Annotated in this window: 54 protein-coding genes (2 of these 54 cut by a window edge); 14 read left to right on the top strand and 40 right to left on the bottom strand. The window is 46.7% G+C overall.

The genetic code is table 11. From position 1 onward, the window contains the following. Positions 1 to 1,143 carry the 5' portion of a YheC/YheD family protein gene (locus QMA39_RS13650; protein ID WP_281659050.1) on the bottom strand. 174 nt of this gene lie to the left of the window's left edge, so 1,143 of the gene's 1,317 nt are visible here — the first part of the coding sequence; its start codon is at positions 1,141 to 1,143; the stop codon falls past the left edge of the window. Positions 1,144 to 1,250: 107 nt separating this feature from the next. Between QMA39_RS13650 and QMA39_RS13645 the strand changes: the two genes are divergently transcribed. Further along, positions 1,251 to 2,342: a YheC/YheD family protein gene (locus tag QMA39_RS13645; RefSeq protein ID WP_281659049.1), complete on the top strand. Its 1,092-nt coding sequence runs from the start codon at positions 1,251 to 1,253 to the stop codon at positions 2,340 to 2,342. A gap of 5 nt (positions 2,343 to 2,347) precedes the next feature. Here the strand turns inward: QMA39_RS13645 and QMA39_RS13640 are convergent, their stop codons facing one another. The 3 genes from QMA39_RS13640 to QMA39_RS13630 form a co-directional block, all read right to left on the bottom strand. After that, positions 2,348 to 2,725 carry a GNAT family N-acetyltransferase gene (locus tag QMA39_RS13640; RefSeq protein WP_242520384.1) on the bottom strand — a complete coding sequence of 126 codons (378 nt, stop codon included), beginning with the start codon at positions 2,723 to 2,725 and terminating at the stop codon, positions 2,348 to 2,350. 237 nt (positions 2,726 to 2,962) lie between these two features. Beyond that, complete coding sequence (locus tag QMA39_RS13635; RefSeq protein ID WP_281659048.1) at positions 2,963 to 3,478, bottom strand: CBO0543 family protein; 516 nt, start codon at positions 3,476 to 3,478, stop codon at positions 2,963 to 2,965. A gap of 83 nt (positions 3,479 to 3,561) precedes the next feature. Next, positions 3,562 to 4,236: a transferase gene (locus tag QMA39_RS13630; RefSeq protein ID WP_281659047.1), complete on the bottom strand. Its 675-nt coding sequence runs from the start codon at positions 4,234 to 4,236 to the stop codon at positions 3,562 to 3,564. 129 nt (positions 4,237 to 4,365) lie between these two features. On the opposite strand from QMA39_RS13630, the gene QMA39_RS13625 reads away from it, so the two are divergent. Next, positions 4,366 to 5,574 carry a cytochrome P450 gene (locus QMA39_RS13625; RefSeq protein WP_281659046.1) on the top strand — a complete coding sequence of 403 codons (1,209 nt, stop codon included), beginning with the start codon at positions 4,366 to 4,368 and terminating at the stop codon, positions 5,572 to 5,574. Between the two features lie 158 nt (positions 5,575 to 5,732). Here QMA39_RS13625 and QMA39_RS13620 read toward each other — a convergent pair whose 3' ends face one another. Next, entirely contained in the window at positions 5,733 to 6,464 is a 732-nt protein-coding gene (locus QMA39_RS13620) for a tryptophan-rich sensory protein (protein WP_281659045.1), read from the bottom strand. Positions 6,465 to 6,686: 222 nt separating this feature from the next. Between QMA39_RS13620 and QMA39_RS13615 the strand changes: the two genes are divergently transcribed. Continuing rightward, complete coding sequence (locus tag QMA39_RS13615) at positions 6,687 to 7,547, top strand: SDR family oxidoreductase (RefSeq protein ID WP_281659044.1); 861 nt, start codon at positions 6,687 to 6,689, stop codon at positions 7,545 to 7,547. 349 nt (positions 7,548 to 7,896) lie between these two features. Here QMA39_RS13615 and QMA39_RS13610 read toward each other — a convergent pair whose 3' ends face one another. The 7 genes from QMA39_RS13610 to QMA39_RS13580 all read right to left on the bottom strand — a co-directional run bounded on the left by QMA39_RS13610 (position 7,897) and on the right by QMA39_RS13580 (position 14,664). After that, positions 7,897 to 8,733 carry a glycosyl hydrolase family 28-related protein gene (locus QMA39_RS13610; protein WP_206933791.1) on the bottom strand — a complete coding sequence of 279 codons (837 nt, stop codon included), beginning with the start codon at positions 8,731 to 8,733 and terminating at the stop codon, positions 7,897 to 7,899. Positions 8,734 to 8,863: 130 nt separating this feature from the next. Then, on the bottom strand, positions 8,864 to 10,084 hold the full coding sequence (locus QMA39_RS13605) for a multidrug effflux MFS transporter (protein ID WP_281659043.1): 1,221 nt from the start codon (positions 10,082 to 10,084) through the stop codon (positions 8,864 to 8,866). 101 nt (positions 10,085 to 10,185) lie between these two features. After that, positions 10,186 to 11,007: a MerR family transcriptional regulator gene (locus QMA39_RS13600; protein ID WP_281659042.1), complete on the bottom strand. Its 822-nt coding sequence runs from the start codon at positions 11,005 to 11,007 to the stop codon at positions 10,186 to 10,188. A gap of 26 nt (positions 11,008 to 11,033) precedes the next feature. Then, positions 11,034 to 11,996: a siderophore ABC transporter substrate-binding protein gene (locus QMA39_RS13595; protein ID WP_281659041.1), complete on the bottom strand. Its 963-nt coding sequence runs from the start codon at positions 11,994 to 11,996 to the stop codon at positions 11,034 to 11,036. Between the two features lie 22 nt (positions 11,997 to 12,018). Then, positions 12,019 to 12,777, bottom strand: a complete 759-nt coding sequence (locus tag QMA39_RS13590) for an ATP-binding cassette domain-containing protein (protein ID WP_281659040.1) — start codon at positions 12,775 to 12,777, stop codon at positions 12,019 to 12,021. After that, a complete protein-coding gene (locus QMA39_RS13585) occupies positions 12,771 to 13,721 on the bottom strand; it encodes an iron chelate uptake ABC transporter family permease subunit (RefSeq protein WP_027955642.1) in 951 nt (316 codons plus the stop codon). The genes QMA39_RS13590 and QMA39_RS13585 overlap by 7 nt, the downstream gene beginning before the upstream one ends. Then, positions 13,711 to 14,664, bottom strand: a complete 954-nt coding sequence (locus QMA39_RS13580) for an ABC transporter permease (RefSeq protein WP_027955641.1) — start codon at positions 14,662 to 14,664, stop codon at positions 13,711 to 13,713. The genes QMA39_RS13585 and QMA39_RS13580 overlap by 11 nt, the downstream gene beginning before the upstream one ends. 399 nt (positions 14,665 to 15,063) lie before the next feature. Between QMA39_RS13580 and QMA39_RS13575 the strand changes: the two genes are divergently transcribed. Further along, complete coding sequence (locus QMA39_RS13575; protein ID WP_027955640.1) at positions 15,064 to 15,951, top strand: fructose bisphosphate aldolase; 888 nt, start codon at positions 15,064 to 15,066, stop codon at positions 15,949 to 15,951. Between the two features lie 517 nt (positions 15,952 to 16,468). On the opposite strand, the gene QMA39_RS13570 is transcribed toward QMA39_RS13575, so the two are convergent. From QMA39_RS13570 to QMA39_RS13560, 3 genes are all read right to left on the bottom strand, one after another. Continuing rightward, positions 16,469 to 17,401, bottom strand: coding sequence for a ribose-phosphate pyrophosphokinase (locus QMA39_RS13570; protein WP_035532229.1), 933 nt, complete (start codon positions 17,399 to 17,401; stop codon positions 16,469 to 16,471). Positions 17,402 to 17,603: 202 nt separating this feature from the next. Then, positions 17,604 to 19,400 (bottom strand): YhgE/Pip domain-containing protein, encoded by a 1,797-nt coding sequence (locus tag QMA39_RS13565; protein WP_281659039.1) that lies wholly within the window; start codon positions 19,398 to 19,400, stop codon positions 17,604 to 17,606. Between the two features lie 2 nt (positions 19,401 to 19,402). Next, positions 19,403 to 21,343 carry an MMPL family transporter gene (locus QMA39_RS13560; RefSeq protein WP_281659243.1) on the bottom strand — a complete coding sequence of 647 codons (1,941 nt, stop codon included), beginning with the start codon at positions 21,341 to 21,343 and terminating at the stop codon, positions 19,403 to 19,405. Between the two features lie 272 nt (positions 21,344 to 21,615). Between QMA39_RS13560 and QMA39_RS13555 the strand changes: the two genes are divergently transcribed. Beyond that, on the top strand, positions 21,616 to 22,182 hold the full coding sequence (locus tag QMA39_RS13555; protein WP_027955635.1) for a TetR-like C-terminal domain-containing protein: 567 nt from the start codon (positions 21,616 to 21,618) through the stop codon (positions 22,180 to 22,182). 40 nt (positions 22,183 to 22,222) lie between these two features. Here QMA39_RS13555 and QMA39_RS13550 read toward each other — a convergent pair whose 3' ends face one another. The 5 genes from QMA39_RS13550 to QMA39_RS13530 all read right to left on the bottom strand — a co-directional run bounded on the left by QMA39_RS13550 (position 22,223) and on the right by QMA39_RS13530 (position 29,645). Beyond that, positions 22,223 to 22,576 carry a hypothetical protein gene (locus QMA39_RS13550; protein ID WP_281659038.1) on the bottom strand — a complete coding sequence of 118 codons (354 nt, stop codon included), beginning with the start codon at positions 22,574 to 22,576 and terminating at the stop codon, positions 22,223 to 22,225. A gap of 18 nt (positions 22,577 to 22,594) precedes the next feature. Beyond that, positions 22,595 to 24,829, bottom strand: coding sequence for a YhgE/Pip domain-containing protein (locus QMA39_RS13545; protein ID WP_281659037.1), 2,235 nt, complete (start codon positions 24,827 to 24,829; stop codon positions 22,595 to 22,597). Positions 24,830 to 25,065: 236 nt separating this feature from the next. Next, positions 25,066 to 26,685 (bottom strand): FAD-dependent monooxygenase, encoded by a 1,620-nt coding sequence (locus QMA39_RS13540; protein WP_281659036.1) that lies wholly within the window; start codon positions 26,683 to 26,685, stop codon positions 25,066 to 25,068. Between the two features lie 167 nt (positions 26,686 to 26,852). Beyond that, complete coding sequence (locus QMA39_RS13535; RefSeq protein ID WP_206933780.1) at positions 26,853 to 28,757, bottom strand: LTA synthase family protein; 1,905 nt, start codon at positions 28,755 to 28,757, stop codon at positions 26,853 to 26,855. A gap of 237 nt (positions 28,758 to 28,994) precedes the next feature. After that, a complete protein-coding gene (locus tag QMA39_RS13530; protein ID WP_206934321.1) occupies positions 28,995 to 29,645 on the bottom strand; it encodes an SDR family oxidoreductase in 651 nt (216 codons plus the stop codon). 174 nt (positions 29,646 to 29,819) lie between these two features. Between QMA39_RS13530 and QMA39_RS13525 the strand changes: the two genes are divergently transcribed. Both QMA39_RS13525 and QMA39_RS13520 read left to right on the top strand, forming a co-directional pair. Beyond that, positions 29,820 to 30,065, top strand: a complete 246-nt coding sequence (locus QMA39_RS13525; RefSeq protein ID WP_281659035.1) for a hypothetical protein — start codon at positions 29,820 to 29,822, stop codon at positions 30,063 to 30,065. Between the two features lie 246 nt (positions 30,066 to 30,311). Beyond that, positions 30,312 to 30,509, top strand: a complete 198-nt coding sequence (locus QMA39_RS13520; protein ID WP_027955629.1) for a hypothetical protein — start codon at positions 30,312 to 30,314, stop codon at positions 30,507 to 30,509. A gap of 38 nt (positions 30,510 to 30,547) precedes the next feature. Here the strand turns inward: QMA39_RS13520 and QMA39_RS13515 are convergent, their stop codons facing one another. The 3 genes from QMA39_RS13515 to QMA39_RS13505 all read right to left on the bottom strand — a co-directional run bounded on the left by QMA39_RS13515 (position 30,548) and on the right by QMA39_RS13505 (position 32,672). Then, positions 30,548 to 31,054, bottom strand: a complete 507-nt coding sequence (locus QMA39_RS13515) for a DUF1456 family protein (RefSeq protein WP_281659034.1) — start codon at positions 31,052 to 31,054, stop codon at positions 30,548 to 30,550. A 106-nt stretch (positions 31,055 to 31,160) separates the two neighbouring features. Next, positions 31,161 to 31,547, bottom strand: a complete 387-nt coding sequence (locus QMA39_RS13510; protein ID WP_281659033.1) for a YbaN family protein — start codon at positions 31,545 to 31,547, stop codon at positions 31,161 to 31,163. A 165-nt stretch (positions 31,548 to 31,712) separates the two neighbouring features. Further along, on the bottom strand, positions 31,713 to 32,672 hold the full coding sequence (locus QMA39_RS13505; RefSeq protein ID WP_281659242.1) for an ATP-dependent 6-phosphofructokinase: 960 nt from the start codon (positions 32,670 to 32,672) through the stop codon (positions 31,713 to 31,715). Between the two features lie 305 nt (positions 32,673 to 32,977). On the opposite strand from QMA39_RS13505, the gene QMA39_RS13500 reads away from it, so the two are divergent. After that, a complete protein-coding gene (locus QMA39_RS13500) occupies positions 32,978 to 34,255 on the top strand; it encodes a DUF5068 domain-containing protein (protein ID WP_206933777.1) in 1,278 nt (425 codons plus the stop codon). A gap of 31 nt (positions 34,256 to 34,286) precedes the next feature. Here the strand turns inward: QMA39_RS13500 and QMA39_RS13495 are convergent, their stop codons facing one another. From QMA39_RS13495 to QMA39_RS13450, 10 genes are all read right to left on the bottom strand, one after another. Further along, positions 34,287 to 36,443: a type IA DNA topoisomerase gene (locus tag QMA39_RS13495; RefSeq protein WP_281659032.1), complete on the bottom strand. Its 2,157-nt coding sequence runs from the start codon at positions 36,441 to 36,443 to the stop codon at positions 34,287 to 34,289. A 232-nt stretch (positions 36,444 to 36,675) separates the two neighbouring features. Next, positions 36,676 to 37,518, bottom strand: a complete 843-nt coding sequence (locus QMA39_RS13490) for a ketose-bisphosphate aldolase (protein WP_281659031.1) — start codon at positions 37,516 to 37,518, stop codon at positions 36,676 to 36,678. Further along, positions 37,511 to 38,536 (bottom strand): inositol 2-dehydrogenase, encoded by a 1,026-nt coding sequence (gene iolG / locus QMA39_RS13485; RefSeq protein WP_206933774.1) that lies wholly within the window; start codon positions 38,534 to 38,536, stop codon positions 37,511 to 37,513. Before iolG ends, QMA39_RS13490 begins: the two co-directional genes overlap by 8 nt. Positions 38,537 to 38,556: 20 nt before the next feature. After that, entirely contained in the window at positions 38,557 to 40,149 is a 1,593-nt protein-coding gene (locus QMA39_RS13480; protein WP_206933773.1) for a solute:sodium symporter family transporter, read from the bottom strand. After that, positions 40,146 to 41,048, bottom strand: coding sequence for a myo-inosose-2 dehydratase (gene iolE / locus QMA39_RS13475; RefSeq protein WP_206933772.1), 903 nt, complete (start codon positions 41,046 to 41,048; stop codon positions 40,146 to 40,148). The genes QMA39_RS13480 and iolE overlap by 4 nt, the downstream gene beginning before the upstream one ends. A gap of 12 nt (positions 41,049 to 41,060) precedes the next feature. Next, a complete protein-coding gene (locus tag QMA39_RS13470; protein WP_281659030.1) occupies positions 41,061 to 42,080 on the bottom strand; it encodes a Gfo/Idh/MocA family oxidoreductase in 1,020 nt (339 codons plus the stop codon). Between the two features lie 20 nt (positions 42,081 to 42,100). Continuing rightward, positions 42,101 to 44,020: a 3D-(3,5/4)-trihydroxycyclohexane-1,2-dione acylhydrolase (decyclizing) gene (gene iolD / locus QMA39_RS13465; protein ID WP_281659029.1), complete on the bottom strand. Its 1,920-nt coding sequence runs from the start codon at positions 44,018 to 44,020 to the stop codon at positions 42,101 to 42,103. 7 nt (positions 44,021 to 44,027) lie between these two features. Further along, a complete protein-coding gene (gene iolC / locus QMA39_RS13460; protein ID WP_206933769.1) occupies positions 44,028 to 44,987 on the bottom strand; it encodes a 5-dehydro-2-deoxygluconokinase in 960 nt (319 codons plus the stop codon). A gap of 2 nt (positions 44,988 to 44,989) precedes the next feature. Then, entirely contained in the window at positions 44,990 to 45,808 is an 819-nt protein-coding gene (gene iolB / locus QMA39_RS13455; RefSeq protein ID WP_206933768.1) for a 5-deoxy-glucuronate isomerase, read from the bottom strand. A 3-nt stretch (positions 45,809 to 45,811) separates the two neighbouring features. Continuing rightward, positions 45,812 to 47,293, bottom strand: coding sequence for a CoA-acylating methylmalonate-semialdehyde dehydrogenase (locus QMA39_RS13450; protein ID WP_281659028.1), 1,482 nt, complete (start codon positions 47,291 to 47,293; stop codon positions 45,812 to 45,814). A 208-nt stretch (positions 47,294 to 47,501) separates the two neighbouring features. Between QMA39_RS13450 and QMA39_RS13445 the strand changes: the two genes are divergently transcribed. Then, the gene (locus QMA39_RS13445; RefSeq protein ID WP_206933766.1) at positions 47,502 to 48,260 is read left to right on the top strand and encodes a DeoR/GlpR family DNA-binding transcription regulator; all 759 of its coding nucleotides are present in this window, start codon (positions 47,502 to 47,504) and stop codon (positions 48,258 to 48,260) included. Positions 48,261 to 48,274: 14 nt separating this feature from the next. Further along, positions 48,275 to 48,664 carry a tautomerase family protein gene (locus tag QMA39_RS13440; protein ID WP_281659027.1) on the top strand — a complete coding sequence of 130 codons (390 nt, stop codon included), beginning with the start codon at positions 48,275 to 48,277 and terminating at the stop codon, positions 48,662 to 48,664. A 23-nt stretch (positions 48,665 to 48,687) separates the two neighbouring features. Here QMA39_RS13440 and QMA39_RS13435 read toward each other — a convergent pair whose 3' ends face one another. The 4 genes from QMA39_RS13435 to QMA39_RS13420 all read right to left on the bottom strand — a co-directional run bounded on the left by QMA39_RS13435 (position 48,688) and on the right by QMA39_RS13420 (position 51,364). Continuing rightward, entirely contained in the window at positions 48,688 to 49,002 is a 315-nt protein-coding gene (locus QMA39_RS13435) for a PTS lactose/cellobiose transporter subunit IIA (protein WP_281659026.1), read from the bottom strand. A gap of 2 nt (positions 49,003 to 49,004) precedes the next feature. Beyond that, the gene (locus QMA39_RS13430) at positions 49,005 to 49,304 is read right to left on the bottom strand and encodes a hypothetical protein (RefSeq protein ID WP_206933762.1); all 300 of its coding nucleotides are present in this window, start codon (positions 49,302 to 49,304) and stop codon (positions 49,005 to 49,007) included. A 58-nt stretch (positions 49,305 to 49,362) separates the two neighbouring features. After that, positions 49,363 to 50,262, bottom strand: a complete 900-nt coding sequence (locus QMA39_RS13425; RefSeq protein ID WP_281659025.1) for an ROK family protein — start codon at positions 50,260 to 50,262, stop codon at positions 49,363 to 49,365. A gap of 154 nt (positions 50,263 to 50,416) precedes the next feature. Beyond that, complete coding sequence (locus tag QMA39_RS13420; protein WP_281659024.1) at positions 50,417 to 51,364, bottom strand: nucleoside hydrolase; 948 nt, start codon at positions 51,362 to 51,364, stop codon at positions 50,417 to 50,419. Positions 51,365 to 51,518: 154 nt separating this feature from the next. Here QMA39_RS13420 and QMA39_RS13415 point away from each other — a divergent pair, with 154 nt between their 5' ends. From QMA39_RS13415 to QMA39_RS13400, 4 genes are all read left to right on the top strand, one after another. Continuing rightward, positions 51,519 to 52,934, top strand: coding sequence for a hypothetical protein (locus QMA39_RS13415; protein WP_281659023.1), 1,416 nt, complete (start codon positions 51,519 to 51,521; stop codon positions 52,932 to 52,934). Between the two features lie 107 nt (positions 52,935 to 53,041). Beyond that, entirely contained in the window at positions 53,042 to 53,857 is an 816-nt protein-coding gene (locus QMA39_RS13410) for an alpha/beta hydrolase (RefSeq protein ID WP_281659022.1), read from the top strand. A 151-nt stretch (positions 53,858 to 54,008) separates the two neighbouring features. Beyond that, on the top strand, positions 54,009 to 54,167 hold the full coding sequence (locus tag QMA39_RS13405) for a DUF1540 domain-containing protein (protein ID WP_084163156.1): 159 nt from the start codon (positions 54,009 to 54,011) through the stop codon (positions 54,165 to 54,167). A gap of 193 nt (positions 54,168 to 54,360) precedes the next feature. Next, a complete protein-coding gene (locus QMA39_RS13400; RefSeq protein WP_281659021.1) occupies positions 54,361 to 55,548 on the top strand; it encodes a macrolide family glycosyltransferase in 1,188 nt (395 codons plus the stop codon). A gap of 41 nt (positions 55,549 to 55,589) precedes the next feature. On the opposite strand, the gene arsC is transcribed toward QMA39_RS13400, so the two are convergent. The 3 genes in view from arsC to QMA39_RS13385 are tightly spaced (at most 27 nt apart) and all read right to left on the bottom strand, a layout consistent with a single transcriptional unit that may run on beyond the window. Continuing rightward, complete coding sequence (gene arsC / locus QMA39_RS13395) at positions 55,590 to 56,012, bottom strand: arsenate reductase (thioredoxin) (RefSeq protein ID WP_027955619.1); 423 nt, start codon at positions 56,010 to 56,012, stop codon at positions 55,590 to 55,592. A gap of 27 nt (positions 56,013 to 56,039) precedes the next feature. Next, a complete protein-coding gene (locus QMA39_RS13390) occupies positions 56,040 to 57,335 on the bottom strand; it encodes an arsenic transporter (protein ID WP_281659020.1) in 1,296 nt (431 codons plus the stop codon). A 12-nt stretch (positions 57,336 to 57,347) separates the two neighbouring features. Beyond that, positions 57,348 to 57,671: the 3' portion of a metalloregulator ArsR/SmtB family transcription factor gene (locus QMA39_RS13385; protein WP_027955617.1), read on the bottom strand. 21 nt of this gene lie beyond the right edge of the window; the window shows 324 of its 345 coding nt (coding positions 22–345); the start codon falls outside the window, past its right edge — the gene reads right to left on this strand; the stop codon is at positions 57,348 to 57,350.

The raw sequence follows: 57,671 nt of genomic DNA, 5'->3' as shown, positions 1-57,671 counted from the left end.
ATAGTGGAAACCGCAGTTCTCAATGACTTCCGATGCTCGGAGAGCCAGCTCCTCAATCTCCCCGATTAGAGAAGACACTTTTTCCTTTTCCTTAAACATCCGTTCCAGCATGACGACCGCAGGTTCAATCTTCCCCCCTTGATGACGGTTACTGACAATCTGCCCTTCCTGGCTGGTTCTTCCCATCAAAGCAAAGCTCTCCCAGCTTCCTTCCCCGTTTTTCACCATAACCGCCCGGAAATCATTGACCCTCCCCTCATATTGAAGGTCGAGGCCCTGCTGAACGATCACCTCACTGCCGGCAAAGACTTCCTTCAAAAAAGTCAGGCCGTCTTCAGATCGAGGGAATAAAAACTCTTTTTTATCTTCTGAATGAATATAGATCACCCTCATCCCCTTCTCTGTACGCAGCACCTTCGCCACACGTTTTCCCTGCATCCCTTTTACAGGCTTTACATAAACACAATGATGAGTCTCCAACATCTCAAGAAAAGCTGCTGAACCCTGGAAAATCTTCGTTTCGGGAAGGTACGGCTTCAAAAACGAGGAAGACTGAAACCACGTATACATTTCCCACTTGGTAAACGTTCCGGAATGAAAAATGCGGTCTCCGATCAATTGGTGAAATTGTTTCTGCCACTTCTTTTTTAGTGGAACACGCTTGATAATGACCTGTGGAAACGGATAAATCCCTGCGGTCCATTCCCTTTTCACAGGATCAAAGAGATACCCAGCCACCAGCCGTTTATCCACGTCCACAGCTTCATTGGAAAACGCAATGACGGCTCCACCAAAGGATTCGTAGTTCTTCACATAACGACGCAGCTTGTGCAGCATGTCCTGCAAACCTTCCAGGCGGCTGGATGCGACGATTCCTATAATAGGTCCAATATGAACGGTATCTCTCTCACATTTCACTTCATAATGGGGCTCCATGGGAAGCATCAGGATCCCGAGGACTTCCCCTGACATAACCATCTGATCTTCATCTATCTGGTCGGATGTCCGAAGTACGCCCTGACAGGACTGCAGTCCGAACTCCCAGGTATATACCCGGCCGTTCTCCATCCCCTCTTTCAAGGCGGATGATGGGTGAAGCGTGATGGCTGTTCCCGTCCCCTCTCCTTTATTCACTTGATACATACGTGTCCCCCCTGTTCATTTTCCGGCTTCTTTTATATGTATGAACAACCGGAAAGAACATATCTTTTCTTCCTTCTGTATACATAGGATAAATGGAAACCCGGGAGGTGAGACATATCGAGAAAAAAGAGACCATCGGCATCATCCTGCCTGACAGCATCTGCGACCGGCTGGCAGTGGAAGGAAGTCAAATTAATGTCCGCGCATATCAGGAAGCGGCAGACCAGTTCATGTTGACAGCCGCCTTTTTCAAAGTGAAAGATATCCAACCCGGCAGGCCGACAGTAAAAGCATGGATCAGCAGTGAAAATGGATATGGACAGCGGACGATTCCTCTTCCACAGATTTTGTATTCCCGTGGATTTTTGTCCAGAAAGCAGCAGAGGTTCCTAACTGAATCAGGGATCATCTTCTACAATCACAAAGGCTTTAAACACGATAAATACCGGATGCATACGATGATCATGAAAGACCCTGAGCTCCGCCACTCTCTGCCCCGGACAGCAAAAGCAGATCCAGCCGTTTTAAAAACCATGATGGCCTCTTATGATTCTGTCCTGTTAAAGCCTGTCAACGGCAGCCTGGGTGCTGGAATCATGCATATAGAGAAAATTTCGAAGAACAGCTGGCGGTTGGAATACCAGGTGAAACGAAAACAGTGGGAAGTTGAAACGTTCCAGGAGGAAATTCCTGAAGTAATCTTGAAAGCCTTCGATGCCAGGCCTTATCTCATTCAGGAGAAGATCCTGCTTGCCACCTGCAAAGGACGGCCATTCGACCTGCGCGTCGTTGTCCAGCGCAATCACACCGGAAACTGGGTGGTCGCCGGTATTTTATGCAAGGTTTCACCGAGTAAGGATCAATTCATCACGAACCTTAGTCAGGGAGGGCAGTCGCTCAGCTTTGAAGATGTCTTTACCCACCACCCTGACTTCCCACTGATTCCAACAAGAGATTGTATTGAACAAAGGGCTGTCCAGCTGGCCCGCCACATCGACAGGTACGCCGAACACATCGCAGATATCGCTTTCGATCTGGCTCTGGATACTTCCGGGCGGGTGTATTTCATCGAATGCAACTTCCGCGGCCGTTACGGAAACGTCCGCTATAAAGGAAAACGCCTGGAGGAATGGAAGGCCAAACATACCAATCCGATTGGTTACGCACGTTTTTTATACAATCAAATGAAACACCCCTGATTTGATCAGGGGTGTTTCCGTTCCATATAGGTGTACCTTTTGAGTCTTCCTTTCCGCTTGAATCCATACGTCTCATACATGGGCCGGCTGTTTGTATTGCAGTACGCATACAGTTTCTCCGCGTCCATGGAGCGGACACGCTTCAACCGCTCTTCAAAAAGACGGCGGTACACGCCACGCCCGCGGAACTCTTTCAGAACGAGATCGCTTTTACATTTGATCCCGTATTTGGTCCTCCGAAACGCACATACGCCTGCGAGCTTTCCTTCACAGTAGGCTCCAAGCCAGATCGTCGCTCTTGTCTTCCTTAATTTCAGAGACTCCTTTTCAAATGCTTCTTTCAAGGGCAGAACTTCCCTGAAACTGATTTCCTTCAACTTCATGTCCAACACGTGAAACTCCTCTGCCTTTTTCTTACTATATTCCGCAGTAATGTTACATGCGTGGACACAAAAAAAAGCTGCTGAGATTGACCTAAACAGCCTTCCTATGTCTATTTCCTTTTGTTGATTGTATTTCTGCCGATGTACATCCACATCGATCCATAGGTAAGGAAAAGAAGAATCAGAAACAGCGGCACGGACAAAAGATCCCGGATGACCATAAAAACCATCCCCTTTTTATTTTAAACTGTCCAGAGGAAACGGGAAGCATACGTAAAACAGGACAGCAATCGGAACAGCCAGAATCATAGCGAGAGACGGGCGTTTGTAATGAACCGCAAGGATGAGGAATAACAGAGTATTCAGCGGGATATTAAGCCAGTTGTTCCACCCATGATCATAAACATACATACCTTTCATGGAAAACAGCCACTCCAGCGCCGTGTAGAAACCGATCCAGACGGCAACGTAATAGACGCGGGCGGCCTTCGAATCCGGCATCCGCTGCAGAAAAATGACAAGACCGGCCGGACAAATGATGAACGTGAATGCAGCGTTGATGATCGAATGGTTCAGCCACTCCAGCGTAACCCCCCGGAAAGCCCACAGCGTATGATTGTAATAAAAATAGTTATAGAGAAAGTTAGAAAGCATAAAGAATAACACCGTCGGGTACTGCCGGCGCCACTGGGTCCAGTCAATGAACCTCCACGCAAACAAAACCCAGACGATAATAACAAGCAGTAAGTACATCGTTCATCCACTCCAATGAGTCAATTACCATCATTGTCGTCGATGACCGCCTGTTTTATACTTGTCCCTCTACGTAAAAAAAACTATGAAAATGTCGCATGGAAGTACTCATCGAAATAACTTTCGGGTTTTGTTTTAATAACCAGCTGCGGAGACCTCCCGAACACAAGACTATTAGCCGGAATATCTTCATCCTTAATAAAGGACCCGGCACTAACAATCGTGTTCCTTCCGATCCGGCAGTTTCCAATGACGACCGCTCCCGCAAGCAGAGACACCCGCTCCTCGAATACCGGGAAAATATCATGGTTATTTCCAACCGTAATGTGCTGGGAAAACACGAAATCGTCGGCATACACCGCCCTTCCAAGAACAGTGCCCATGGGATGATCAAGGAAAAAGAAATCCGGCAGCTCAACCTCATAATAAAGATCGACGGCATTCAAAACCTTATTCAAATAATAGATTCGTTCTGCCAGTGAAAACGCCTCATACTCACGTAATACTCTCGATAAATAATAAAGAAAGACCGTATACTGCCCTGAATGAAAAGGATCGAAGTATACCTCGCCACCTTTTCTGTAATACTTGTTCCGAATGCGTGAAAAGTTCACGGCCGTTTTTCCAAGCGCTTTCCCTACAGCAGATGCGAGAAGGTTTCTTTCCTTTTTGCCATCATATAAGAACAAATGGTCCAGCTGTTTTTCAACCAAACAAATGAGATCTTTTACCGGAACAGCTGTCTTCAGTGCCCCCACTCCTCTTCTCACAGCATTTGATTACAATGTACGCCGCTGATTTCCTGATATGCGTAAAACGGTTCGTTTGTGAGCCTTCTTCTCATCCTTTATACTCCATATATAAGGATAATAAGGAGGAATTTGGAAATGGAAGAAATGGAAACATTGTATTCCTCACAGTTTAAAACAGGGGCTTATCCGTTTTATGAGGATAAACGAACATCACAGCCCGTCTTTCCGATGTCTGCGGACAATGGGTATACTTCCTGGCTTGTGACGAAATACGATGACGTCAAAGAACTCTTGAAATCCTCCAGCTTCATGAAAGATCAAAGTCGTCTATACGCCACGAGAGACAAACCCTCCCCGGAGGAAGGGCTGAATATTTTCGAAAATATGATGCTTGATGCCGACCCACCCGATCATACAAGGCTGCGAAAGCTCGTACAGCCCTATTTCAACCCGAAAACGATCAAACTTCTGGAACCACGTATTCATGAGATTACGGATGAACTGCTTGCTGAAATGAAAAGTAAGACAGCACCGGTCGATTTGATTGATGATTTCGCTTTTCCACTTCCGATTATTGTGATCAGTGAAATGCTTGGTGTGCCTGTGGAAGATCGTGAAAAGTTCCGCAAATGGTCCAACACCATCGTGGCCGCCTCTGATAACATGGCAGGGGATTTCGTAGAGGATGTCGAAGCTTTCACCCTTTACTTAACCGATCTTTTTGAGAAGCGCCGGGCTCATCCCAGGGAAGATTTGATTTCCTATCTGCTTCAAACGGAAGATGAGGGCGATCAGCTGAGTAAGAATGAGTTGTATTCCATGGTCGTCCTGCTCATCATTGCCGGGCATGAAACCACCGTCAATTTGATCGGCAATACGATGTATGCGCTCTTTGAACATCCCGATCAGCTCGAGCAGTTAAAAGAGGACCTATCCCTCGTGCCCCAAACGCTGGAGGAAGGACTGCGTTTCTATAGTCCCGTTGATTTCTCCACAGCACGCTGGGCCGCGGAGGACATGGATTTTCATGGAGAGACGATAAGAAAAGGAGACTTCATCATGGCCTCAATCAGCTCAGCGAACCGGGATGAAGCGAAATTCACCAACGCCGATTGTTTTGATATCACGCGGCAGAAAAATGCCCACGTCGCTTTTGGTTTCGGCATTCACTTCTGTCTTGGTGCTCCACTTGCCCGTATGGAAGGAAAAGCCGCTGTCGAAAAACTGCTGCATACCTTTCCAGATATCCACCTGGACCCCGAACGTGAGCATCCGGAATGGCGTCCTGTCTTCCTGCTCCGAGGCCTTCAGTCTCTCCCTGTCCAGCTTTCCTGCAAGGAATAAAAAAGAAACCAGATCCGCATCAGCGGACCTGATTTTATATTGTTCTTTGTTACGCTCTTCCTGTACTCCGGCATGTAAGGGGGATCTTCTGAACAGAAGATCCCCCTTTTTTTAACCTCTTATTCGGAAAGGTCAGGAAGAGTTCGGAGACGAGATGTTTATAAACGTCGCTGCCGTAAAGCGTAAAAAGCAGTCAGAATCAATAGTAGTCCGGCGAGTGTATACGCTGTATACACCACACCAGGAACGCCTGCCCCTTCGTTTTTCACGGCGATTCCGACAAACGCCCAGACAAACACAAGTGGATACACCCAGTCCTTCTGGCTGGTCATAAAGACTAAAGCAAGCAGGAAGCCTACGATCAGGAGAAGGATCGTCCAGGCAGAGGCAGAAATCCCAAAGCCGTCCCAGCCGATGTAAGTTAAGTAATAACTGATATTGGCAATCGTAGCGACACTGATCCAACCTAAGTAGACGGAAAAAGGAAGCCGCTCCCAAAACGAAGCTCCTGTTTCCTGAAGCTTAAGATAAAGGCGGATGAGCGTGAGCAGAAGCAAAAGCATAACAAGGACGGACAGCCCGAAGAACTCGTAATGCCACATAAAAATCCATAAACTGTTCAACAGCGAGCTCAACACAAACAGACCGCTCGTATTCTGGTAAACAGGAAGATTTCTGCGGCTTTCCGGGAACATGCTGAGCACCCAGATGCCGAGTAATAAATAGATAAGTCCCCAAATACTGAACACATAGCCGGCTGGCGTGAACAGCACATCCAGCCTGTTCGATATTTCCCCTGTTGTCTGACCATTCAACGGCAAGGCATTCGCCAGCCCGTTCACTACTACGACGAGAAGGAACGCAGCCAGATTCATCAGGAATTTCCCCATAATAAACACCCCTTTTATAAAACATTCATGTTTCATTATTATTCCTTTTGACCCTGGAATAAAACATTTCAATCCACACCTGCAAATAAATCCAAAACATTTTATATCTTCCACTTGCGTTAGAGTTGACTCTAACCGTTATAGTGACATTGAGCAATCCGGATTGATGAAGAAACACGGCCAAATGGATAAAAATAATGAAAACAAAAAGGATGGGATGGGATGACGATGAATAAAAACATTGCTGTTATTACAGGAACATCCACAGGACTCGGTCTTGGGGTAAGTAAAGTGCTGGCAGAAGCAGGCTGGAAGGTATATGCCACGATGCGGAACCTTAAGAAAGGGACGGCGGTCAAGGAACTCCAGCAGAAAGGACTGGATATCGAACTTCTTCAGCTGGACGTTCAGTCACAGGCATCTGTTGATCAGGCTGTCCAGACGGTTATAGACAGGGAAGGCCATATAGATTTATTCATCAACAACGCAGGCGTTGGTTATGTGCAGAACACTGAACAATCATCCGAGCATGAATACCAACGTATCTTTGATATCAACACGTACGGGCAGATCCGCTGTACAAAAGCCGTACTCCCTCACATGAGAGAGCAGAGGGCAGGACGCATTGTATCCATCTCCTCCGTCGGCGGGCTCGTCGGCCAGCCGATGAATGAAATCTACTGTGCATCAAAATTTGCCCTGGAAGGATATTATGAGAGTCTGGCAACCTATGTAACTCCGTACTTCGGTGTAGAATTTATGATCGTCGAGCCAGGCGGCATTTCCTCTGAATTTGCCAAATCTGTTCTTTCAGACATCGAAAACAAAGGCGGCTTTCCGAAGGATGCTTATGAGCCGGTGCTTAATGACTATATGTCCCAGCGAGATCATCACGATTCAGGGGTGTTCCAGACGCCTGAAGAAATCGCGGAAATCATGCTGATGGAACTGGAAAAAGACACTCTCCCTCTCCGCATGAGAACTTCTGAATGGTCTGAGGAATTCACGAAGCTGAAAACCTCTGCCGATCCAACCGGTTTGAAGCAGACCGCCATGGTCACTTCCAGCCTGCTCGGAAAATAAGAAAAAGACCATCCTGCACTCAGGATGGTCTTTTTCTTTCTTACCGCCAGGAGCGAGCTCCCTTCCCTTTCCGCGGACGAGCGCCCGAGCTACCTCGCAAAACCCACGCTCGGCGATCTCGGATCACTCGTTCTTCCGCAGGAGTGGAAGGGGCACCGCTCCTTGGGGGTTCTCTAAAAATCGAGAAAGACTCCCCTTCACCCAGCTCACCTTTGCTGGATGGAGGACAATCTTTTTCATATTCCAGAAGGCAAGCATCCGCCGATAAGCGGAACGTGCCCTCTCAACACGACATGCGGACAACTCTAACTGGTTAACTCAGGATGATCTTTCTTCATAATCCGCGGCCTTAGTAGGTATTGTCCGTCCCTTGGTCAAGGACGCTGTGATTCCCACGGAGCCTGCACTCCGTATGACTGCTGTTTGAGGTCAGATGGACTAGATCTCCCATCTGGGAAGCGAGATCAGCGTCCCAGATCATTCCATGTAGATAATTATAATCTCCTGTCACACGGACCGCCCTTTGACTTACACTGGAAAGTTGAATCTGTAGATTTGTAAAATGGTTGCCGCTCGCTTCATTAGGAATGGTTTTCGAAGAATTCATCCATATCCCCCTGACACAATCATCAATCGTCACATTCGTGAAGTTGTTGGCATTCACCCAGCTGTACCCAGAGGAAGGTTTCGTTACCCTTATTTCTAAAGCTGTGTGAAGCCCCACAGCTTTAATATCATCAAATTGCAAAAAGGAAATTTCATCAGAAGGCTGACTGGAAGACAGGTGGATTCCTGTGCCCTTATGAGACCCCGACCAGTTCACCATATGAATCTGTTGAAACCTGGAGCGGTTCCAGGAGTTGTAATACTTGTACTTCCCATCAAAAACAAAAATCCTACGATTAAAACGGCTGTCGTCTATCGCTATATAGGCCCCTGTTATTGATGCATCCTTCTCAATATGCAGCACATCCTGATTGCCGTATACAACAAAGCGGGCGTCATAAGCAAAGATCAGACTTACCCCTTCACGAAGAATCAACGTTTCAGTAATGACATAATCTCCATCCGGTACATACACCACACTTGGATTTCCATTGATTGCTGCATGATCTATGGCCTGCTGCACTTTCTGCGAGTCACTTCCGGTGAAATCTGTAACAAAAACAGCATGATCCTGATTCAATTCTTTCCTACCCCCATGCGGTTTGTCTGAAAGTAGAGCACCGCTGATATCCGGCACTTCATGCCTTCTATCATTCTATGCAGGACCATCCATGCCCGTCCCTGATTCTCAGTGACCACCACGCAGGTAGTCAGGAAACGGCTTTTTTCTCAGGACGGTTCAAAAGGATGTAAAAGACCACTGCCATTGTGGAACAGACAGCCATCACGAGAGCCATCGGAAGGGCACCGCCGCCAAGACCGACAAGCGGTGAAACGATGGCCCCGAGTAAGAAAGGCAGCAGTCCCAGCAGCGCTGAGGCGCTCCCTGCCTGCTCGGCCTGATCCTCCATAGCCAGAGAGAAAACGGTCGTGTTGACGATTCCTACACTCGTAACAGCAAGGAAGAGCGTGAAACATAACAGCACCACAGGGGCTTCTGCCAGAGCCGCACCAACAAGCAGTATCCCCCCGGTAAACGCCTGAATCAATCCATAACGGAACAAAGCTGTCCCACTGATCTTCCGGCTGAGCCAGCCGGTCACCTGGGTGGCTGCCACAAGTCCGAGACCATTCACCGCAAATACCAGACTGAACTGCTGGGCGGATAAGGCATAGACTTCCTGAAGGACAAAGGCCGAACCAGAAATATAGGCGAACATTCCACTCATTATGAATCCTTTACTTAACACATACCCCATAAAGGTTCTGTTTTTGATTAATGAACCGAACGTCGCTACGGTTTCCTTCAGTCCGCCTGTTTTACGGTTCTTCTTAGGAAGTGTTTCTTCTAAAAACAAGGCTACTGCAAGAAGCATGAGAAGGCCGAGACCCGTAAGTACTCCAAAAATGCCACGCCACGGCATCACCTGCAGCAGCTGTCCGCCTGCTACAGGGGCAAGAATGGGCGCAAGTCCATTCACAAGCATGAGCAGCGCAAAAAACTTTGTGAGCTCAGGTCCTGAAAACAAATCTCTGGCCGTTGCCCTTGAAATCACCAGTCCAGCTGCACCGGACAACCCCTGCAGGAGCCGCAATGCCACAAAGCTCCAGATGGAACCTGTAAACAAGCACAAAAATGATGCCAGCATATAAACTCCGAGAGCAATGACCAACGGCTTTTTACGACCTCTGACATCACTTAATGGCCCCATCACCAGCTGACCGACAGCAAGACCGATCAAGCAGGCCGTCAAACTGAGCTGGGTCATCGATGTTGTTGTGCCAAGCTCATCCGCTATCGTGGGAAGCGCTGGAAGATACATATCTATGGTTAACGGACCGAAAGCACTCAATGATCCTAAAATAAATATAAATACAGCAACCGTACTCCGCTTATCTACTCTTTCCTGATAAACCTCTGTGTGATTCATCTGTTCGTTCCTCCTTTACACATACTTCATCAGTTTACAGGGTCCACCCACTGGAGGGTCAATCACGAAAAAAGACGGCCGGGAAATTACCCGGCCGTCTTTTACTGTTTCACTTTCATTTGAATTTCCCGTATGTGCTCTTCTTCTTTATGAGAAATGAACGATTCTACGATGGTACGGACGAGAAACGAACCATCTGTCTGCCAACCCGCGTTCGTTATGTTCTCCAGAATGTTCTGGTAAACAGCAGGGTTACGGCTTTCCTGCGCTTTCACATACGTTGTCGCATAGAAGCCCTCTTCGAGAATTTTCCGCTTATCATGCGATTCTTCCTGTTTTTCATCCACGGTGATGAAAACAGCACTGTAATCAACGGCATCCGTTTTGAAAACATCCGCCTGTTCTACAACCATCCCGACCGTCCCGACCATGATCGGAGATTTCGCACTCACCTGCTTTTTCAATTCACGGAGCACTTCTTCCACATCATCCAGCTTGCCAAAGTGTCCCCGTACTTCAATGATCGAACGTTCCGGAAAGAACTCTGTGTTCGTCTGATTTCTGATCCGATGATCCTTGGAGGATTCGAGTTCCGATATTTTTTGATGCAGCAGGCGGTTCATACGGGTAAGATCTTCAATCAGATCTTCGTTTTTCTGTTTGTACTCCTCCAGCACTTCCATGAATTCATCGACTGTACTGTGCTCGACTTTCCTCTTGATTTCCCGGAGCGGCACACCCATATTTTTCAAAAAAGTGATCATGTCCAACTTCTTGAACTGTTCAATTGAATAATACCGGTACCCTGTCTGCGGGTCTACTTCATAGGGGACGAACAGGCCGATATCATCATAATAACGAAGGGTTTTGACCGAAATGTTATTCAGTTTGGACATTTGGCCGATCGTAAACGTTCTCTTCATCTTTCCCCCTCGCTTCTACCTGATGTTTATTCCTCCAGAGCACGCTTCACTTCCTCAGCCATAAGATCGATCGGAGGAAGTCCACTGGATAGATACCACAGTTCAGGATCCAGGTAAACCATCTGGTCATTTTGAGCTGCCGTCGTACCATTTACCAAATCGTTATTCAACGTTTCAGCTGCGGCGGACTCTCCATTTACCACTTGGTCGCGGTCGACAACGAACAGGTAGGACGGATCTTTTTCAGCAATATACTCAAAAGAAATATCCATCCCGTGCGTAGATGCTTCGATATCATCGGCCGTTGGCTGGACACCAAACACATCATGAAGCATGCCGAAACGTGATCCCGGTCCATAGGCACTCACTTTCCCACCGTTGGAAAGGACAACCAGGCCATCCTGTCCATTGTTTTCTGCTGTTTCTTTCATAGCAGCGACCGTTTCATCAAGCTCATCAAGCTTGGTCTGCACTTCATCTTCCTTATTAAAAATCTGCCCCAGTGTTTCCATGCCCTCTTTATAGGATGCCATAAAATCTGCTGGATCAGCCGATAGATATAACGTTGGAGCAATGTCCTTCAGTTCCTCGTAGGCTTCTCCCTGTCGTCCGGCAATAATGATCAAATCCGGCTGCATTTCATATATCGTTTCAAAATCCGGCTCTTTCAAACTTCCAAGATTCGTATAGTCTTCTCCTTCATACTTGGAAAGATACGAAGGGATGTTACTTGATTTTGCCACACCTGACGCTTCAATTCCAAGCTGATCCAGCGCAGACAGTGTACCATAATTGAAAACAGCTACTTTTTCAGGGTTTTCCGGCACTTCTGTTGTACCTAGTTCATGTTCAATAGTAAGAGTTTCTTTCGTTTCTCCAGTTTCATTATTTGTTTCAGCTTCCGCACTGTTCCCTTCTCCCTGAGAGGAACAGGCTGCCAAAAACATAACAGCAGCAATAAATAAACCGAACAACCATACTTTTTTCATCATCGACTCATCCTTTTTTCTATTATTTAAAATGTAGACAAATTCGTTCACCATTAATTAGCTGCACAGGAATATCCATGTCGTAGACTTCCTTCAGCATCTCACTGTTAATCATTTCCTCCGTCAGGCCTTCCCGGACAATTTCCCCATGCTTCAAGGCAACAATCCGGTCCGAGTAGCAGGAGGCAAAATTAATGTCGTGAATCACAATGACCACCGTTTTTCCCATTTCCTCGACCATTTTCCTCAACGATTTCATAATTTGTACGGAATGCTTCATATCCAGGTTGTTCAAAGGTTCATCGAGCATCACATAGTCTGTATCCTGCGCAATGATCATGGCAATGTAGGCCCGCTGCAGCTGACCACCACTCAACTCATCGATATATCGCTCCTGGATTTCCTCAAGCTCCATATAATGAATGGCTTTGTTGATTTCCACCCAGTCCTCTTTTGTTAAACGTCCCTGTGAGTATGGGAAGCGTCCAAAACTAATCAAATCACGGACCTGGATTCGCAGATCAATATGATTGGACTGTTTTAGAATGGAAAGCTCTTTAGCCAGATCGTTCGGTTTGATCGAATGAATGTCCCGGCCGTGCAGAAGCACCTTGCCCTCATCCTTGGAAATCAGCCGGCTGAGCATGGAAAGCAGGGTGCTTTTCCCTGCCCCGTTCGATCCTATGAAAGATGTAATTTTTCCGGGCTGAATGTCCACGGATAAATTTTCTATGACTTTTTTCGAACCATACGTTTTTGATACGTGTTTCACTTCTACCATGAACGATTCTCCTTCAACAATAAGTAAAGAAAGTAAACACCGCCGACGAAGTTTACGATGACACTGATTGGAATTGAGAATGTGAACAGATGCTCTACGATAAACTGTCCACCCGCAAGTGTGATGATGCTGATCAAAACGGCTCCAATAATCAAATAGCTGTGGCGGTAGGTTTGAAACAGCTGATGAGCGACATTGGCGACGAGCAGGCCGAGAAATGTGATCGGACCCACCAATGCTGTCGATACAGAAACAAGGACAGCAATAATGATCAGCCAGCGCCGGACAATTTTGTTATAAGGAATACCGAGGTTCACTGCCTGATCCTGTCCGAGGGCCATGACATTCAAATACTTCAACATCGGAAACGCGTAAACCCCGGTCAGGATCATAATGATGGCGGAAATACCAAGCAGGTCATCATTGACATTGTTAAAGCTGGCAAACATGGAATCCTGAACAATCGAAAATTCATTCGGGTCAATCAGCATCTGCATGAAGGAAGAGATGCTGCTGAAAAAGGTACCGCATATAATTCCAATCAACAGAAGGAAGTAAATATTGCGCTGCTCCATTCTAAATACAAGCCTGAACAGAAGCAGAGCGAACAGCACCATTAAACCTACAGACAACACAAAATGGAATCGATTCTCCATCATCGCCAGCTGCCGGCCTCCGAAAACAAATACGATGGCCGTCTGGATCAGCATGTACAGCGAATCCAGGCCGATTAAGCTCGGCGTCAAAATCCGGTTGTTCGTGATCGTCTGAAAAATGACCGTAGAGAAAGCGATACAGCTTCCTGTCAAAATAATAGCGGCGACTTTCACCAGCCTGCGCGGAAACACATAACCAAAGGCTGTGCCGATATCCCAGAACAAAAAGAGCACCGAAAAAGCGGTGGCCAGCAGACCGAGCAGGAGCATTTTTCTTTTAAGAAGCATAAGCATTCCTCCTTAACAGCAGAAACAGGAAGATGCCGCTCCCAAGAACGCCGACCGTTAAACCAATGGATATTTCATACGGGAAAATCAACACCCGGCCGAGTATGTCGCATACGAGCACAAACAGGGCGCCCAGAAGAGCTGTATGAAGCAGATTCTTCTGCAGATGGTCCCCCTGGTAGATCGATACGATATTCGGAATGATCAAGCCGAGGAACGGCAGAGAACCGACCGTCAACAGGACAATGGACGAAACGAACGCGACGATGACCAGACCGATGTTGACGATCTGTTTGTACTGAAGTCCCAGGTTGCTCGCAAAGTCCTTTCCCATCCCGGCGATTGTAAAGCGGTTGGCATAAAAGTAAGCCAGAATCAAAGCCGGAATACTCAAATACAACAGCTCGTACCTTCCTTTTACTATCATTGAGAAATCTCCCTGCAGCCAGGATCCGATGCTCTGGATCATATCAAAACGGTAGGCGATGAACGTCGTCAGAGATCCAACGATATTCCCGAACATCAGACCAACAAGCGGGATGAAAATCGTATCCTTGAATTTGATCCGGTCGAGAATCTTCATGAATAGAAACGTCCCGGCCAGGGCGAACACAAAAGCGATGGAAACCTTCATCAGCATGCTCGCTGTCGGAAAAAGAATGAGCGCCGCAAGAATCCCGAGTCTTGCAGAGTCCATCGTCCCGGCCGTTGTCGGCGACACGAATTTATTCCGGCTCAACTGCTGCATAATAAAGCCGATGACACTCATGCTCATCCCGGCAATCAGAATACTGAGCAGCCTCGGGATCCGGCTGACAAGCAGAATTTCCTGCTGCTGGGAGGTCAGCCCGCCAATGTCCATCAAGGACAGCTCCGATACGCCGATGAAAATAGATGCTATGGATAAAATGATTAAAGTTATGACTAAGTATAGAACTCTCATACACGTACTTCTTAATGGAATGCCTCAATCTCCAACACGACAAAGATAATCATTCTCAATTAAAAAGGCTGGACCTCCCCTCTATCCTTCCTTCTATATCCCATTATATTGATAATGATTATCATTATCAATATAATTTTTCGATTAATTTCTACACAGGCATTTTATTCTTCTTCCCATGCTAAACCCTCCAGTAACTGGAGGGTCAACAAAAACTGCGCTCTTATGGACCATACTCCTCGCTCATATGTGCAACTATATGAAAGACTATCCTCCTATCCCTGTTGAAAAATGGGGAAAACCAAAAATTATAGAAGGAGTTTGTTTGATGTTAAAGAATAGGTGAGAGAGGGAAAAGGATCCATGGAGTTTTTAAATTTCGTAAAAGGAGCGGATTTCATGAACACCCGTCATTTTGAACGAATGAAAAACGAAGAAGGATTTATTGCTGCACTGGACCAGAGCGGTGGGAGCACACCTAAGGCCCTTGCCGCCTATGGCGTACACGAAGACGCTTATGCCAATGAAGAGGAAATGTTCAACCAGGTCCACGAGATGAGAACGAGAATTCTCACCTCCCCTTCCTTTAATTCTGAGCAGATTCTTGGCGCCATCTTGTTTGAACAGACGATGGACCGCGAAGTGGAAGGCAAATTCACAGCAGACTACCTTTCATCCAAAGGTATCGTCCCTTTTCTTAAAGTTGATAAAGGACTTGCCGAACAGGAAAACGGCGTACAGATGATGAAGCCGATCCCTGACCTTGATGATATGCTGCGCCGTGCCAACGAACGAAACATTTTTGGTACGAAAATGCGTTCTGTCATTCATGAAGCGAATTACGACGGCATCAAAGCTGTCGTAGACCAACAGTTTGAAGTCGCTAAAGAAATCCTTGCTGCCGGGCTCGTCCCAATCATAGAGCCGGAAGTCGACATCAACAGTGAGGAAAAAGAAAAATGTGAGGATATCCTGCGCGGTGAGATCCTCAATCAGCTTAATCAGCTGCATGAAGATCAAAACGTGATGCTGAAACTGACGATTCCTACGAAGCCGAATGCTTACGAGGAAATCATCAACCACCCTCGTGTCGTACGCGTTGTTGCTCTTTCCGGTGGATACTCTCGCGAAGAAGCCAACGAAAAACTGAAGGATAATGAAGGTCTGATCGCAAGCTTCTCCAGAGCCCTTGTCGGCGATCTGCATGTCGATCAGTCACAGGAAGAGTTCGACCAGTCCCTGAATCATTCCGTAAGCTCCATTTATGACGCTTCCGTAAATAAATAAACAGACAAAAACCTCCGCTGATTCAAGCGGAGGTTTTCTTAGTGTAGTGAAACCATTTATTCACCAGCCTTCAGGAGCACAAACCATTCCCTTTCCGCGGACGAACGTCCAAGCCTCCTCGGGAAAACCGCCCCCCGGGGTCTTGGCCGCCCGTTTTTCCGCAGGAGTGAAATGGTTTGTGCTCCCTCCGGTGCCGGAAAAGACTCTCCTTCATCCAGCCGATCCTATAAGTGAAATGTCAAAAAATGATGCTCTCTTTAGCAAACCGGCTACCTTTTCAACCATGACAGGGTGTGGACACGGGGAGCGTTCGGTGGTGACGCCTGCGGGAACAGCACGAGCCGAAGATCCACTTGGTCAAGTGGTTTCGTTGACCAAGTTAGCTGAGGCCGTGCCCGCGGCAAGCACCCACCGATAAGCGGACCGTGGCCACCCACACGATTCAGGCGAAGAGGTAAGAGAACACGTGCTCTGCAAGTAGAAAACCCCCGCTTTTGAAAAGCGGGGGTTTTCCTTATTAATCGAACAGGACACTGACGGACTGCTCTTTCTGCACACGTGTCAACGCATCCGCAAACAACGGGGCAACAGATAGCGATACGATTTTATCAATACGCTTTTCCTCAGGAAGATAAACAGAATTCGTCACGACCAATTCCTTGATCGGTGAATCCTCGATGATCTTCACGGAAGGATCCGACAATACGGCATGGGTGCCGCATGCATAAATCTCATTGGCTCCATTTTCGAGGAGCGCAGCAGCCGCTTGATCGATCGTTCCGGCTGTATCAATCATATCATCCACGATAATGACGTTCTTTCCTTCAATATTACCGACCACATTCAAATCTTCCTCCATGTGGGGTTCAGGGCGGCGTCTATCCACAAATGCTATAGGCACATCCAGAATATCGGCCATACGGCGCGCCCGGCGCAGACCGCTTGTATCAGGAGCTACCACGACAACATCCTCGATGTTTTTCTCCTTGTAATACTGAGCAATAATCGGAATACCGAGCAGCTGGTCGACCGGGATGTTGAAGAATCCCTGAATCTGCGGCGCATGCAGGTCAAGAGCGACGACTCTTGATACGCCTGCTTTTTCCAACAGGTTGGCAATCAATTTAGCCGTGATCGGTTCACGCGGACGTGCTTTCCGATCCTGACGGGCATACCCGTAATAGGGGATGACCACATTAATGGTCTTGGCGGAAGCTCTCTTCAAAGCATCCACCATAATCAAAAGCTCCATAATATGTTCATTGACCGGCTGGGCCGTCGATTGAATCAAATAAATGTCGTCACCACGGACACTTTCCTCGATCGTAATTTGAATTTCACCGTCACTGAACCTCACTACAGAACTCTCTCCTAAAGGAACATCCAATATCTCTGAGATTTCCTCTGCCAACGGTTCGTTGGAATTAAGCGTAAACAGCTTCATGCTCATCTTGATCTCTCCTGTACGTAAGAATTCAAATGGAGCCTATGTTTTACTTTTCATCCTAATAAACATTTACACCATTTTTATTTTGAGTTTACATCACTGTGTTATTCCAATAAAGAGTATACTATACCATTTCGAGTTACGAAACTAATTAACTCTATATAAAAAGCCTTCTCCCGCATGAAGGAGAGAAGGCTTTATTCACCTAGCGGAACAAATCCAAAAAGCGGTCCCAGAGACTTTTCTCGTCCTGCTCCTCCGGCTCTTCTTCCTGTTCTGCTTTTTTGATGCTTTCTGTTTTTATCACGAACTGAACCGATTCAACATTCTCATTTTCTTCGGAAACAAAGGACACCGGTTCAAAATCGGAATAGTCATACTCACTCATCAATTGATCGATTTCCGACTGCATTTCATCCGGCAGATCGCTGGTAGAGGCAGCTAGTTCTGCCGTTCCGTTCTGAAGATCAGAAGCACCGGATTCCAAACCGGCGGTTCCGCTTGTCAGCCCGCCGATCCCGGAATGCACTTCCTCGTACGAACCGGCCAGCTGTCCGACGCCGTCCGTATACTCAACAAGTCCGGCATGAAAATCATTATACTGCGAAGAGAAATTCTGAATGCCCTGCTGCAGTTCCTTGATGGATTCATCCACATTCACACTGCCGAGATTTGTTTCAATTGTATCAGCCGCGGCTGCGAGCTGGTCGTTGATCTCACTCAATGAAGCCACTGCCTGATCAAGAGCGGGCCCGGCCGCATCAAAGGTGCCTTCGGCATCTCCGTAGACCGCCTTAGCCTCCTGGGCTGCGTGATACGTTTCAATCAGGTGATCGACTACTTCCTGATCGACTCCTGACTCACGAAGCGCCTGGATATCCTCCTCAGTCACTTCATACCCCGGAATGGAGGCCATCGCCTCATCCAGTTGATTGTGGGCATTGGCATATTTGGTTCTCAAATCCACAAGCCCGTCTTCCGCTTTCTGAAGCCCGGAAGAGAGCTCTCTCAAGTTCGTCTGCATTTGCGACAGATCACCAAGGTTTAATTCCCCAGGTCCCTGTGAAGCCAGACGGCTCATTTCCGCAAGTGCACTCTTAATCGATGCGGAACCTTCGACTAGAGAACCCGAACCACTGTTCAACTCCTGGATGCCGTTCAGGTACTGTTCTGAACCACTATAGACCTGAGCTGTTCCGCTATTCAATTCAGTGATGCCGTCGGCAAGTCCGGCTGCTCCGTCATGGATGGCGGCTGTTGCATCGGCAAGTGAATTCATATCATTCTTCACACCATCGATATCCGGCTCTTCCATGGATATGGAGGCTGGAACCGCGGCGATTTCAATACTGTCCATTTCAATATTCTCTGCGTCAGCCGTTATTTTGAAGCTTTCCTCTTTCTCAGGAAGAACGGTGAACGTGACCTGTCTGTCTTTCCCGGAACTGGCCACCGTTCCGTCAGGCGCCTCAATATTCTCGAAGATTTCTGCATCTAAAGGGATCGTAATCTGCAGGGTATAGTTGTTGAAAAAGACAGGATCGGCGCCTTCTTTTTCTGAGGTCTCAATCCCGATTTCCAGTTGTCCACCTTTTCCAAGAAGTTCTTCTGGATCAACCTTTTCTCCGCCCAGCTTATAGGAAAAATCGATTACCCACGGAAGATCCTGCTCTTCAAGATTTCCCTGGTAATAAAACTCCTCTTCCTCAGCTGTCACTTCGATCCGTGAATTTTTCTGTTTGATTTCATTCAAATTCGTTAAGTTCTCCACACTGGAATATGGGCCGAAATCAACAATCGTTCCCGGCTCTTCGATATCAAAGTTATTGACCACATACATGTCCTTCTGGCTGCCATCTGCATTTAACGTGGCGTAGACGACTTCACGCTTTTCAGAGTAACTGCCTTTCTCCGCTTTTCCATCCTCTTCCGCAGAAGCAGGAGCGGCGGGCAGGGCAAGAAGAAAAGCCATGATCAGCAGAGATGAACGTTTCCCTATCATTATCATTTCCCCTTATAAAAGTTTGCTTTCCAAGTCGTTTTTTCAATCACGCGGTCCAAAATCACAAGCAGGGCAGGCAGGACGAGCACGACCATCAGAAACGCAAGCAGCGCCCCTCTCCCAAGCAGCAGACCAATCGACGATACAATGGGGTTCGTGGAGGTCATCCATAAAATAAAGCCGACACTGGACAAAATTGAAGCTGATACAAAAATAGCGAAGACCTTATCATCAATCGTTTTCTTAATCGCCTCAAGAGCTGACATGTCTTTACGGAGATGATTGTAATTCTCCGTAAATAAAATGGCATAGTCCACGGTTGCCGCCAATTGAATCGTGCTGATCAATAGATACCCGACGTAGACGAGCGGCGTATCCATAAAATATGGAAAAGCGAGGTTCACCCATACCGAGGCCTGAATCGTAATGAGCAGGACCACCGGGATGGAAACCGACCGGAACGTAAGAATCAATACCGCAGCAACCGCAGCGATTGTCAGCCAGTTCACAAGGGTGTTATCCTTCTGCACAATATTTTTCATATCATACAACGTAACGCTTTCCCCCAACAGATGTGTCTCATCATAGTACCCATCTGCGGTTTCCTTCACCTCTTCAATAAGGGAAAAGGCTCTTTCCCCCTCCGCATCGGTTTCTGTATACAGGGTGATTCTAGCGTAATGCTCGGAATAAAACGTTTCAGTCACCGACTTTTCCAAGTACTCAGGCGGAATCGCGGGACTGACGATGTTGACATAGGACACGACGCTGGAGACATCTGTAAGCTGCTCCAGATCCTGCACGAGTTCTTCCTCTTTCGCCCGGTCCCCTTCAGGTACGAGAAGAACCATCGGGATATTTTTGCCAAAAGAATCCTGGATGGCGGCTACATCCTGACCTGCCCTTGTGTTTTCCGGCTGTTCTCCTGTTCCGTAAATAAAACTTGTTTCATTTTGAGCCAGAAAAGCAGGCACAATGATGATCAACAGCAGGATAAAGCTCGGCAGACGCAGCTTCATCACGTGACGGCCGATTCCCTTGAAATCAGGAACAAACGGACGGTGCTGGGTCTTATCAATCCAGTGATAAAACATCATCGTCAGCGCCGGCAGGAATACCATGACACTGATAAAGCTGAGAAGAATTCCTTTCAGCAGGTTCAATCCGAGATCCGCCCCGATACCAAAGTCCATAAAGGTTAGAGCGGTAAACCCAAAGAAAGTTGTGGACGCACTTGCGACAATCGCCGGAAAAGAACGCTTCATCGCCAGCTGCATCGCTTCCTTCGGATCTTCGACTTCCCTGCGGTAATCCGAAAAGCTGTGGAGAAGGAATATCGCATAGTCGAGCGAAACGGCCAGCTGTAAAATCGGAGCAACCGACTGCGTGACAAAGGATATTTCTCCAATGAAAATGTTCGTGCCTAAATTAATCAGGACAGATACACCTATGGCGACTAAGAAGAAGACCGGTTCCATCCATGATGTCGTTGATAAAATTAAAATCAAAATGATGATCGGAACGAGCAGTGCGGCTGCGTACATCGATTCACTGCCTGTCATTTTCTGAGACACAGCTGTGTTGACGGCTTCACCAGCCACCGCGTTATCTTCTCCAATCAATTCATAAATCGCATCTGTGGCTGCGACTTCTTCCCCTTCTTCTATGTGGAGGGAATAGAGTGCTTTTTGATCCTGGTAATAGGATTCAACTGTATCCGCAGAAGCCATCTCCAACGGTACTTTCACATCGATAATATCATCGAGCCATGTGACACTTCCGACTCCATCCACGTCCTCCAGCTGCTGTTTATAGCTGAGTGCTTCAGTGATCGAAACACCTTCAATCATGACCCGGGCATTTTCCACCGGTTCATCGAATTCCTGCTCCATGATGTCCACCGCTTCAATCGAAGGAGCGTCCTCAGGCAGGTAGTCAATCATATTGTAGTTGACGGACACGGCGAACTGAGCTGCCGCACTTAACAGCGTAAGTATGACAAAGATAAGAACAATACTCTTTTTATGCTTTATGATTCGTGCTGTCCATCCGATAAAACGTCACCCTCTCTTGCATCTCCCATTCATACACTATACTATTTTATTGACACCGTGTTGGATATTCAACAAACAGTTTTGTAATTTTCGTCATTTATCCAACATACCTGTATGTGAATGTTGGATTGTCATAAAAATGTAAAAAAAGGAGCCCCGCTATGAGTGAAAAAATGGACCGCCGAAAAAAGTATACCCGCCATGTATTGAAGGAAAGTCTGATCCATCTGCTGAATGAGAAGCCGATCGCTGACATTACCGTAAAAGAGATCTGCGCACGGGCGGACATCAATCGTTCCACGTTCTACACCCACTATTCCGATCAGTATGACCTGCTCGGGCGGATTGAAGAGGAAATTACAGCGGATATGAACACCTATCTCAGTCAATATGATCATGAGCTTGAAGAAGAATCGATTCAGATGACGGAGAAGATCCTCTCGTACGTGCTTGAAAATAAGCTGATCTTTCAGACCCTGCTGAAAGGAGAAGCGGCACCATCCTTCGAAAAACGGATGATGAACCTGACAAGGGGGTTCATGCTGGATAACTTAACGTCGGATAAAGTCATTTCCAAACAGGAATCCGAGTACGTCAGTACGTTTGTCATCAGCGGCGTCATCCACGTGATTAAAGACTGGATCCAGAATGACATGGACCAGCCGCCTGAGGAAATGGCGGTCATGGTCAATCATTTCATCCTCCATGGCCTTTCCCATTTCGATTAAAAAAGCCGCTTACGTCTGATGACGTAAGCGGCTTTTTTAATCATGATTCATGTTTTCTGGCTTCTCGTTCTTCTGTTACCTGCACGACCGGCTCATCCCATGGGTGAGCGGCGTAAATGCCCTGCTCAATCACTTTGGTCAGCAGATCTTCATCTCTCGGTATGGAAAATTCAATTCGAAACGAGGTCACCCTCTCTTTTTCTCCTTTTTTCCCTTCCGTAGGTACTGCTGTGCCGGAGGGGACAAACTGCTCCATCCCATCCTTCGTCTGCCACATCACATTCTTATACTGACCGACCTGCAGATCATCCACACTCAGCACACTTTGAATGACGTTTTCAACATACTCAGGAATCACATACGTTTTCACTCGGTAAATATCTACAAGTTTCATACGACCTCTCCTTTTGTGTTAATGGAACAGTCCGGATTCCCTCGATTTAGCCTTCACCTGTCTTGTCCGCTTATGCAGCGGTCCTTTCAGAAAGACGCCGATTAAAAGAAATACCCCGCCGAATAAACTGAGGAACACCAAGTCTGTTTCGACTCGGGCCGGCACAATACCTCCGACCGCTTCCCGCATCAGATCGATGGCGTAGGAAAACGGAAGGAATGGATGAATCGTCTGGAAAAACTCCGGAAGAAGCGCAACGGGATACGTTCCTCCCGACCCGGCAATCTGCAGGACGAGCATGACAATTGCTCCGGCTTTTCCGACGTCTCCAAGAACGGATACAAGAGTAAAGACAACCGTCATAAACACAAAGCTGATCAGCAGACCGAACAGGACAAATGGAACAACTTCAGCCACACCGATATCAAGCAGGAATACGTTTCCGAGCGTGACGACAAGCGTCTGCAGGAATCCGATACTCACAAATGTCGCAAGTTTTCCGAAGTACTGCTCATAACTCCGGTATTCCTGAAGGTTGACCGGATCCGTAGACAGTAACGACACCAGAAGCAGTGCACCGACCCACAGGGACAGTACCGTATAGAAAGGCGTCATACCTGTTCCGTAGTTTTCAATCGGGAACAGGGCGTTCTTACTTAAGGTGACCGGTTCTTCAAAAAAGTTTTCTTCTGCGGCCGGGTCATTTTTCAGAAGATCGATGATTTCATTGATATCTGTTTCTCCCTGGATATCACGTATCCGATCCGCCATTTCATTCACTTTTTGATTGACGTACGGATATTCATTCATCATATATTCCAGGATATCCTGACCTTCACCAATATTGCCTTCCGTACTGTTCAGGATGCGCTCGACTTCAGGAACCGTCGATTGGACATCCACCAAAATCGATCGGGCGTCCGCAAGCGTGCTTTGAGCTTTGTCGATTTCAGACAGTACCTGCGGCTCGATGTTTTCGTTATATTCTTTTAAGAACGCATCAATCTGGTCCGCCGTTTCCCCTGATTTTTCTTCAAGGGAGGCAAGGGTCTGATCGATGTTCTGCTGAGCTTCTGACAATCGGTCACCAATCTGACTGCTGTCCTCCTGGATGGCCGTGAGAGCTTCTTCTATCGCCTGGACATCAGCAATCGCCTGATCAATCGTTTCCTCAGGAATCTGCGGGGATGGCTGCGATGTGCTTTCTTCACTGCTCTCTTCCCCATTGTCTTCCTGATTTTCTTCATTCACTTGATTAGTCTGCTGTTGTTCCTTCACTTGTTGGAGAAGCTGCTCGACCGCCGCAATTTCTTCCAAGGACTGACTTGTCTGATCATTGATTTGACTACGGATTTCACCAATGGAATCGACATTCACATCGACCGACTGGACATCCTTCAAGAAGGCGTTCACGTCCTCAGCCGTCTGCTGTGCCGCGCTTAAATCTTCCTTTACCTGCGGAGAGAGCTCGTTCAACCGCTGTTCGGCATCGTCAATAAACGCCGTCGTTTCATCAATTGTGCTTAATCCATCCCCTGCCGCCTGCTCAGCCTGCGGAATGAGCCCCTGCACATCGTTGATGATGGAGGAAGCATTCTGCGAATCATCATACGCGTCGGAAATCAATTGATAAATTTCAGGCAGATTCTCTTCCAACTTGAAAATATATTCTTCAAAGCGCTTGATATCCGGCAGATCGTTCTCCAGTTCAAGCCCAAGATCGTTGAACAGATCGGCAACGGTACCGTTCACTTCCGAGATGAACTGACTGGTAATTTGATCGACCAGCACCGTGGCTCCTTTTTCAGTAATTTTAGGGGCAATGGCATTAATCTTTTCGTTGACATAGTACTGCACTTCCGACTTTTCCGGATTCCCTTCCACGACCGTTCCTAAGTGTTCAGAAAAAGTCTCTGGAATGACAATGACGGCATAGTAGTCTCCGTACTCCAGTTTATCCATCGCCTCACCGCGATCGGTAAACTGCCAGTCGAAACTGTCTTCATCCTTTAAGTTATCCACCAATTCCTGACCGACATCGATATCCTTATCCCGGACAACAGCTCCCTGGTCTTCATTGACCACGGCCACAGGCAGCTGGTCCGTCTGACTGTAAGGGTCCCACGATGCTTTGATGTTGAACCAGGCATACAGGGAAGGGAGGACAGCGAGTCCAAGAATCAGTATTAACGCTACCCAGTTCGTGGCGGTATTTTTCCAGTCTCTGCTGAATATTTTCCATATGTTCTTCATTTCAGATGCTCCTATACGTTCGTCATGGATTTGAATGGGAGTACATGAGTTCACGTTAGTTTTATCTACGAGAAGAAATTATATAGGAATGTTTCAAAAGTGAAAAGGGCGGCATCTCCATGTAAGCCCCACCAATCCACACAGCAGAGGACGAAAATTCATTTTCGATCATTAAGAAAAAAGGTGATTCCACGAGCGGAAACCCGCTTCTAATAGAAGCGGGTTTCCTTTCTCGCTTATTGAAAAAGCTGGTGCAGTTTCTCAAGCGTCCTCTCTTCATCCATAGATGTGTCATGAATGGCAACATGGCCATCCGGCCGGATCAAAAGCACACTTCCTTTTTCCATGCCGAGCTTCCGTTCCATGTGCCGGTGGACATCATAAATAATCGGAAGATCATCACCGTCCGTATGGACAGTCCCCCCTTTAGCCACAAGGAATATCTTCATCAGCCCTTGGTACTGGTCATTCACTTTTTCCGCAAATGTGTACGCATAATCTATGACATCCTGATGCTGGGCATCAATATAAATCAGACAGACAAATCCATATTCGCAGATGAACGGATACAGCCTCTCATCCTTCGCTCCATCGAAAAACAAAAGATGATCAGGTACACGGCGGCCGGCTTGGAGCGCTTTACGCGGCAGGGTGGAATCCTTCAGCTCTTTATTCCTTTTCACCTTTTCATATTCGTTATAAATATTGGATAGATGATTGGCGATCCTCTGCTGCACCCAGTCCTGAGTCAGCGCTGCCTTTCCAGCCCAGTTGCGGACTTTCCCCTGGGTTCCCTCCAGATTCACGACTTTCAACATCCGGGACGTTTCTTTCAAAACATCCTTCCCAATAGGAAAGCGTTCATCCTTATAACTGTCCAGGAACGAATCTGCAGCATAGCCTTTCAATACTGAAGCCAGCTTCCAGCCCAGGTTGGAAGCGTCCTGCAGGCCGAGATTCATCCCCTGGCCTCCGAACGGGTTGTGGATATGAGCCGCATCTCCAACAAAAAACACCCGGTTTTTCCGATAATCGGGGACCTGACGGTGAGCGGTACCAAAATAGGAAAGCCATGTCGGGTTTTCAAGACGGTAGGAATATTTCAGGACCGTATTGACGCTGTCCTGCAGTTCTTCCAACGTCAACTCATCTTTGTGAGGAAGCCCCTGCCTGGCGCGGTCAAAACCGACCACCCGGTAACTCCCGTCTTTGTAAGGAAAGAAGGCAACAGCTCCACGGTCATTCAAATGCATATGAATAAAAATTTCTTCAAGTCCTGGAACGTCCACATCACCAAGGAAAAAGGTGTACCCTTCGTCTTTTCCTTCAAAATCAATATTAAGCGCATCCCGCACTTTACTATGTGCACCGTCCGCAGCAATTAAATAGTCCGCTTTATATTCCTTCACTTCCCCGTTACAGGACGCCTTGACGTATACGCCCGTTTCATCCTGATGGACATCCATGACATCGTGTTCCCGTTCAACTGTACCACCGAGCGAGGCGAGATGGCTTTCCAGGATTTTTTCTGTTTCACTCTGAGGGAGGATCAAGAGGTAAGGATAACGGCTTTCAATATGGTACAGTTCCACAACGGAAGCATTCTCTCCACCAAGATGAAGCTTAGCCCCGGGACCTGGATAGCCTTTTTCGAGAAATTCCTTGTGCACACCAAGAAGCTCAAACATTTCCATCGTCCGTGCCTGGATACCGAGCGCTTTTGAGAGATCGGATGGTGCTTCGCGCTTCTCCAGACAGATGAAATCGACGCCACGCTTTTTCAGTTCATTGGCCGCCATCAATCCGGTAGGTCCGGCACCGATGACGATCACATCTGTTTCAATAACGGAAGACATGATTCTGTGCCCCTTCCTTTTACGTACTTTTGTATAACGCAACCTATTGTACGATACCCGTCTGGCGGAGCTTCAAGCGTGTTGAGGCATATTAGGGGTCCATCAAGAAAAACACAGCACAAAAAAAGAGCCTGCATACATGTATGCAGACTCTTTCTTCTCTATTTTTATTGATCAGTCGTCTCTTCTTCTTCAATCATCTCTGTTTCATCCAGATAACGCAGCAGGTCTCCATATACGACGGAATCAGACAAGGCCAGTTCCTCTTCTGCCTGTTCAAAGCCTTCTCCGCAGGCCGCGTCTTCGACCTCTTCACCGGTTTCCCGGTCATAGCAGGTGCCGTTGACGCCGACATATTCTTCGTTGGCGAAGTTGCCGTCACGTGTGACCATCAGCTCCTGGCGGTCCTCATTGAAAAGGTCCTGACCGAACTGGATCGGGTTGTCATCTTCTACACCGAGCATATTCATCAAGGTCGGACGCAGGTCAATCTGGCCGCCTACCGTGTCATATTCCTTACCTTCAATGCCTTCTCCAATCATTAGAAGCGGCACTCGTTGAAGCTGGAACTGCTCGTAATCGTTAATATCTTTATCGAGATATTCCCCCATCGCCTGCTGGTGGTTTTCAGAAATTCCAAAGTGGTCCCCGTATATGACGAGAACCGTGTCGTCATAGAGGTCTGACTGCTTGAATTCCTCCACAAATTGCTTCAATGCCTCATCCTGGTATCGGATGGTCTGGAAGTAGTTGTTCAGCGTCTGACTGGATGTTTCTCCTTTTTCAATCAGCTGTTTATCTTCCGGAAGAGTAAAGGGATGGTGGTTGGTGAGCGTGATCATCTTGTTGTAGAACGGCTCTTCCATCTCTTCCATTTTCGCTAAGGAATCCTCAAAGAAGTATTCATCCAAGTAACCCCAGCTGTGGGACTTCTCTTCGGTGACATCATAGTCTTTCTTCGAATAGAAACGATCATACCCGAGAGAATCGTACATGACGTTCCGGTTCCAGAAAGTCGCATCATTGGCGTGCATAACTGATGACGTATAGCCTTCCTTATCAAGAACTTCCGGAGTGGCCTCATACTCATTACCTGAATGGGTAAAGAAAGCCGCTCCACGGTTCAGTCCATAGAGAGAGTTATCGAGCAGAAACTCAGAATCGGACGTCCGCCCCTGTTTCACTTGGTGGTAGAAGTTGCTGAAATAAGCTCCTTCTTCTTTCAAATCATTGAAATAAGGAGTCAATTCTTCCCCGTTCAATGTGTTATCCACAACAAACGTCTGCGTACTCTCCAGCGAAAGAAGGATGACGTTCTTACCTTCCGCTGCCCCTTCCATTTCTTCACCTGCACCGGACTTCGTTTCATTCAAATAATTGAGAACCGGAACGAGTTCGTTGCTGTCCGCGAACGTCTTCTTCGCTTCGGTCTGCCCTTGAAGCACAATGTCATACGCGTGGAAGTTCAGAACGCCGATATATTTCACCAGCATATTGCGGTCAAAGGCCCGCTGCAGTAATTCTGTACGCTCCGTCTGCGCCCATCCGATATTCACGATGAACAAGGGGATGGCCAGCGCCGCAAGGATGAAACCTTCTTTACGCTTCGGCTGGAAAGACGTCAGGCGCTTCCCGTTCAAATAGAACAAAAGAAAGGCCGCTGCAAAAATATCGACAAACAAGAAAATGTCTGTCCAGGAAAGAATATCTGTAATACTCCCTCCGAGCCCGGCAAGGTTTGCCGCCTGCCCCAGCATAGGAATGGTTAGGAAATCAGAGTATTCTCTGTAAAATAAGACGTTAAAATATAATAAAAGCGATCCGACAATATACATGGCCAGCATACCTTTACGGCCGGCAAGCAGAATCCCTACACCAAATAAAAGAAAAATACTGCTGAGTGGGTTGAAGGCCAGAATTAAGGCTTCATTGAAGTTTTCAACGTCAAGGTTGAAGATGCCGCTCTGGATGATATACATCTTCAGCCAGAAAACAGCCATCACCGCTCCATAAATCATTACTTTTTTCTTATTGGCGGGGTCTTCCAATTTAGCTTTCCATTTAGAAATCATGAAATAACCTCCGTTTTAATAAACCAAAATCAACTAAAATACCGACAGCACATTCGCTGCATCATGGGTGCCGTTTTTTTCTACGACAAAACTGATCATAACATATTTTAAAGAAAAACCCCTTGTTTTAAATAATCTGTTATGTTCTTTTAATTCTGTAACAACCTCGTAATAAGAGAAGCCGCAGCCCATAAAAAAACAGCCTGCTGAATCAGCAGGCTGCCCCTGTTCGAAAGCTTAGAGTTTGTTCACAGCATCTTTGATGGATGTAGATCCACCAACGACTTGAAACTCTTTTCCAATCGTTGATTCGTTTTCAAGCACCGAAAGCAGAACGCCTGCAACATCCTCCCGGGAAATCTCTCCCCGTTCAACGGTCTCTGCTGCCTCTACCTGACCGGTACCATCTTCATTTGTCAGAATACCTGGATGGACGATCGTATAATTCAAGTTCGTACGACGGAGCCAGTCATCGGCATAATGCTTCGCAATGACATACGGAGCGAAGGACGCCGGAGCTCCCTGGATCGCCTCACGTGTCGTATCAAAGGAACTGACCATCACGTAGCGGCTGACTCCTTTTTGTTTGGCAGCCTCCATCGTTTTCACAGCTCCATCAAGGTCAATCATTACCGTTTTGTCCGGCCCTGTGTTCGGCCCTGACCCCGCTGTAAACACGACAGCATCCACCCCGTCAAAGGCTTCCGCTATTTTTTCTGTCTCATCCTCAAGATCAACAATGACGGTATCTGCACCAAGATCCTTAAAATAGGAGGCCTGCTCCTCTTTACGGATCATAGCTACAGCTTCTATATCATCATGGTTTTGTATGTTCTGTACAAGGTGCTTTCCTACCTGACCATTGGCTCCTACGACAAGTACCTTCATGGATAAATCCATCCTTTCATCGATAAGTATCTCCTTTATATGTATCCCTTTTTCAAGAAAAAGAAACGTAGGAACACTCCAGCCCTTAAAAAAAGCCGGGCAGCCCCCTTGGTATAAAGCTTACAGCCAGGGGCAAACCTTAAGATAAGACCGATCATTACGGAGGTGCAACCGATGTTCTTACGATTTATCCAGACAGCAGCAGTAGGATCTGTCGTTCTCATTACCGGATCCGCTGTCTTTCCAGTGATCAAACGAACCATCAGACCGACCATGAGGAAAGTATCGTATGAAATGAAGTTTCTGATCGTCCGGTCAGGTGAGCGTATGCAGGACATGGTCGATGAAGTGAAATTTGAGCGGATGAAACGAGCAATGGCCAACATGGACACGATTGAATGCGAAGTGTATGAAGATTGACCGAAGAATCGAAAATCTCCACACCTTGATTTTTCAGATAAACAGAATGACGCCGTCCATGCAGCACTTAAACACTGCCCTTTCCTTATCTGTTGACGGTGAAAATAGAAAGCAAGGAAGCGAACGTCAACCTGATGATCCGGATTCCCCTTAAACGATTTTCAGGCTTTTGATAAGAAAGTTTTACCAATAGACTTGAAGGGAACTTCTCCTTAAAAAGATCTGCATAAGGAGGGGTTCTTTCCTATGGTCGTTTCTGGAAAAATCCATTACAAACATCACCAGATTGATTTTGAGGTGAAGATGGAGCATGAGGATATTGAAGAAGGTGTCATAAAATCTGAGGAAGCCAAACAAGCCCTGGTTCATGCCATCAATCGTAAGTTCCGGGTGAAGTATCCGCTCACAAGCACCATTGATCCCGTCCACGTGTCTTCCATATAAAAAAAGCGTCCAGTTTGATCCGGACGCTTTTTTTCAATTCAAGTACGATACTTAATGGCCAGACCTTTCAGGAAGTTCCGAGCGAACTTATCCAGGCAGGGCTTATAGTTTTTATGCCCCTCTTTTCTTAGGATCGCACTGAGTTCGCCTTTGCTGATCGAAACGCCCGCTTCATCAAGGATATCAATCACATCCTCATTTTTCAGCTGCAGGGCGATTTTCACCTTCTTCATCATGACATTGTTCACACTGGAACGGTTTTTGATGGAGCGGTCCGGCTTGACAGGCCCGCCGTCCTTCGTTTTCTGAGGGCCGCGCTTATAAATGATGAAGCCATTAAGGAATGATTCCAGCATACTGTTCGTACACTTGATATAATCCATACCGTCCACGGCTTCCTCGTCGTCTTCCTCTATTTTCGTCAGCACCAGCTTGACCTCTTCCACAGCAAGGTCCTCACCGCCGAGCTCAAAGATTTCCTTCATTTCACTGTCCCTTAAATCAAGAGCATAACGCAGACGAATCAATATATCGTTATTATCCATTACACAACCTCCTGTTGTACGTTCTTTTTCCGCTTTTTCACGCTTTTTCACACCAGTCCTCATCCTACCACGTTTCTCCGTATTCTATAAGGCTGAAGAGAAAAAATCAGGAATGATCCTCCGGCTTGTATGTTTTCGTCAGATAGATGACCACTGTGAAAAAGCACCCGCCGAAGATGAATCCGACCTTCATAAGAAGATTTGGAGCAATATAAAAAGCCGAGAATAAAAATGAAGACCAAATCATTACAAGGATTGATATTTTCGCTTTCAGGGGGAGCCCCCGGCCTGATTTATAATTTTGTATATAACTGCCAAACCATTTATTCGTCATCAGCCAGTTGTACAGACGATCAGAACTTCGTACATAGCATGCAGCTGTTAATAGTAGAAACGGAGTCGTCGGAATCAACGGCAGGACGATGCCCAGTATACCCAGACCAAGGGACACGCTTCCGACAATGATCAGCAGAATCTTCACAACTTGTTTCATCATTAACTCCTTAAAAAGTAAATTGAACCGATTATCATAACTGTATAGTAGTCCGGTTATCTCTATTGTATCCCTTCCACCCCTAGCGTTTCCATTATTTCATATGGAAACCGAGGACTTCTCCATCTACGAAAAAACTTCCCATCCTGAAGATGGGAAGTTTTTTTATATGGATAAACGAGAGGATAGGTTGTACACGTCTTCGTCCACTTGTACCGTTTTCGCATGGACAGATCCATAGGTAAGGGCTTCAGGCCGATTATCCTTTATAGTGACGATCACACCTGATTGATCCTTGATCAACAGATCGACGGCATAGGCTCCAAGGCGGCTGGCGAGAATCCGGTCGGCCGCTGTCGGGGCACCTCCGCGCTGAGTATGGCCGAGAACCGTTACACGTGACTCGATGCCCGCCTCCTGCTTCAGTCGTTCATTGAGATCGATCCCACTCACGGTTCCCTCTGCAACAACAACGATACTGTAGCGCTTGCTGCGCGACGGCCCCTGTTTGATCTGCTCAACGATGGAGTCCAGGTCCTCTTTTTTCTCAGGAATCAAAATGTTTTCCGCCCCGCCGGCAAGTCCGGACCAAAGGGCAAGATTACCGGTGTCCCGGCCCATCACTTCAATAATGGAAGACTTTTCATGGGAGGAAGCCGTATCCCGGATCCGGTCAATGTAATCCATTACCGTATTCAGAGCGGTATCAAAACCAATGACTTCATAAACACCAGGAATATCAGAATCAATCGTCGCTGGAATCGCGGCAGTAGGTACGCCGGCTTCTTCCAGAACAGCCGCTGCCTGCAGCGACTCTTTGCCACCTATGACGATAAGGGAATCGATTCCATGCTGCTTGATCATTTGAAGAGCCTTCGCTTTACCTTCTTCTGTAAAAACTACATCAGAAGGGGAGGACTGTAAAATCGTTCCACCCCGCTGCATGATCGATCCGACAGATGCAGCATCCATCTGATCCATTTTCCCATCTATAAGGCCCTGGAAACCATATTGGATTCCAATCATATCTAAATCGTAGTAAACGCCGGAACGGACAACAGCCCGGATGGCTGCATTCATTCCCGGAGCATCTGCTCCGCTTGTTAATACACCGAATCTTTTCATCATGACCACTCACTTTCCACTATGAATCCGTCCCCGGCACTTGCAAATGCCGGTATGATGCTTCTCAGTTTCGTCCTTAAGCTCTCCGATTTTCTTTCTTAACCATCACCCTGTCGAGAGCTCCTTACTCATCATTCTCACGTTTCTTTTACAAAAATTCAACATATAAACCCCAACCTCCACAAGAAGCACCGTCTTAAAATGGTAAAAAACACAAATTTCCTTTTTATTACAACTTATAAAAAGACATCGAACGACAAATTCGATATGATGGTATAGACAAAAAAAGGAAAGGTTGTGTAATCATGCCAAGAAGAATCATGGGTATGTTCGGGATCCTGTGTCTGCTGGTGTTTGTGGCGGCCTGCGGACAAGAAGAAACTTCTGGATCTACGGAAAATGAAGAACCGACAGAAAACACAGAAGAAACCAACACCAACAAGCAGACAGCGGAAGAGACAAAAAAAGAACAACCGGAAGCAGTCAAGGAGGAAACCTCCAGTTCTTCCAATGAAATCATGAATCCAAACATCGCAGAACAAACTGAAGGAAATGTCGATGTCGTCTACACGAACGACGATCCAGGGTTCACCCATGATATGGATGGCTTTCAAGTAACCGTTGACAAGTATCAAATTGTGAAAGTGACAGACATGAATGAAGACATGTACATCGAATTTGATGACCAGTCAGAAGGATATGTCATTACATCCGAGGTAACGATCAACAATACCAAAGACAAGGCGATGTACTATCCAACCATCCTGCTTCTGCAGGGAGTGAACGAAGTGGACGCATTAAGAGAAGAAAAGACGTTCGTTCGGGAGGAATACCCCGTATCTGAAACAGAAGAAGAGTACGGGAAATACGGTGCCGGTGAAGAAGTGAGTGGACTTGTTACCTTCACCCTCACTAATGACCAGTACCAGGTGCTTCAGGATGTCAATCCGAAGATGGTCATTGAAGACGGAGCAGCCGACAACAAGCAGTTTGAGAATTCATTCAAGGGCAGTAAAACCTTCGACTTTATCCTAGGTGATGAGGAACAAGCAACAGAAAATGCCGGGGGAAATTCAGAAACCAGTGCTGACTTCTACAGGGATGAACTGACCACAGGGAACCTTGCTGAAAAAGAAATGCTATTCGAAGAGTCAGGCCTTGAGGAAACGAAATCTATCGGGGACGTGGACATTACTTTAAACGGCGTCCAGTATACTGAAATCAATCCCACTCAGGGCAATGAATCCCGTTTCGATAACTTCGGAGACAACGGTATCGTTGCTTTAACAGTAAAACTCAGCATCGATAACCAGTCCGACAAAAATTTGAACATCTTCAACTTTGTTTCTAAAGTATATGTCGACGGAGACCGAGGCTCTGTACTTTCCCAGGGAATGGTTGAGCCGTCGGATCCAAAAGAAATTGCCGCCGGCGCATCTGGTGAGAAATTACACGTCTTTTTATTTAGAAAAGATGACTTTGATACAGTGGAAACGTTCGACCTGGAGTTCGGACCATTCATGGGTCCGGATGGAAAAGATCTTTTCAAAGGCGAAACAGCCATGTTCAAACTTCCACGATAAGTAAAGAGGAGTCCTGTGAAAGGACTCCTCTTTATGATGTGGTCTGCTTATTTTTGCTTTCAAAATCAAACTTGATGCTGTAGTTCTCATCCAGCTTCAAAGCGGTGCTGAACGGCTTCTTGCCCTTAAAGCCTTTGAGGACCTTCGTTTTCTTCTTCTCACAAAGCGTCTTGATCATATTTCTTGTCAGCGTCTTGCCGGCAAGCTTCTTCGGAAAAGTCACCTTACAGCCTTCCTTGTAATTGGAACAGCCATAAAACTTATAGCGGTCCATAATCTCACCGGTCTGACAGGATGGACATTTGGCAATCGGTTCTTTGCTGCTGCCCCGGGATGTCTTTTCCCCGGTACTGCGGACTTCCACCTGCTGCAGAGCCTCCGGGGTCTCCTGAATGAGTTTTTCGATAAATTGGCCGGTCTGCTTAAGAAACACCTGTCTGGAGCCTTCACCGCTGCCGATTTTCTTCAAATACGTCTCCCACTTAGCCGTAAGGGATGGACTCGACAACAGTGTGCCTTCGATGGCTTCACAGAGCATCTTACCTTTTTCCGTTACATAGACGTTATTCTTCTTCACTTCAATATAATTCTGCGCTTTGATAGTTTCGATGATGCTTGAACGCGTTGCTTCGGTTCCCAGACCTTCGACTTCTTTTAAAATTTCAACGTCCCCTTCATCATCCATCAATTTTCCGCATGTCTTCATCATATTGATCAGCTGACCTTCAGTGTACGGCTTCGGAGGCTGTGTCATGCTTTCTTTAATATGAAGCTTCGCGTCCACTTCTTCTCCCTGATGGACTTCAGGAAGGAGGGGTTCCTTTTCCTTCGCTTTGGCCGGCTTCGGAAACAGTTCCTTCCACCCTTGACTGACATCGCGCTTACCGGTCGTTTTAAACGGCAGTTCTTTTACGTGGGTGTAAAGAGTGGTTTCTTCATAAATGTAATCGGTATGGAACATGGCAAGCGTCGTTGCAAGCACCTCATTGTAAATGTTCTGCTCATCACGGCTCAGCCCGCTCAGTTTCTTCTCTGTCGGCACCGATTTTGTCGGTATGATCGCATAGTGCTCCTGCACCTTGCTGCTGTCGACGTACCGCTTCTTCGGCTTCAGGGAAACCGGCGTAAACGAGACATTCAACGTCTTTTGATACCCATCGAGATTTTTTACCAGGTAGGAAAATTCACTTTCCGTTATGAAGTTACAATCCGTACGTGGATAGGTGACGAGTTTTTTCTCATACAGCTTCTGCATCGTTTTCAATACATGGGATGGTGTATACTTCCAACGCCGGTTCGCGACACTCTGCAGCGTGGATAGCGAATGAAGCTTCGGTGATTTGATGTACTTCGTCTTTTTATCAACATTTTCCACAACACCAGACAGCAGTTCATTCTCCTTTAAACCGTACTCATCCATCAAGGCTTGTACTTTTGCCTTATCCTTTTCCTTGATTTTAGCCAGCCCTTTATAAGAGCCTTTCTCCGCCTGGAACTGACCTTCAATCTGGTAAAAGGGCTCAGAGACAAAGCTTTCAATTTCCTTATGACGCTGGTAGATCAAATACACGGTCGGGGACTGGACGCGTCCAATCGACAGGTAGCTGCCAAAACCCTTTTTCTGCAGCAGCAGAGTAAACAGACGACTGGCGTTGATACCGACCAGCCAGTCACTGATCTGGCGGGCTTTGGCTTCTTCAAACATCCGTAGATCCTTATCATTGGCCTGCAGGTTTTGAAATCCTTTGCGCACTTCATCCCGCTCGAGGGAGTTGATCCAAAGTCTTTTGACAGGCTTGTTTTTCACACCCGTCAGGCGGAGGATGCTGTAGAAAATGTTAGAGCCTTCCCGGTCGACGTCCGCAGCATTGATGATCACATCAGCGCTTTGGAACAGTTTTTTGACGGCTTGGAACTGATCCCATTTCCCTTTGGAAACTTTTTCAAGGTACCGGTCCGGAACGATCGGCAGCTGATCCAGCTTCCACTTTTTCCATTCGGGCTTATAATCGTGGGGCTCCTTCAGCTCAACTAAATGGCCGACCCCCCACGTAATGACCGCTCCATCCGGGAACGTATGGTCAGGTTTTAATTGTATATGGGTTTTCGTTTTATTTTGCACGGTAAAGGCCTCGGCATAGGCTTTTGCCTGCGAGGGTTTTTCGGCTAAGATGACCACCTTTTCCATGGTCTTCCACTCCCTTCAATAGATCACAAGAGTACTATGAGACAGGCTGGAAAGCAAGAGAAGATCGATGGATCATGGAAATAAAAAAAGGTGGCATTCTGCTTTTCGGTGGATGCTTGCCGGGAGCGGGTCAATAAACCAGTCCAATATTTCACAAGATCTCTCATCAACAAAAATAAGGCTGTCGATAATTCTCTCGACAGCCTTCCCCTTTTAGAACACAATCTCTAAGTTATTTCACCTGGTGGTAAGCACCTGTCCGCCTGAGGACGGTGGCCACTGTTTCCTTCAGGGCTTCTTTTCCAGGCTTCAAGATTTCCATCGGGGCATAAAGATCTGCATTGCCTTCCAATATTCGACGCGTCGCCTGTGACCAGGCAATATTCAACTCGGTATTGTAGTTAATTTTCGCATGGCCATAGCTGATGGCCCTGCTCAGATCTTCATTACTGATACCCGAGGCTCCGTGAAGGACGAAAGGCACAGGGGTGGATTCACGAAGAGCAGCCATTTCCTTAAATCCAAGATTTGGTTCGCCTTTGTACTTTCCGTGCACAGAACCTAGTGCCGGCGCAAGGCTGTCGACGCCCGTTTCCTCTATCAATGTACGGCATTCATTCAAATCGGCATACAATAGATCACTGTAAATGCCATCTTCTGTACCTCCGACACTGCCGACTTCCGCTTCAACGGTAACTCCATGCTTATGAGCGTAGGCCACTACCTTTCTTGTATTTTCTATATTTTCTTCAATAGAGATTTTAGAGCCGTCATACATGACAGAATCGTAGCCGGCATCAACGGCTGCCATGCAGCGCTCAACGGTCTGCCCATGATCAAGATGAAGAACAGCCGGAACCGTCAGCCCGATTTCTTCTTTCATAATCGAAAAGGATTCAGACAGCAGACGGAATCCTCCTATTTGATCGACGATTTTATCTGTCGTCCCTACAATAACTGGAGCGCGGCAGGCTTCTGCCGTTTTCAGGATGGCCTCCAGCCAGATCCAGCCGTTCATATTGAATTGGGGGACAGCGTAATTGTTTTCTAAAGCATCATCTAAGACGTTATACATAGGAACGCCCAATTTCATAATTGACTTGCACTGGTTTTCCTGTCTCATAGGATTCCTGCGCTGCCCTTGCGATGCGCTGGGCCATGATACCGTCCTCAAATTGAACGCCTGTCGGACGGTCCTGGAGAATACTTTCTATAAACTGTTCCGTTTCATGTATGAACGAATCATTATACCTTTCCAAAAAGAATGGCAGTGGCTTATCGGACTCTACTGTACCAGCATTGTAATACTTTAAATTCGTCGACGTCTGATTGTCCGCAACTAAAGCGCCGCCGTTCCCGAAGATTTCAATCCGCTGATCATAGCCGTATACCGCTTCCCTGCTGTTATCAATAACACCTAAAGCGCCATTCGCAAAGGTCAATGTCACAATAGCTGTATCAATATCCCCTTTTTCACCGATAGCCGGGTCGACAAGGTTTCCGCCTTTAGCGTAAACCTCCACCACTTCTTCCCCAACAAGGTGTCTGGCCATATCAAAATCGTGAATAGTCATATCCATGAACAAACCGCCGGAAGATGCAATATAATCAAGGTGCGGCGGGTTCGGGTCCCTGGACGTGATTTTAAGAACATGGACATCACCAATATCGCTGCGCTTGATACGTGCCTTCATCTCAGCGAAGTTGCTGTCAAAGCGGCGGTTGAACCCGACTTGAAATTGAACGCCCGCCTTCCGGACTTGATCATACGCTTCCAGAGTTTCCTGGTCACTGAAACTCACAGGCTTTTCACAGAAAATATGTTTGTTATGCTGAGCCCCCAGTTTAATCAGGTCCGCATGTGTACTTGTTGGAGAACAGATAAAAACCGCGTCAATCTCCTGATCTTGAAAAATATCATAGTAATCCGCCGTGATTTCCTCCACTCCGCTCGTTTCAAACCAGTCCTTCAGCTGATCAGAGAAAAGATCAGAGACTTTTTTCAAACGGACATGTGGGTTTCTCTTTAGATTATCGATATGCAGTTTTCCGATACGGCCCGCACCGATAATACCGACTGTTACTTTTTTCATAGTAGGCTCCCCCTTTTAAATTAAGATGCCAGAACAAGTGGTGAAAAGACGATGTACATCCCGACTACAACGATCAGAATCAACGTTCCGATCAGCTTCGAATGCTTCCATGGTGTGAGGTCCACTTTACTTTGATACTTATCGAACTCGAAGTCTTCCTTATCCGGCTTCGTCCGACTCATTATATAAAGAATCGTGATATCAAGAATAAATAGTACACTCCACACATACAGATAATGAATTTCTGTTAAAAACACCTTTGATAAACTGTAGGTAATGACGTGGAAAATAAATGTAACTTTAGCCCCGAGAGCAGATGTTTTTTTCGAGAAAAACCCGACAAGGATAATGGCCAGCAGCGGCATGTTATATAAGCCATTGAATTCCTGGATGACCGCAAACAACCCTTGTGGAAATAAGGAAATCAATGGTGCAATCGCAATCACGACCACTCCGACAGCTACAGTCAAAATCCGACCCATTTTTGCAATGTCACGGTTAGTCGCTTTCTTGTTAATGACTGGCTTATAAAAATCAAGACTGAACAAAGTTACGGTTGCATTCAATGCACCAATAAACGAGCTCATAATTGCACCAAACACGACCGCACCGAAAATTCCAAACGCCCAGCCCGGCAACACCTCATTGACAAGTGACGGATAAGCAAGATCCATCTGCATCTCGCCGCCAAACAGGTTATAAGCGATGATCCCAGGAATGACGAGAAAGAAAATCCCGCAGATTTTGAAAAAGCCGACGAGCATGGTCCCTTTCTGCGCTTCTTTCAGATCCTTAGCAGCCAGGGCTTTCTGGACAATCATCTGATTGGTACACCAGAAGTATAAGTTGTTAAAGAACATTCCAAAAAACAGCGTCGGCCAAGGGACAATCGCTGAATCCAAATCCCCCCAGGCATTTAACTTATCAGAAGATTGTGACACAAAATGATCCAGGCCGTTAAGGAAACTGCTGTCTCCAAGAGCAATGAACCCCAATACCGTAATTGCAAGTCCTCCAAATACCAGACCAACACCATATAAGGAGTCACTGTGAGCGACAAGGGAAAGACCCCCGACAAATAAATAGAGAACACCAATAATCCCAATAAGAGAAGCAATAATAACGACGGCAGTCATTGAACTTACGCCTAGATGCTGTTCTACATTAAATAAATCGTTAAAAATTAATGAACCTGAGTATAAAACCACCGGCATGAAACTGACCGTGTATGTAAACATGAATAGAATAGAGACAATACGCTTGGTCATCGTGTCATAGCGGACTTCAATAAAATCTGAAATCGTATTGACTCCATATTTGAAGTAGCGCGGCAGAAAAACCCACGCACACATCACGATCGCTACGGAGGCTGTCACTTCCCAGGCCATCACTTCCACACCGGCTATGTAACTCTGGCCGTTCTGTCCAACGAGGTGTTCGGTAGACAGATTGGTCATGATAATCGACATTCCGACTGTCGTGCCCATGAGGGATCGCCCCCCCAGGAAGTATCCTTCAGAATCCTTTTTATCTACACTGCGGCTTTTATAAAACGCATATAAGTAGATGGCCAAAAGAATCGCAACAAAACTGACAATGGCAAACCAGTTCACCTAACCTCCTCCTTATGCAGCAAGGCGTCAATGTGCTTTTTTGCTTTCAATGCATATTCAAAAGCATTGCATACATCCGGGTCCTGTTCCGCTTCCACAACGATCCATCCGGTGTACTGATGGCGGGCCAGATAATTCATGATGGGGGCGAAATCGATCATTCCATCACCAGGGACAGTAAAAGCCCCCTTTTTCACTCCTGTCAGAAAGCTGTCTTGTTCCCTTTGTACTTCTGCAGCGATATCTCTCCGAACATCTTTGAAGTGGACATGTTTAATGCGGTCAAAATATCTCTCAAGAATTTCAAGAGGATCTTCTCCTGAAAAAACGAGGTGGCCGGTATCAAACAACAGGCTGACCTTAGCCGGATCCGTAGATACCATTAGCCGGTCGATTTCCTCTGTCGTCTGCACCCCCGTTCCCATGTGATGGTGGTAAACGATCGACATGCCTTTCTCCGCTGCCAGGTCACCAAGCTCCTCCAACCCATCAATAAAACGCTTCCATTCTTTCTCATTGAAAACAGGTTTTTGTTCAAAAAGCGGTACCGTCTTCTGACCTTGAATGCTGTTTCCCTGCTCAGATACGACGATGACTTCAGCACCCATGGCGTGGAGAAAGTCACGATGTTCAATGAAGGCCTTCTTTACTTCTTCCAACGGCTGCGTCGTTAAAAAGGCACTGAACCAGGCACTGGCTACTTCAAGACCCCGGATTTCTAAATAAGACTTCAACACTTCAGGATCCCGAGGGTATTTGTTACCAATTTCCGTCCCCTTATATCCAGCAAGTGCCATTTCACTGATACACTGCTCAAATGAGTTGGTCTCTCCAAGCTCCGGCATATCATCGTTGGTCCAGGCAATAGGTGCACAGCCTAATTTGATTTGATTGTCCATCTTCCACCCTCCTCAGTATGTTATTTCTACGAGTTCATCCTTTTCAAACGAGTGCTGACAGGCTGCAGCCACTTCTGTCCCGCGCAGGCCGTCGAGAGCTGTTACTGAAGGCTGTCTTTCATCACGGATACAGTCAACAAATTCTTTTATTTCATTGATATAGGCTTCTTTGAAGCGTTCAGGAAAGTTCTGTGATGTCGGGCGGACCGTCCCGTGTTCGTTAAATACGGTCACTTTATTTTTATCCGGCGTAGCTGCAATCCTGATCATCCCTTTTGTTCCAATGACTTCAGTTTCCACATGATATCCGTGGCTTGCTGTTCTACCCGCCACTAAAAAAGCGGTTACATCATTGTCCAGCTGAAGCGTAGCCGTACCTATTTCCACTTCGTTCAATGCATTGAGTTCAGGAGCCGCTTTGTTGTTCCCTGTCGCCCAAACCTTTTTCACTTCAGCTTCTGTAAACCAACGGATTACATCAATATCGTGAACACTCATATCCAGATAAATGCCGCCACTCGGACTTTGTTTAGCAAATTCCACAAAGCTGTCCAAACCAGCAATAGGATCAATCCCATAAGAGCGGATGATAGAAATGTCTCCAATTTCCCCGCGGTCAATCATCTGCTTAGCAAACACATAATCCTCATCATATCTGCGCATAAAGCCTAAATGAAACACGCGGTCGCTTTCCTCGATTGTCTGGATCACTTTCTTAATATCCTCGGTATTCAACCCGATCGGCTTCTCACAGAAGACGTGCAGACCACGGTCCAGCGCCTTTTGAATATGATTTGTATGAAAACCGGATGGAGTGACAATGCAAACAGCATCCAGTTCATCATTCTCGATCATCGCTTCATAGCTCGTATACGAGTAAGGTATGCTGTACTTCTCCTGAACTTCTTTGTTCACCTGCTCATCAAGGTTGGATACAGCCGTTAACTCCACATGTTTCGTGTGGTATATGTTGTCGGCATGGATCAAGCCGAGACGGCCTAATCCAGCGACGCCTATCTTAATGGGATTCACATGCACTCCCTCTTTTCCCTTTAATATTGTCGTGCGTTTGTCCGGATACCGACAACTTCTTCGGCTTTTTCATTCACCCGTGCATTGGTGGAGTGTTCAGATATACCGACATTCCAGAAACTCTCATACCCATCCGTCATTGTTTTAGGCAGCACGCGGATGTGAATGAGTGTAGAATTGTCGGTTTCCTTGGATTTCTTCACGGCTTCTTCCAGCTCTGCTTCATTGGAAACTGTAAATTTATCAAAACCATATCCTTCAGCTACTTTGGCATAGTCAACAGCAAGCACGCTTCCATCGGACTTCGTGAACTCGGTGCAGTAGCTGTCACTTCCGTGCCCCATCTGCAGGTTGTTGATACAGCCATATCCGGAGTTATCAAACAACACAATGTTCAATTTCTGTCCGTACTGGAGTGCCGTCACCATTTCCGTATGCAGCATCAAGAAGCTGCCATCTCCGACAAAGCTGTAAACCTCTTTATCTGGATGCGCCAGTTTCACACCAAGACTGCCGGCAATTTCATATCCCATCGCTGAATAGCCGTACTCCACGTGATACGTATTCGCTATGGACGGATTCCACAAACGGTGCATATCTCCCGGCAGCGAACCTGCGGATGTAACGACATAGCTGGACGGATCGACAAGTTCATTAACCTTGATCAATGCCGAAGTCTGGGCATATGTGGTATTCAACGCTTCCGCATAGGATTTAAGCTTGTCACGCCCGAAATCGTCCTGAATTTCTGGCTGATAGCTGTTATCTTCTAGCTGTACTTGAATGCCTGCCAGACGCTGACGTTCCTCTTTCCATTCCTTTTTATACTGCTCAAGCTGACCGGCAAACCCACTCTCATAGCCTTCAAGCATACGGTCGAGTTTTTCTACAGTCGCTTTCGCATCGCCGACAAGCTGATGGGCATCCATTTTATACGTCTGCATCCGGCTGACGTTGATATTAATGAACGTAGATTCGTTAAAATTGAAGGCGGTTTTTGAAGACGACGTAAAGTCGGTGTAGCGCGTTCCGATTCCGATAATCAAATCGGATTCTTTAGCCGCTTTGTTGGCTGCCAGCGTCCCGGTTACGCCAAGTCCTCCCATGTTGAAGCGGTGCTCTGAGGAAACAGTTGACTTTCCTGCCTGTGTTTCCGCAAGAGCCACTCCATACTTTTCGGAGAAAGCAGCAATCGCCTCACCTGCAAGGGAGTATTTCGCTCCACCACCTACGACGATCAGGGGCTTTTCAGCTTTCTGAATTTCGTCCACCGCACGCTGGAGTGCAGCTTCGGATGGAAGGATACGGTCGACGTAATGGACCCGCTTTTTAAAGAAGGATTTTTCGTATTCAAACGTCTCCCCTTCGACATCCTGGGCGATCGATAATGTAACAGGCCCGGCGGTTTCCGGATTTGTCAGAACTTCAAACGCTCGGAGTAAAGCAGACATCAGCTGTTCCGGACGCTCAATTCTATCCCAGTAGCGGGATACGGGCTTCAGGGCATCGTTGGTCGTGATGCTGTGGCTGTGCAGCTGCTCAATCTGCTGCAGCACGGGATCAGGCTGACGGCTTGCGAACGTATCGCCCGGAAGAAATAAAACAGGAAGGTTATTCGCAAGGGCGGTCGCACTGGCTGTTACTAAGTTGGCGGAACCAGGACCTACGGATGATGTCACCGCATAAATCTTTCTTCTGAAATGCTCCTTGGAAAACGCAGCGGCCGCATGCGCCATGCCCTGCTCATTTTTTCCCTGGATCACGTTCAAATGACCCGGATCCTCCTGAAGAGCCTGGCCGATGCCCAAAACATTTCCGTGACCAAATATATTGAACACCCCTTCAACGAAAGGTATTTCTTCTCCGTCGAAGTGGATGTATTGGTTATTTAAGAATTTCACGAGTGCCTGTGAGGTTGTAAGTTTCACTTTCTCTGTCATGCTCGTTTCACCCTTCCTGACTATGAATCAACTGTTCAATCTCTTCAACTGTCGGCATAGCATCAGAGGAGCTGTGTTTGGAAACAACGATGGATGCCGCAGCGCTTCCGTATTTCAGCGCTTCCTGAATGCCTTTCTCCTTTTTCAAAGCATAAATGAAACCGGAAGCGAAGGAATCCCCGGCGCCGAAGGTCTTCAATACCTGTGTCTTATAAATATCTCCTTCAATGACTTCCCCGTCTCTCGTAAAGGCTTTGGAGCCCTTGACTCCGTGCTTGACGACGACGAGATGAGGAGAATAGTTGAACAACTCCTGCACAGATTCTTCATCAGAGTTCCCCTCGGAATTCTCCAGAACGTTGAATTCGTCACGCGTTCCAATAACGATATCTGCGGAGCGGGCAGCAAGACTCATATAGACGGATGTTTCCGCCTCACTTTTCCACGTATAAGGGCGGTAATCCAATTCAAAGATCACTTCCACCCCGTTCTTTTTCGCAATATCCATGGCATGAAGAGCCGCTTCCCTGGACGGAGACTGACTGAGTGCCGTTCCCGAGATGAGAAGGGTTTCCGCGCTCTTGATATAATCCTCATTAAAATCATCAACACTCAAGTACAGATCAGCTGCCTGATCGCGGTACATAAGGATGCTGCACTCTTCAGGACTCTTGATTTCTGTAAACGTAAGACCGATTTTACGGCCTTCGGTATCTTTTTTTATCGAAGACGTTTCTACGCCGACTTTGTTCATATAATCAATAACAAAATTTCCGTGCTGATCATCCGAAACTTTAGCGATCATGCCGGCCTTTAAACCGAGCTTCGATGTACCAATCGCAATGTTCGCCGGTGACCCTCCGACATACTTCTTGAAGGTCATTGTTTCTTCCATCGGCATATTATACTCAACGGCATTCAAATCAACGGCTGCTCTTCCGAACGTGATAATATCTAGTTTCTTCATAATCAATCCCTCTCCAATATCCATTCGTGGTCTTTATCGTTATGAAACTTCCATTTCCGTTTCGGTCCAGCCATAACGTTCAAATAATATAAGTCATAACCATCAGGAACACCTACAGGGTGGTACCCTTTCGGAACGGACACGCAGTCCTGGTGTTCGACAGCCATCGTTTCATCGAGAGTGCGGTCATCGGTATAGACCCGCTGGAAGACAAAACCCTGCTCAGGATCAATTTCATGGTAATAGGTTTCCTCTAAGAAAGACTCTTCGGGGAGGTTATCCTGATCGTGTTTGTGCGGAGGATAGCTGGAAAAGTTTCCACTGTCCGTATAGACTTCAACGACGAGCAGACTTTCCGGGATATCCACGTAGTCCGGAAGAATGTTATGAACCAGACGCTTATTGGAGTACTGGCCTCGGTGTTCAATATCGTTATCAGCTGCCCGAATCACCTTCGTGTCCTTCATTTTCGTGGAGTTGGAGTAACATAACGCAAGCTTTGCCGGCTGATTAGCCTCAACATGGAAGCTTTTCGAAGATGGGACATAAACGCTGTCCGTCGGCTTCTTCTCAAAAACGTTTTCGCGTGTACCAAGTTTGCTGTAGACTTCTTCCTCAACGGTTACATCCACATTCCCCGTCAGGACGACGGCGCACAACTCGGTGCTTTCCAGCGTTTCTGCATAACGTGCGCCCTCCTCCATTTCAATGACCTTAAACTGTACGTATTCAAGACCTGTCGCTTCCTTGTTCAAGTCCTGAATTAACGTAACGCCTTCAGATAACTTCAATTCTCTACGTTTATACAACAGGTCGGCCATTGCTTACTCCTCCCCTTCGAATTGAGGTTTCAGGTGACGCGCGGTCACGACTTTTTTACGCGTATAAAACTCGACGCCGTCTTTACCATTGGCATGCAGAGATCCGAAGAAAGAAGACTTCCATCCCGAGAACGGGAAAATCGCCATCGGCGCTGGTACACCAAGGTTGATCCCGAGCATTCCGGCATCAATGTTTTCACGGAAATAGCGGATGCTTGAAGCGCTATCACTGAACAGGCAGGCACCGTTGGCAAATTCAGATTGGTTGGCTGTGCGGATGCCGTCTTTCAAGTTTTTCACCTTCATGACAGAAAGAACTGGAGCAAAAATTTCATCCTTCCAAATCTTCATATCTGTAGTGACATCTTCAAAGATTGTCGGACCGACGAAGTAGCCATCATCCGAGCACCGAGTGCGGCCGTCCAATGCAAGTTTCGCACCTTCTTCTTCTCCCTGATTGATATATTCAAGAGTACGTTCCTTGTTTTCCTCGCGGATGACAGGTCCCAGGAAGACACCATCATCAAGGCCATTCCCCATTTGAATATTTTCAGCTTCTGTTTTTAATTTCTTGATAAATGTATCGTAAATGCCCTCTTCGACTGCAATGACAGCAGCTGCCATGCAGCGCTCCCCGGCAGAACCGAAAGCGGCTCCGATAACTTCTTTAACCGCCTGGTCGACATTGGCATCATTTAATACGATCGTGTGATTCTTCGCACCTGTCAGCGCCTGAACGCGTTTCAGGTTATCCGTTCCTTTTTTATAGACATATTCGCCAACCGGTTTGGAGCCGACAAATGAAACCGCTTTAATATGTTCGTTTTCTAAAATGCCGTTTACGACATCATGAGCACCATTTACAACATTGAATACGCCTTTTGGAAGTCCGGCTTCTTGGAGAAGCTCAACGATTTTCTCAATCAGCAGCGGTGTTTTTTCTGATGGCTTCAAAACGAAAGTATTACCTGTTGCGATGGCCATCGGGAACATCCAGCAAGGAACCATCATCGGGAAGTTGAACGGTGTGATGCCTCCCACTACGCCGACCGGATAACGATAATTCGTTCCTTCAATATCTGTCGCGATGGATGGCAGGGAATCGCCCATCATTAATGTAGGAGCTCCGGCAGCAAATTCCACATTCTCAATACCGCGCTGAACTTCACCCAGGGACTCCTTCAAGCTTTTACCATTTTCCTTTGTAATGATTTCAGCCAGTTCCTGTTTGTTATCGATCAACAGCTGCTGGAACTTAAATAAGATCCGTGCGCGTTTCGGTACGGCTGTCTCCTTCCAATCCTCAAAAGCTTCCTGAGCCACTCTTGCGGCTTCATCCAGTTCGCTGCGTGTGGAAAGTGGTGCTTTTGCCATCACTTCTTTTGTCGCCGGGTTATACACATCAAGGGTTTCCGTACTCTCACTTTCCACCCATTCACCGTTAATGTAGTTCTTCAAAGTTTTTACTGTTGTTACTTCTGCCATTTGCTCTCCTCCTTGGTAATCGTTTTCAAATACTTTGGATAACTTCTGGTTCAATTCTATAAATATTCGCAAAATTAGTCAAGTGTTAATTATATTTTGGTTATTTTTTGAGTAACTTATCCAAAATAGATGTATAAAAGAAACAAAACATGATACACTAGACGTGGAATAACACCTATCAGAACAAACAAAAGGGGGAGGTGATTGGATGAAAGTAAAAAGAATCAATCAAATCGAAGAATACTTAGAACAGAAACAGGAGGCGTCTTTAGAAGAGTTAAAGGACTACTTTGATGTTTCTCTCAATACGATCCGCCGTGATATCAATGAACTGACAAAAGCGGGAAAAATAAAAAAGGTATACGGGGGCGTTGTCTACAATAAAAACACTTCCACAACGACCACGTATGAAGTAAGAAATATCAACCGGCTTGCCGAGAAGAAAAGGATCGGCCGCTACTGCTCCCAGTATATCGAGCAGCACGACATCGTCTACATCGATTCCGGGACGACCACCCATTTCATATTAGATGAACTGCCATCAGACATTGAGTTCACTCTGATCACGAACAGTCTGGAAGTCATCAATAAAGCAGTCATTTTCCCTAATGTGAACGTTATGATCATCGGGGAAACGTACAAACGCTCAACAAAATCCTTCACGGGAATTACTGATGAACAGACAATTACTAAATTCAACATCAATAAGGCATTTATGTCCGCAACAGCATTTTCCATCAATAACGGAGCCTCCAATTCAGACCTTCTGGAAAACCGGATAAAAAAAGAGGTCTGTGAACGAGCCAATGAGGTGTATCTGCTGATAGATTCTACGAAATTCGGAAAAAGCTCGTTGTTCACCTACTGTAACCTGCAGGGCGTGAACACCATCGTTACCGACAGCCATGTAGATTCTTCCTATGCCGAAGAGGTGCAAAAAGCGAATAAAACACTGATTACCGTATAAAGGAGAGGGTCTTTGTGCCATTATTGAAATTTCATATGTATGAAGGAAGAACAGAGCAGGAAGTGAAGGACCTGCTGGACGTTACCCATAAAGTGATGGTTGATGCTTTTGAAGTACCAGAAAGAGACCGCTATCAAGTGGTGCACGAACATAAACCATACCAGATGATCATGCAGGATACAGGTCTCGGTTTTACACGATCCGAAAAATTTCTACTGATCCATATGATTTCAAGAAAGCGGACAGAGGAACAGGTGACCTCTTTTTATGAAAACCTGGCCCATGCTCTTGATGAACAATTCGGCATTACATCTGAGGACTTAATGATCTCCATCTCCGTAAATGGAGACGAAGATTGGAGCTTTGGCGGCGGGAAAGCTCAGTTTTTGACGGGAGACTTATAAAAAACAGGCATCTGATAATATTATCAGATGCCTGTTTTATTTAGGTGGATATCAGCCAGTTCCTGAACCAGATCAAAAACCATCTGAGCGTTTGATACATGATCCATCGCGTGGATAAGGTAAATGGTTATCGGTGTTTCTTCTTCTCGTGCATTCAGACTTAGAAGGTCCGTCTGCCTTTTATGGGCACCGATCAAGAAGGAGCGGGCTTCCTTCAACTTCCGCTCATACCCTTCTTCATCTTTTATTTTTGCAAACTTCAATGCTTCAAACGCATGATTTTTCGCCTGAGCGGATTCAGTGATTAACGGCATGAATGCGGATACGTCCACATCCATTATCAAAGCGCCTCATTCATTTGTTCAAAAATGCTGTAGGCATTCATATTGTTGTAATCCCGCACAGAAATTTTCAGGACACGGGCACTAGTCGCTTTCTCATAATCATCAGCCTTATGGTGAATCTGTGGTCCAAGTAGTACAGCATCAACTGATTCTGCCCGAACGAACTCCAGCCCTTCTTCTGTATTCTTGGATGTAATCGTAATGTCCATATTTTCTTCTTCTTTTAGTTCCTGAAGCTTTTTCACAAGGAGACTTGTTGTAATTCCAGCTTCACAGACGACAATGACCTCTTTCATTTTTCATCCCTCCTGATATTAGCTGCTCACGACTATAATATTCCACACCTGATGATTTTTAAAGCGCTTCTGTACGACCGAGCAGTGCTGCACCTATCAATCCTGCTTTCGTGCCGAGCTCAGCCGGTTCAAGCTTCACTTGATTTCTCAATTGCGGATACAAGTAATCATTCAAACGTTCCCTCAGAGGGACAAGCAGCAAATCCTCCGCCTCCATTACTCCTCCCCCCAGAACAAACACAGACGGATTTACAATGTGAGTGAGGTTTGCAATGCCCATAGCTAAATACGTAATCGTATCATCAACGATGAGGGCTGCTGCTTCGTGCCCTTCCTTCACCTTCCGGAAAACCTCTTCCGCACCGCCGTCTACACCAAGACGCGCTTTTCCTTCTCTCCCGATAGACGTACCAGAAGCAAGGGCTTCGAAGGAACCAGCATTCAGATTGGACCAGCTTGGGCCGTCCGGCTTTAAGATCATGTTGCCGATTTCTCCGGCATACCCCTGGGCACCTTGCACGATTTTCCCGTCGAGGACATAGCCGCCGCCAATTCCCGTGCTGATCGTTATGTAGAAACTGGACGCATGGCCCCGTCCTGCACCGAATGCTGCTTCGGCAAGCGCAGCAGCGTTAGCATCATTGTCGAGGTGGACCGGAACATCGACCGCTGCCTGCACCTCATCGACAAGGGGAACGTCCTCCCATCCCGGCAGGTTCGGAGGACTGAGGATTCTCCCTTCATGAGGATTGAGAGGACCTGGAGATCCGATCCCAATGGAAGAAATATCATGCCCGTCCATCAGTTCCTTGATCATATCGTTCATCTGTTGAATCACGTACGCCGGCTCTTTATCCGTTTCGGTGCGGATACTTTTTTCAACAAGGATGCTTCCTTTCTCATCTACGACACCTGCGCGCAGGTTGGTGCCGCCAAGATCAATGCCGATGGTCTTCATATCCATCACTCCTTTACGATTCTTCTTTATACATCTACTATACATGGAGAATGAGGACCTACCAAATGAAAGCCAGCCTATAAATTCCTTCTCTATGTTTCATTACCAAGACGTAAAGTTTTTACTCGTCTTTTTCATAAAAATAGAAATCCACCTATTCAATAGAAGATAAAACGCGGATGAGCGTCTGCTTGTATTTTTCACGGTCCACCGCTTCACAGACGCGCACATTGGGTTGACATCCACTCCTGTTATTAATGTCCACCATGCTGTACCCGCGGGTCAGCCTCCCCTGAGTCTCGACTTCGACGTAATAGGAATGAGATTCAGTCATGATGGATTCATCCGCAGCTATAGCGGTAAGCAGTGTATCCGGATGGGTGGTTCCGGGCAGACGGTGTACTTCTTTATTGAACTGTCTTACCACCTTGTTGACCGCTGTGAAAAATCGTGAACCGGTGGTATTCAGATCTTCGATTTCCCGATGGTCCTCCTCATCCATCACCGAATAAGCGACACACATATCCCATCCGACCATCGTGACAGGAACGCCAGACTGGAGGACAATATTAGCAGCCTCTGGATCGACCCAGAAATTGTATTCAGCCGCAGCTGTAATATTGCCGAGCGAGTTATTCGTTCCTCCCATGATATACACATGCGCAATCAACGGAATAATGCCGGGATCTTTTTGAAAAGCCATCGCAATGTTAGTTAGTGGAGCGATAGCCAGCAGTTCAATTTCCCCAGGATTCTTCCTGATCGTTTCAATAATAAAATCTACAGCATGTGTCGTTTCCGGACGCTGGGTGGCTGAGTCAAAAAAAGCACCGCCCATGCCATCCTTTCCATGAACGTCTTCAACGGTACGGTGAGCCGTCATACCCACTGCATTCAACGGACGCTCCAAACCTTTGTATACCGGCACTTTCTCCTCCAGGGCTGCGACCTGAATCGTATAAAGCGCATTTTCAACTTCCTGATTGAAAGCCACATTTCCCCCGGTAATGGTTACCCCCTCCACCTTGAAATGATGCAGCGTGGTCAATAAAGCGATGGTATCGTCGCCGGCTGTATCTGTATCGATAATGACGCGTCTCATCTTACGTTCCCCCTCATGTATACGTATTCCTTCCTATTTATCATACTAAAGAAAAAGGTAGAACCCCATGCTTCTGTGCACATCCTAAGATAATTGAGGCGCCATATGATACGATATGTGAGTCAATACAAAGCAAGAGATTGGAGCATCCAACATGAAAGCAATGGCCAAACGAGGCTACACTTTATTTATCAGCCTTTATGTCCTTATCTATTTTATCGTTTCCTTTGCTGGCGGAGAGCCCTTGTCCACCGCTATGTCATTGTTTGGTCTGGCCGCCTTTATCATCGGGTATGTTCTGCTTCCGGTAAAACAGGCATGGATTTCATTACTCCTGTTAATCATTGCCCTGATTGTCCACCTCATTGCGGGTACCTCTCTCACTCAGGGCGTGGTGGAGGGCTTTACCGTGATGAGTGGATTGATTGCGCTCCTTCTGATCGTCCCTGCGATCAGCTGGGTGCTTGAGGAAAAGCCGTACATCGAATCGGTCATCAACTTTGCCCAGAGGCTTTTGAATACGAGCAGGAAATTTTATTTCGGAATGATGGTCATCACCCAGATCATCTCCTACTTCCTGTTGTTCGGATCGATTCCGATGGTATACGGGATGATCAACGATTTTCTCAGCAAACAGAAAGGCGAAGCATGGGAAAACTATAAAGGGACCGCCCTGCTGCGGGCCTTCAGCTTAACGACGATGTGGGTCGTCAGCATTCCAAGTTTCATTTTCGCCGTCGATGCTCTCGGTGCATCACTCGGTTTATCAATTTTGCAGGGGTTCTTTATATCCTTTGCCGGCATCCTTCTGTCTGTTCTCTTTTCAAAATATCAGGAGCGGCACTACGGAGTGGATTTGACCGCAGGTATTCAGGAGCAGCTTGCTGAAATTGCCGAGCAGAAAAAACAGGACACCCGGGGCAACAAAGATGCTGTCGAGTTTGCTGTATTATTTGTGACGTTGTTCGGATCAATTTTCATCCTGAACGCTGTATGGGCTGTCGATCTGCTGTTGATTATTCCGATCGTCATTACCGCCTGGGTCATCCTTTACTTCATCATCCGCGGTCGGACGGGGGCTATTGTAGAAAACGGAAAAGTATACCTGAAGGAAAGCATCCCTAATAAAGCCCAGCAGTTTTCCATTCTGTTGGCGGCCGGCTTTTTAATCAATGCGGTCAACCAGTCAGGATATGGAGAATACATTATCGATGGACTGTTTTATATTACAGATGCTGTACCGTTCCTGAACTTCCTCTGGGTGCTGCCATTTGTTGTTATCATCCTCGGATTCATCGGTCTGGGACCGTTGACGGTCATCGTTCTTGTATCCGGGATTCTTCAAGGGGTGGAACTTCCATACCCGCCGGAAATTGTCGTTCTCGGCATCACATCAGGAAGCGTGATTTCCATCATGGTATCACCGCTGATCCTCCCGTCGATTATCTTAAGCTCTGTGAATAAATTAAGCATTGTCAAAAACGGACTGATGTTCAACTACAAATACGCCATCGTCTTTTATCTGATGGTCCAGCTGTATCTACAGCTTGTTGTTTTCTTCTTGCTATAATCTAAAAACGACAGGCGTTCTGCCTGGCGTTTTTTAGTATTCCGGATTAAGTAAATGGGAATCGGTGGATATGAATAGAATGAGATAACAACCTTCGGAGGTGGAGCATGAAAACGTATATTGAAGTGGAGCCAGGTGTAGAATTGTACGTAGAAGATCACGGATCGGGAGATGTCCTCGTTTTCATACCGGGATTTACTTTTACGACAGAGGTTTTCTCCCGGCAGGTGGATCACTTTTGCAAAACCCACCGGACCATTGTCATCGACCCAAGAAGTCACGGACGATCAACCATGACGGTTCACGGCAACGACTATGCCACCCATGGAGCCGATTTACAAAAAGTTCTCCAAGCGCTGAAAATCGAAAACCCTATCCTGATAGGATGGTCATTCGGTTGTCTTACAGTGTGGGAATACATCCGCCAGTTCGGGACGGATGACATGAAAGGGCAGGTTCTTATTGATATGCCGCCAAAATCCTTATCCCACAATGAGAATCAGGACTGGGTGGAAGGAAAGCTAGACGATATGGCAGCGGCTTACACGAATTATCTCCGAAATCCCAAGGGACAGCGGGATTTCATTTCCGCCTATGCGAACAGTGTGATGGTTCAGAGAGATTTAACGGAGGAGGAGCTGTCATGGCTGGTGGAGCAGTCGCTCACGACACCCTATTACATTGCAGCCAACCTTTTTTCATCCGGTCTTTTTTCGGATTATCGTGAAGAAGCAGCATCAGGAAGTCAACAGATTCCAACGCTGTATGTTGTGGCTGAGCACTGGAGCAGCACTGCCCGTCCTTACTTAAACAAACTCGCTCCCCAAGCAGCTGTCGATGTCCTTGGGGGCCACATGATGTTCTGGGAACATCATGAAAGGTTCCATACGCTTATGGAAGCCTTCCTCGCCAAACAAACCTGACGAAGAGCTTCTATCAATTATGATGCTGAGAAAACGACCTCATCTGTCATAGAGGTCGTTTTCTATCATATAGATCTATTATGGACAAGCTGTTGCGTAGTCATGAATCACTGAAGGTATAGAATGATATCATACAGGGAGGTGAACCTGAATGGCTTTAGAAGTTCTATGTGAAGTGAACAACTGTATCCATAATGAAGGTGGAGAGAAATGCGGAGCCCCTGCTATCTCCATCGTAAGCGAATCCGGACGTACCGCTTCCTCTCAGGAAGAAACCGACTGCCGTACATTTGAAGCAAAAGAAGTGTGACGGTCTCTCCATTCACAGCGGCCTTCACGGCTGCTCTTTTTTTCCACCACACTGATAAAAAGAATCATTTTCACTCTTCTTCCACCTCTCCCTCTTTTCTCCCATTTATAAACAAGATGGTTTCCCCAAGCTTTACGTCCCTTTATTATGAAACGTGAGTGTTGACTCACATTTTATAAAGAGGTGACGAAAAATGGCTGATATCCTAATGATCAACGTTCCCGCAGAAGGTCACGTAAACCCGAGCCTCGGTGTTGCGAAGGCCTTTGCTGATCGTGGGGACAACGTCCACTACATAACTACTGAAAAATATAAATCCCGCCTTGAAGGTGTAGGGGCTCACGTCTATCTACATGAGGATCACCTGCTCATCGGCGGTGTTGATCCTTCTTCAAAAGAAGGGATTCAATCCTTCATCAACATCATGCTGCAGACGTCTCTCGATATTTTATCGATAACGAAGCAGCTTGCCGAAGAGATTTCCTTTGATTTTGTTTACTATGATTCTTTCGGAGCGGGCGAACTCGTCAGGGACTACCTGCAGATTCCTGGCTTCTCATCATCCGCCTCTTTCCTGATTCCTGAAGATTACCGCAAACGTCTTCCTCTTCATCCGGACCACACGTATACACTGGAGTACAGCGACAGGAACAAACAATTGATGGAAACGATGAATCAGGAATTCGGAGTGGCACCATCGTCCATGCTGCAATTCATGCATAATCAAGGAGAGCAGACGATGGTCTACACAAGCGCCTATTTCCAGCCCCGTTTAGAGGAGTTTGGTGAGGAAAATTACTTTATCGGCCCAAGTTTCCCCGAGCGGAAGGGCGCCCACGATTTCCCTCTACAAGAATTGAAGAATGAAAAAGTCCTGTACATCTCAATGGGGACCGTCCTTGATCAAGTAGAGGAGTTTTTCAACCTGTGTATCGACGCCTTTGATAATTTTAAAGGGAAAGTAGTCATTGCGGCCGGATCGTTTACCGACTTCAACAAAATCAATGCGGCTCCGGAAAACTTCATCATCCGGTCCTACGTTCCTCAGCTTGAGGTACTGGAATACACCGATGTCTTTTTAACCCACGGCGGCATGAACAGCGTAAATGAGGCCATTGACAAGGAAGTCCCGATGGTTGTCCTTCCCCGGGATAAAGATCAGCCTATGGTGGCAGCGAGACTTGCGGAGCTTCACGCCGGTTATCCGATTTTCCCGAACGAAGTGTCGAAAGAAGCGCTGCATCGAGGTGTGGACCAAGTCGTGAACGATGAAGCCTATCTGGAGGGAATCCGAAAGATTAAGAAAAGCTTTGATCACTGCGGCGGCCCGCAGGAAGCCCTCGCCGTTATCGATCGGTATCTGAACAAAAGAAACGGATAAAAAGAAGCCGGGACTTGATCAAGTCCCGGCTTTTCTCATTCTTATTTCTTCTCTTCGGCAAATGTCTTAATGCGGTCGGCAATCTCGTCACGGACACGTTGGAATACCGCCCATTTTTCTTCCTCTGTCCCTTCCGCTTTCGCTGGATCATCGAAGCCCCAGTGGAAACGTGTGACGTGTGGAGGCGTCATCGGGCACTTATCATTGGCATCTCCGCAGAGGGTAATCGCATAAGCCGCATTATTAAGAACATCGTTATCAATGATTTCAGACTCTTGACCACTGATATCAATACCCACTTCATTCATCGCTTTTACAGCGTTCGGGTTTAAGCCATGGGCTTCGATACCAGCTGAGCGGACATCAAATTCCTCTCCCAGGTATTCTTTTCCGAACCCTTCGGCCATTTGACTGCGGCAGGAATTTCCTGTGCATAGAAAGTAAATGACTGGTTTGTTAGACATAAAGCATTTCTCCTTTTTGAATAGTTGTTATAAGATGAGCAGCCATACATAAAGACCGACTAATGTAATAAATAAGGTAGGAACGGTAAGGACGATCCCTATCTTAAAGTAATAGCCCCAGGAAATTTTCACACCTTTTGTCGAAAGGACATGAAGCCATAATAAGGTGGCCAGGGAGCCGATCGGCGTAATCTTCGGTCCAAGGTCGGAACCGATGACGTTGGCATAAATCAAGGCTTCTCTCATGGTTCCCGTGGTATTCGTCTCGGCAATCGCCAGGGCATCAATCATGACTGTCGGCATGTTATTCATAATGGACGACAGGATAGCCGCAATGAATCCCATCGATACGGTACCGACAAACAACCCTTGGTCTGCTGTGGCCTGAATCACATCAGCCAGTACGTCCGTCAATCCGGCGTTACGCAAACCGTAGACAACGACATACATCCCAACCGAGAAGAAGACGATGGCCCACGGGGCTCCTTTGATGACTTCTCCCGTTTTTACAGCCGCACTTCTGCGCGCCATCATTAAGAAGAAGATGGCCACAATGCCGGCAATAATCGATACTGGAATACCGAGCGGTTCACTCGCGAAGTACCCGACTAACAGAACCGCCAGAACGGCCCACGATAAGCGGAACATTTTATGATCCTGGATCGCATCCACCGGCTTCTTCAGCTGAGCCAGATCATACTGCCCCGGGATACTCTTTCTGAAAAACAAGAATAAAACGAGGATACTGGCCGCTAAGGAAAACAAGTTCGGTACAACCATACGGGATGCGTATTCAATAAATCCGATGTCGAAAAAGTCCGCAGAAACAATGTTGACGAGGTTACTGACAATCAGCGGCAGTGAAGTCGTATCTGCAATAAATCCACTCGCCATAATAAACGGAAGAACCATCGCTTCCTTAAAGTTCAAGTTTCGTACCATCGCCAGAACAATCGGCGTCAAAATCAACGCCGCCCCGTCGTTGGCAAACAAAGCAGCCACAACTGCACCAAGCAGGGTGACATAAATAAACATGCGCCGGCCATTTCCTTTAGCAGCACGGGCCATATGCAGCGCCGCCCATTCGAAAAATCCGATCTCATCCAAAATCAGCGAAATGATGATAATCGCCACGAACGCGAGAGTGGCGTTCCAGACGATATCCGTCACAGCGAGAACATCCTGAAAATCAACGACATCAAAAATCAGAGCAAGTATGGCACCCGCACAGGCGGACCATCCAATCCCCAGATTTTTAGGCTGCCAGATGACAAAGATCAGGGTAAGTATAAATATAATCGTTGCTATCCATGCCAAATCCAAACAATCCTCCTACTAGTCACACTGGATGCGTTTACCGGCTTTCTCCAATGCGATTAACTTTTCTTTTTGATCAGGTATTTGATTCAAGACTTCCTCAATAATCGGGTATGTCTCATGACGGGTGTTCAAGGAATAAAAGATCCACTGACCTTTCCTCTGCTCCTTCACCAAGCCCGCATCCCTGAGTTTCCTTAGATGCTGACTGACAGAAGGCTGACTCATTTCCAGGACGTCTACAAATTCGCAGACACAGCACTCCCCATCCTTCAACAGTCCAACAATTGTCAAACGGGTTTTATCTCCAAGAAGCTTCAGCGTTTTTGCAGCTTCTTCCAA

Source organism: Halobacillus sp. Cin3 (assembly GCF_947311855.1).
Classification (GTDB): Bacteria; Bacillota; Bacilli; order Bacillales; family Halobacillaceae; genus Halobacillus; species Halobacillus kuroshimensis.
The sequence above is the reverse complement of the archived record's forward strand: the minus strand, read 5'-3'. Positions and strand labels throughout refer to the sequence as shown.

What these genes read in the sequence shown, in the direction of transcription:
- QMA39_RS13640 (WP_242520384.1), bottom strand. Translation starts at nt 2,725, where the DNA reads ATGAAGTTGAAGGAAATCAGTTTCAGGGAAGTTCTGCCCTTGAAAGAA.
- QMA39_RS13635 (WP_281659048.1), bottom strand. Translation starts at nt 3,478, where the DNA reads ATGTACTTACTGCTTGTTATTATCGTCTGGGTTTTGTTTGCGTGGAGG.
- QMA39_RS13625 (WP_281659046.1), top strand. Translation starts at nt 4,366, where the DNA reads ATGGAAGAAATGGAAACATTGTATTCCTCACAGTTTAAAACAGGGGCT.
- QMA39_RS13620 (WP_281659045.1), bottom strand. Translation starts at nt 6,464, where the DNA reads ATGGGGAAATTCCTGATGAATCTGGCTGCGTTCCTTCTCGTCGTAGTA.
- QMA39_RS13615 (WP_281659044.1), top strand. Translation starts at nt 6,687, where the DNA reads ATGACGATGAATAAAAACATTGCTGTTATTACAGGAACATCCACAGGA.
- QMA39_RS13605 (WP_281659043.1), bottom strand. Translation starts at nt 10,084, where the DNA reads ATGAATCACACAGAGGTTTATCAGGAAAGAGTAGATAAGCGGAGTACG.
- QMA39_RS13600 (WP_281659042.1), bottom strand. Translation starts at nt 11,007, where the DNA reads ATGAAGAGAACGTTTACGATCGGCCAAATGTCCAAACTGAATAACATT.
- QMA39_RS13595 (WP_281659041.1), bottom strand. Translation starts at nt 11,996, where the DNA reads ATGAAAAAAGTATGGTTGTTCGGTTTATTTATTGCTGCTGTTATGTTT.
- QMA39_RS13590 (WP_281659040.1), bottom strand. Translation starts at nt 12,777, where the DNA reads ATGGTAGAAGTGAAACACGTATCAAAAACGTATGGTTCGAAAAAAGTC.
- QMA39_RS13585 (WP_027955642.1), bottom strand. Translation starts at nt 13,721, where the DNA reads ATGCTTCTTAAAAGAAAAATGCTCCTGCTCGGTCTGCTGGCCACCGCT.
- QMA39_RS13580 (WP_027955641.1), bottom strand. Translation starts at nt 14,664, where the DNA reads ATGAGAGTTCTATACTTAGTCATAACTTTAATCATTTTATCCATAGCA.
- QMA39_RS13575 (WP_027955640.1), top strand. Translation starts at nt 15,064, where the DNA reads ATGAACACCCGTCATTTTGAACGAATGAAAAACGAAGAAGGATTTATT.
- QMA39_RS13570 (WP_035532229.1), bottom strand. Translation starts at nt 17,401, where the DNA reads ATGAGCATGAAGCTGTTTACGCTTAATTCCAACGAACCGTTGGCAGAG.
- QMA39_RS13565 (WP_281659039.1), bottom strand. Translation starts at nt 19,400, where the DNA reads ATGATAGGGAAACGTTCATCTCTGCTGATCATGGCTTTTCTTCTTGCC.
- QMA39_RS13560 (WP_281659243.1), bottom strand. Translation starts at nt 21,343, where the DNA reads ATGATTGACTACCTGCCTGAGGACGCTCCTTCGATTGAAGCGGTGGAC.
- QMA39_RS13555 (WP_027955635.1), top strand. Translation starts at nt 21,616, where the DNA reads ATGAGTGAAAAAATGGACCGCCGAAAAAAGTATACCCGCCATGTATTG.
- QMA39_RS13550 (WP_281659038.1), bottom strand. Translation starts at nt 22,576, where the DNA reads ATGAAACTTGTAGATATTTACCGAGTGAAAACGTATGTGATTCCTGAG.
- QMA39_RS13545 (WP_281659037.1), bottom strand. Translation starts at nt 24,829, where the DNA reads ATGAAGAACATATGGAAAATATTCAGCAGAGACTGGAAAAATACCGCC.
- QMA39_RS13540 (WP_281659036.1), bottom strand. Translation starts at nt 26,685, where the DNA reads ATGTCTTCCGTTATTGAAACAGATGTGATCGTCATCGGTGCCGGACCT.
- QMA39_RS13535 (WP_206933780.1), bottom strand. Translation starts at nt 28,757, where the DNA reads ATGATTTCTAAATGGAAAGCTAAATTGGAAGACCCCGCCAATAAGAAA.
- QMA39_RS13530 (WP_206934321.1), bottom strand. Translation starts at nt 29,645, where the DNA reads ATGAAGGTACTTGTCGTAGGAGCCAATGGTCAGGTAGGAAAGCACCTT.
- QMA39_RS13525 (WP_281659035.1), top strand. Translation starts at nt 29,820, where the DNA reads ATGTTCTTACGATTTATCCAGACAGCAGCAGTAGGATCTGTCGTTCTC.
- QMA39_RS13520 (WP_027955629.1), top strand. Translation starts at nt 30,312, where the DNA reads ATGGTCGTTTCTGGAAAAATCCATTACAAACATCACCAGATTGATTTT.
- QMA39_RS13515 (WP_281659034.1), bottom strand. Translation starts at nt 31,054, where the DNA reads ATGGATAATAACGATATATTGATTCGTCTGCGTTATGCTCTTGATTTA.
- QMA39_RS13510 (WP_281659033.1), bottom strand. Translation starts at nt 31,547, where the DNA reads ATGAAACAAGTTGTGAAGATTCTGCTGATCATTGTCGGAAGCGTGTCC.
- QMA39_RS13505 (WP_281659242.1), bottom strand. Translation starts at nt 32,672, where the DNA reads ATGAAAAGATTCGGTGTATTAACAAGCGGAGCAGATGCTCCGGGAATG.
- QMA39_RS13500 (WP_206933777.1), top strand. Translation starts at nt 32,978, where the DNA reads ATGCCAAGAAGAATCATGGGTATGTTCGGGATCCTGTGTCTGCTGGTG.
- QMA39_RS13495 (WP_281659032.1), bottom strand. Translation starts at nt 36,443, where the DNA reads ATGGAAAAGGTGGTCATCTTAGCCGAAAAACCCTCGCAGGCAAAAGCC.
- QMA39_RS13490 (WP_281659031.1), bottom strand. Translation starts at nt 37,518, where the DNA reads ATGTATAACGTCTTAGATGATGCTTTAGAAAACAATTACGCTGTCCCC.
- iolG (WP_206933774.1), bottom strand. Translation starts at nt 38,536, where the DNA reads ATGAAAAAAGTAACAGTCGGTATTATCGGTGCGGGCCGTATCGGAAAA.
- iolE (WP_206933772.1), bottom strand. Translation starts at nt 41,048, where the DNA reads ATGGACAATCAAATCAAATTAGGCTGTGCACCTATTGCCTGGACCAAC.
- iolD (WP_281659029.1), bottom strand. Translation starts at nt 44,020, where the DNA reads ATGACAGAGAAAGTGAAACTTACAACCTCACAGGCACTCGTGAAATTC.
- iolC (WP_206933769.1), bottom strand. Translation starts at nt 44,987, where the DNA reads ATGAAGAAACTAGATATTATCACGTTCGGAAGAGCAGCCGTTGATTTG.
- iolB (WP_206933768.1), bottom strand. Translation starts at nt 45,808, where the DNA reads ATGGCCGACCTGTTGTATAAACGTAGAGAATTGAAGTTATCTGAAGGC.
- QMA39_RS13450 (WP_281659028.1), bottom strand. Translation starts at nt 47,293, where the DNA reads ATGGCAGAAGTAACAACAGTAAAAACTTTGAAGAACTACATTAACGGT.
- QMA39_RS13445 (WP_206933766.1), top strand. Translation starts at nt 47,502, where the DNA reads ATGAAAGTAAAAAGAATCAATCAAATCGAAGAATACTTAGAACAGAAA.
- QMA39_RS13435 (WP_281659026.1), bottom strand. Translation starts at nt 49,002, where the DNA reads ATGGATGTGGACGTATCCGCATTCATGCCGTTAATCACTGAATCCGCT.
- QMA39_RS13430 (WP_206933762.1), bottom strand. Translation starts at nt 49,304, where the DNA reads ATGAAAGAGGTCATTGTCGTCTGTGAAGCTGGAATTACAACAAGTCTC.
- QMA39_RS13425 (WP_281659025.1), bottom strand. Translation starts at nt 50,262, where the DNA reads ATGAAGACCATCGGCATTGATCTTGGCGGCACCAACCTGCGCGCAGGT.
- QMA39_RS13420 (WP_281659024.1), bottom strand. Translation starts at nt 51,364, where the DNA reads ATGAGACGCGTCATTATCGATACAGATACAGCCGGCGACGATACCATC.
- QMA39_RS13415 (WP_281659023.1), top strand. Translation starts at nt 51,519, where the DNA reads ATGAAAGCAATGGCCAAACGAGGCTACACTTTATTTATCAGCCTTTAT.
- QMA39_RS13410 (WP_281659022.1), top strand. Translation starts at nt 53,042, where the DNA reads ATGAAAACGTATATTGAAGTGGAGCCAGGTGTAGAATTGTACGTAGAA.
- QMA39_RS13405 (WP_084163156.1), top strand. Translation starts at nt 54,009, where the DNA reads ATGGCTTTAGAAGTTCTATGTGAAGTGAACAACTGTATCCATAATGAA.
- QMA39_RS13400 (WP_281659021.1), top strand. Translation starts at nt 54,361, where the DNA reads ATGGCTGATATCCTAATGATCAACGTTCCCGCAGAAGGTCACGTAAAC.
- arsC (WP_027955619.1), bottom strand. Translation starts at nt 56,012, where the DNA reads ATGTCTAACAAACCAGTCATTTACTTTCTATGCACAGGAAATTCCTGC.